Here is a 57,671-nt window from a genome sequence, read left to right as displayed (position 1 = left end):
AAAAGGTGTATACAAAGTTACCTTTAAAACAGGTGATTGGTTTCGCCAAAAAAATCAGCGCTCATTCTTTCCTGAAGTGCCCGTGGTGTTTGTAATTGATGGCTCATTAGATCATTACCATATCCCTCTGTTAATTAGCCCATATGGCTATTCAACTTATCGTGGTAGTTAATGCTCACAAATAAGCGCATATAAAAAACCGATGCCTAAGCATCGGTTTTTATCTCAACAGAATCAAATAAAGAGGTTTGGGGACTAAGCCTTGAACCACTTCTCTGCTTTCGCTTGGTCTTCAACTTTCAATTCAACTTCCGTCAGCTCTGAGCCAGCAGCTTTTACGTCAAAGCTCATCAACTCATCACGGCGGAATGCCAAAATGCTATATATATCTTCTTGCTTGGCATACTTTTCTACCAATTTCGCCGTTGCTTTGAGACCATCAATCGCAATGATCACATCATGGGCAGAAAGGCCAGCTTGAGCAGCAGCACCATCACGACGTGCGCTTTGCACCAACACGCCTTCTGGCTTATCTACAAGCTTTAAACCTAACGGCAATGACTTATCATTTTTCAGGCTATAACTTAAACCAAACTCAGGGAAAAGTTGATCCAGCGGCAACTCATCTGTGGTGTTAATTAAGTGATTGATTTGCTCAATCCAGTTATCACCCGTCAGCTCATTACACAACTCTACAATTGTACGCTCATGTACTTGTATGCCCTTTTGCGCGTTCTCATAAAGTTTACACATAAGCGCGTCTAAGCTTGAACCACGTAAGCGCAAACCTAAGTCTAAGCATAGTGCAACCAAACAGCCTTTGTTGTAATAGCTGGTGCCTGCATTGTTCGAGTTTTCATCCTGACGGTAAAATTTAACCCATGCATCGAAGCTAGACTCAGACACAGACTGAACAAAACGACCTGGATTTTGCAAATAGCGATCAATCTGAGTTTTGAGCAGTTTAATATATGAGGCTTGGGAAATCACACCACTACGTAGCAAAATCAGGTCATCATAATAAGACGTGAAACCTTCAAAAATCCAAAGCAAAGAGGTATAGCCTTCTTTATTTAGATCATAATTGACAAAGTTTTCAGGACGAATGAATTTAACCAACCATGAGTGGAAGTATTCATGACTACATAAACCTAAGAAACGTTGATAGTCTTCAGACGGCTCTTCAGGCTCGTTAGCTTTTGGTAAGTCTTCACGTGGACTAATCAAGCTGGTTGAATTTGGATGCTCCAAACCACCATAACTATTTGCTGTCGCCATCGTCATAAAGGTGTAGTTTGAAAATGGTGCTGAGCCGAACATTGAAATTTCTGTTGCACAGATTTTTTCAATGTCTTGCTGCATACGTGCAGCATTCATGGCATGTTTACCTGACACCACAAACTCGTGTGGAATGCCCTTGGCTTCAAAACTAAAACGAGTCTGCTCTGCCAACTCAAATGGTGCATCAATCAGCTCAGCATAGTTTTTGGCTTTTAAGGTAAAGCGACCTTTAACGAGGCTTTTTGAAGCCATACCAGTAGCCAATTGGAAGTGTTTTAGCTCATCAGGAAGGAACAATTCAACTTCAACTGCTTTGTCCTCTTGACCCTCCAAACCTAAGCAAGCACATGCAGGGTTTACATATAAACGGGTTTGATCTACATACGCACCGCGCACCGATAGATCATAGGCATAGACATCATACTCAACCGTAATCAGTTCATGGTCGGTATTAAAAAGACGCCATTTATTCTTTTCAAATTTTTGAATTTCTAACAAACGCCCTTCTTCATCATAAGCACGAACCGACTCTATATGCTTTGAGAACTCGCGAATGAGGTAACTACCCGGAATCCAAGTCGGCAATGAAAGTACCTGTGTTGGGTCTGCTACAAAACGTAAAGTCACGTGTATAAGGTGCTGACGATAATCGTCAAATTCGATCTGATAATGCAACATAATGGGCGATACAAAATAAAATGAAATGAGTTATAACTTAGCTTAGCATTATTTACGCCAGTTTTGCGTCACAGTCACATTTGTCTGCATTTTTGACTGGTCATTGAGGAAAAAAAGGCATAGCATTTGCAGCTGTTTTAGGTTTAAAAGTCACGGAATGGCTTGGTTAGGGAATTTCATTGAAAGCTGTCATCTACTTCATCGCTACACTCTTCGCCTTATGTTCAAGTTTTACTCAAGCGGCATTGCTCAATATTGTTCCTGAAACAGTTGAAGCTCAAGCTTGGACAGTTTTTGACAGCCAATCGGGGCAAGTCATTGCAGAGCATAATAGTCATGTTCAACGTGCACCCGCTTCGCTCACCAAAATGATGGTGGCTTATATTGCACTCAAAGAAATCAATGCAGGGAAGCTCAATAAGAGCGAAATTCTTACCGCAACACCTGTGGTCAGTACGGTGATGTGGGATGAATCCCAAATGTACTTAAAACAAGGTGAACAGATTTCTGTGGATCAGCTTCTAGCTGGTTTAGTGGTCATGTCTGCAAACGATGCAGCAGTGACTTTAGCGGAACGCATCTCGGGTGATATTCCAAACTTTGTTGCACGAATGAACCAAGAAGCCAAAGCACTAGGAATGACTGAAACTCATTTTCAAAACCCTGCGGGTATCACCATGCCAGAGCACTATTCAACCGCACATGATTTAGCGCTATTAGGCCAAGCCTTGGTGAATGAAACGCCAGACTATTTATACTATTCAAAACAGCAAAGTTTTAGCTACAACCAACGCTTTCACCGTGCAACCAATATTCTGTTAAAACAAGACCCGACAGTAGATGGCTTAAAAACAGGTTATACCAAAGCAGCGGGATACAATTTAGCACTGACAGCAAACCGCCCGACCATGAATCCAGACAATCCAAACCGTCGTTTGGTGGTGATTGTATTGGGTACAGAAAGTGCTGCAAAACGCGCTGAAGTTGCACACAACCTCATGAATTTGTCTTATACCTATACTCGTAACGAAGTTGCACTGAAAGATAAGCAAATTATCGCAGAACTGCCTGTAGTTAAATCGACATTGAAAATGTTCAAAGTGGAAAGTAAGCAACCGAAAATTGTGACCACATCATTGTACGATCAACCATATGCCATTGACTTACATGCCTTTGACCAGACCAACCAACGCATTATGCTCAATACAGGCAATGGCACTATACAACGCATTAATCCATTAGAGTCCACAAAAACGCATTTCAATATTGAAGTGTTGCAAAACAAGCTGACCGCTCCGCTGGCTGAAGTGATGCAACTGGCGAAAGTGCAGGTCTATCAAAACAATCAGCTCATTCAAACGTTCACCATTGAAGAAGATGTACAAATTGAAGAAGCCAATATTTTCCAGCGACTGATGTTTTGGTTCAAAAGCTTGTTTCCATTTTTATCAAGTGATGAACCTAAAGTAAAAACCTACACACTCGGTTAAGTTCGAGCAGGATCCCGAGTTTTATACTTTATGTAACTTGTAAGACAATCTAATTATCAATAAATCAAGAAGATGGCATATTCAATGTCATCTTCTTTTTTTTAATAATAAATAGGTTGCTTCATATGGCTGTACAAACAGAACAAGTGCCACACCATATTGTCATTATTGGCGGTGGTGCTGGTGGTCTAGAGTTAGCAACGCAACTCGGTGACAGCTTCGCAAAATCCAAGTGGGTGAAAATCACCCTCGTCGATCAAAACCTCACCCACATCTGGAAACCCTTACTCCACGAAATTGCGGCAGGTACACTCAACCCAAGTGTTGAAGAAATCAATTATTTTGCACATGCTTCTAAACATCACTATGAGTTTGTTTTAGGTCGTTTTGTCGGCTTAGACCAAGAACATAAACAAGTAAAACTTGAAGCACGCCAATATACCAAACAAAGCACCGAAACCACACAGTTTGAACTCGACTACGACACCTTAGTCCTTGCAGTCGGTTCGACCTCTAACGACTTTGCGACCGAAGGCGCTAAACATTACTGCCATTTCCTTGACAGTCGCCAGCAAGCTGAAATTTTCCAACAAGACCTTCTACATTTGTATTTGGATGCACAAAACCGCCCCGAAACACGCGCACTCAATATTGCGATTATTGGTGCAGGTGCCACAGGAGTCGAGCTTGCTGCCGAATTGGTTCATGCGAAAAGTACCTTTTTTAAATACGGTCTCAATAAAATTGACCCAAATAAAGTCAAAGTGACCTTGATTGAGGCAGCGGATCGCATTCTTCCCGCCCTATCCACCAAAATGGCAACACACACACATACTCAATTGGAAAAGCTTGGCGTTGAAGTCCTCACCCATCACCGTGTTGCCAAGTTAGATAAAGATCATGTCTATTTTGCCGACGGCTCACAAATCGATGCCGATCTAAAAGTTTGGGCAGCGGGCATCAAAGCACCTGTCGTTTTAAATGCGCTTGAAGGCTTTGAAAAAGATGCGATTGGACGCCTTAACGTCTATGCGACTTTGCAAACCCGTTCCGACCCCAACATTTTTGCCTTTGGTGATTGCGCTCACTGCCAGCCCGCAGCCGATGAACCAGTCCTTGGCCCACGCGCTCAAGTGGCCAGTCAACAAGCGGCCTTTTTGGTTCGAGCGCTCAAAGCGCGCATTCGTGGTCAGTCTTTGCCGATGTTTAAATTTTCTGACAAAGGTTCTTTGGTTTCCCTCAGTCAATACAAAGCTGTCGGCGAACTACTGGGCCAAGTCAATGTGCAAGGCGTGCTGGCAAAAACCATGTATGTTTCTTTATATCGACTCCATCAGGCCACCTTACATGGCTATACCCAAGCTGGGCTGATGACCGCAAAAGACCTGATGAATAAAAAAGTCGGTCCGAAAATAAAATTGCATTGAAATCTAAAAATGCGTCCCCACTAATAAAAAAACGCCATAAGAACGTGGAAAATGCAGTTTTTTTGCTAAATTTAGTCTACAAAAGCTGCTTTTCACTTTATGATATACCCCTTAAATTCTAAATGAATGGACGAAAAACATGACTGCTATCGCAAATGATCACGTGGTTTCTTTCAACTACAAATTGACTAACGCTGAAGGCGAAACGCTAGACCAATCACAAGGTGAACCACTTGCATATTTGCACGGCGCAGGTAACATCATCCCAGGTTTAGAAAATGCATTGCTAGGCAAAACTGTAGGTGAAAAATTCACTGTTACTGTTCCTGCTGCTGAAGGTTATGGCGAATACAACCCTGAACTCGTTCAAGAAGTTCCAGCGCAAATGTTCCAAGGCGTAGACAACATCCAAGCGGGTATGCAGTTCCAAGCTCAAACTGATGATGGCGTTCAAATCGTAACTGTAAAAGCAGTTGAAGGCGAAAACGTAATTGTTGATGCGAACTTCCCACTTGCTGGTCAAGACTTAACTTTCGAAGTTGAAATCGTAGAAATCCGCGACGCAACTGAAGAAGAATTACAGCACGGCCATGCGCACGGTGCTGGTGGTCACCACCACTAAGATTTAACAATCTTAAAAAAAGGGCGAAAGTTTAACTTCCGCCCTTTTTTTTATTTTTGCATACTTGATCATTCGCGACGTATTTGAAAATCTGTAAATCTTTGCTGTTCTGAAGCAAGTTCTACGATGACCACATCAGTGACTACCGCATGAGTTGGCCCGACTTTAGCGAGATTCACCAGTTCGGCAACCATACCATCACCACCCAAAAGCAACGCTTCAACTGCACCTGAAGCCAGATTCTGTACATAACCCTTTAAACCTAAAGCAACAGCATATTGTGCAAACCAGCGTCGATATCCAACACCCTGAACTTTTCCCGATATGGTCAGTTTTACTACTTTCATACTGTATGCTCTCGGTTCACGACCGTATAAATAGCCTGACTCATTTGCTGCGCTTGTAAACCACGCTCACCTTGTTGAGCCAAAAGATCGCCTGCTTGGGCATGTAAGGTCACAATTTGATGTAACGCAATGTCATCTTGCAACTGTGCTTTTAAACTGGCAATCATGCCTGCCAATACATCACCCATTCCACCTGTTCCCATTCCCGGATTACCTGCGGTACAAATCCAAAGTTGCGTATCTAAAATCAAGCTTCCCGAACCCTTAAGCACCCATTGTCCTGCATATTTTTTTTGTAAAGCATAAATAGCTGCAATACGGTCGGACTCCACCACTGAGGTACTGATACCGAGCAAAGTCGCGGCCTCCCCAGGATGCGGTGTTGCGTACACCTGTTTACCGAGTTTTACTGGCGTTGAAGCCAAAAACCATAAAGCATCCGCATCCAATACCACCTTTAAAGTACTAGTTTGAATGAGTGGAAACCATGCATCAAACTGCTGCTGAGCCCACGAGTCTCTTCCCAACCCCATACCAAAACTGACTGCATCCACATGTGCCACCAACGCTTCACGCTCTTGGAGCGACATTTGGTTAATATCGCGCAGCATAATATTGGGTGCACGAGCTAAAATTGCAGTATGGTGTTTTGCATCACATACCACGGTCACCTTGCCAGCACCCGCATGAAAGGCAGCTTCAGCGGCTAACATCACCGCACCACCCATCTGTGCATGTCCCCCAATCACCAGTACGTGCCCATAGCTTCCTTTATGTCCAAAGGCTTGACGCGGTACAAGCTGCATATGCTGTGGAGCAAGCGAAGCTAAAGGTTTTAAAGCACTGTCTACGGGAAGTACCGAAATAAGCTCAACGACTCCTGCATAAGCTTTACCCTGCCCAGTAAATAAACCCGCCTTTAGGCCGAGAGCCGTAAAAGTATAATCGGCGATAACTGCACAAGGTAAAGCTTGCCCTGTGTTGGCCTGTAAACCACTTGGAATATCAACCGCAATTTTTAAACCTGTTTGACTATTGATCTGCTGAATCACTGCCTGCCAGTCTGAACTGAGTTCACGGTTTAACCCAATGCCAAACAAAGCATCAATATACGCATCATAAGGGCGTTGAAAAGCAAAACCGGTATGAATCATTATTCCCTTTTTCACGACCGCTGCATGTGCTTGTTGTAGTGATACAGACTCTCCCAAAGCAGCTGCATAAATTTCAACGTCATAACCTTGCGCGGCTAGATACGATGCAATCAAGTAACCATCACCTGCATTGTTGCCTTGACCACAACACACCGCAACGCTTTTGACCTGCTGCTGTTTAAGCCTAGGCAGCACCTGTTCAGTTGTTGCCCATGCGACTTGTTGCATCAGCCCATAAGCACTATTTTGCTGCGCGAACCAACGCCCTTCCCATGCTTGAATCTCGCTGCTGTGGTACACTTGCTGATGCATGATTTTTCCTTTGTTCTTGGTTATGACAACATCCACATCTTCCTCAAAAATCCCTGTAGATCAATATGATCCAGAGCAGCTTAAGGCTTGGATTAAAGCTGAAGCATTGGCTTTAGGATTTTCTGATTGTGTCATCGCCAAACCAGATGCTCAAGTTGAATTGCCGCGTTTTAAAAAATATTTAGAACTTGGTTATCATGGTGACATGCATTTTCTTGCTGAAAACTTAGAAAAACGCGCAGATCCAACCCTACTTGTTCCGGGCACCAAAAGCATTATTTGTGTGCGTATGGATTATTTGGTTGCCGTTCCTAAACCACGTCTTGTTCCTTTTGCACCAAATAGCGCCATCATTGCGCGTTATGCACGCGGTCGTGACTATCACAAAGTCATGCGTGGGCGTTTAAAGACCCTTTCTCAGAAGATCAAAGCCAAAGTTGGCGATTTTGAATCTCGCCCATTTGCAGACTCGGCACCCATTTTTGAAAAATCATTGGCTGAAAATGCAGGGATGGGATGGGTCGGTAAACACACCTTACTCATTCATAAAACATCAGGCTCATTTTTTGTTTTGGGTGAGCTCTTTACCTCTTTAGAGCTACCTTTTGACCAAGCCACCACCAAACACTGTGGTTCATGTAGCGCTTGTATTGTTATTTGCCCGACCCAAGCCATTGTTGAGCCTTATTTATTAGATGCGCGTAAATGCATTGCCTATTTAACTATTGAGTTTCAAGGCATTATTCCTGAAGAACTACGCCGCGGTATTGGTAACCGTGTGTTTGGTTGCGATGACTGCCAGCTCATTTGCCCGTGGAATAGCTTTGCCAAAACCACACCAATTGATGATTTTAACCCGCGTCATGGTTTGGATGACATTAAACTAATTGACCTTTGGCAATGGGATGAAAACACTTTTATGGCAAATACAGAAGGGAGTCCCCTACGTCGTACAGGCTACCAAAGCTTTATGCGTAACGTCGCGATTGGTCTAGGTAATGCACCATTTTCAGATGAAATATTGCAGCAATTACAAGCTTCTCGCCCAGAGCTTAACGATATTGTGCAAGTCCATATTGACTGGGCCATCCAAGAGCAACTGATGAAAAAGCACTAAAACTTGCTTCAAACAGACTCAATCAATAAAAGTTCAATCAAATAACCATTTGCTTGCATAATTTTATTTATTTTATCTATTTAGCTGCATTTTCAGTGTAACTCAAAATCCAAATAAATAGAATTTTGCGGCCAAATTTCCGAAAAAACGTTCAACTTTGCAACTATTTTTACAATCTCATAAAAAGATAAAATTAAAAACATAATCGGGAGATACTATTAAAACTGAGCAATAATGCCTTTTAAGTTGGCACGTTAAATGTATGATGTATACAAGTTAGAATTAAAAATGGATCGCCATTATGAACCTACGCAATGATTGGACGCGTGAAGAAATCGAAGCTTTGTATGATCAGCCCTTTCTTGATCTCGTCTTTCAAGCGCAGACCGTACATCGCCAACATTTCCAAGCCAACACAATTCAAGTCAGTACTTTACTGTCGATTAAAACAGGAAAATGTCCTGAAGACTGTAAGTACTGTTCTCAGTCAGCACGTTATGACTCAAAACTTGAAGCCGAAAAGCGAATTGCTGTAGACAAAGTGATTTCAGAAGCCAAAGAAGCTTTAGCCTCAGGCTCATCTCGTTTTTGTATGGGCGCAGCTTGGCGTAACCCACATGAACGTGACATGCCGTATGTACTAGAAATGGTTAAAGAGGTGAAAGCACTTGGTTTAGAGACTTGCATGACTTTAGGGATGCTGAATGAGTCTCAAGCTGGGCGTTTAAAAGATGCAGGTTTAGATTATTACAACCATAACCTCGACACTTCACGCGAGTATTATTCACATATTATTAGTACACGTACCTTTGATGACCGTTTAAATACCTTAGAATATGTCCGTCAAGCAGGCATGAAAGTGTGTAGCGGTGGTATCGTTGGTCTAGGTGAAAAGAAAGAAGACCGTATTGGTTTATTGCAAGAGCTTGCAACGATGCCAATTCACCCAGAATCTGTGCCAATCAACATGTTGGTTCCAATTGAAGGCACACCACTGGCAGATGTTGAAAAACTCGATGTGACGGAATGGATTCGTACCATTGCTGTTGCGCGCATTATCATGCCGCACAGCTATATCCGCCTATCTGCGGGTCGTGAAGCACTTTCTGACTCAGACCAAGCACTTGCATTTATGGCGGGTGCAAACTCATTGTTCTCAGGTGAGAAACTACTAACCACGCCAAATGCAGGCGAAGGTAAGGACCGTCAACTATTCACCAAATTAGGTTTAGTGGCAGAAAAGCCAAAACCAACGGTGGCAGACCTTAGCCTAGATGCCATGGCAAGCTAATTCCCAAGAGCTGCTAAGCACAAAAAAGCCCCTTATTCAGTATGGGGCTTTTTTAATGTCTATCTATTTAACCTTCAGGCGACCGAGCAAAATTATGCGCAGTAATTAAAATACCATAACTGGCATTCAGATAATCGCCTTGGAAGATCTCATCTTCACCATTGGCATGGCGTACAGTTAAGGTTTGGCGAATCGCGTCATAGTGAAAAGAATCAAAACACTCTTGATGCTGACACAGCCAGCTTAAGGTATCACTCAGATTATCATCAACAATATAAGTCTGTGCTTGAAAATTTTTAGTCATCATCCGAATACGCTAAACACTATTATTCGGCTATTGTAAGCCGTTCTGAGTCAATTCAGTCAAACTAAGCCATAAAAAATGATAGACATTAAAAAGTGAGCCTACGCTCACTTTTCCTTAAGATGATTAGTCGGTTTTAGAATCACCGCACTTTCGGCATTCCATATGCTCCCCTATTTCAGTCATTTGTTCATATTCATAAACGTGGATGCAAAATAATTTTTTAAACAACTGAAGCATTTTTAACTCCTGTAAATGATTTTTTAAAAATTCGCTTCTTAAAATAGGTATATCTTCCTGAAATACCCACAACTCATATCTCATGAGCTATACACAGTTTTAAACATACTTTTTATAAATTTCAAGTGCCTTTTGTCGAATAACAGCATAAAGTGATAAATGGTCATTTACTTTTTTAAATGATGCTTTTTATTTACTTATCGTTCTGCTTCACATCGCTTTTAAAAATGCGGCTGAGATTGAAACAATGCTTGATTTAAATTTGGATCAAGCTAGGATAAAAATACAATCAATGCTCAAAACAGATGTTTCGAGTAACCAATAAAGAGTTTGATAAAAAAGCAACGATAAGGATATTTATACATGCTTGGACGTATGATGTTTCAACCGCTATTAATTAGCAATCTTATTGATCACGCAGAACGCTACCATGCGGATACAGCCATTATTTCTAAAAATACAGACGGCAGTATCACTGAAACCAACTGGGCCAAAGTCGCAGCCAACTCTAAGCGATTTGCCAATGTACTCGCAGGCTTAGGGCTTTCGCAAAGTGACCGTGTGGCGACCATCGCATGGAACAATCATCGTCACCTAGAATCTTGGTATGCGATCTCTGGCAGTGGCTATATTTGCCACACCATCAACCCACGTTTATTTCCAGAACAACTTATTTTTATTATCAATGATGCCCAAGACCGCGTGGTGTTATTTGATAAAACCTTTGCGCCACTCATTGCTGCGGTAAAAGCACATTTACCCCATGTAGAGCACTTTATTTGTTTAGATGCTGCAGATGACGTTATTACAGAAAAAATTGCCGATGTGAAATTTTATGATGACTTGGTCAGCAAAGAGTCTGAACAATTCACATGGCCAAGCTTTGATGAGCAAACCGCAAGCTCTTTGTGCTATACCTCAGGCACAACGGGAAATCCAAAAGGTGTGCTATATAGCCACCGCTCTACCATATTGCATAGTTTTGCCATCAGCCTACCTGACTCTCTTAATCTGTCTGCAAATGACATTATGTTGCCTGTAGTGCCAATGTTCCATGTCAATGCTTGGGGTACACCTTATGCAGCAGCTATGGTCGGTTGTACCGTTGTATTACCAGGGCCAGGCTTAGATGGGCCAAGTTTAGTGAACATGATTGATACGTATAAAGTCACTGTGGCTTTGGGTGTACCCACAATTTGGCAAGGTTTACTGGCAGCAGCTAAACAAACAGGCAGTCAACTGGCAAGTATGAACCGTAACGTTGTCGGTGGTTCTGCATGTCCACCATCCATGTTAGCGGCCTTTAAAAATGACTATAACTGCGACACCATCCATGCATGGGGCATGACCGAAACCAGCCCTCTAGGCTCTGCCAACCAACTTAAAGCCAAACATCAACAGCTCTCTGAACAGGAGCGTTTCCAGCTGCGCCTATCTCAAGGCCGTCCGCCTTTTGGCGTGGATTTACGTCTTACCGATGAAGAAAAAGGCAGCCATGAAATTGCCCGCGATGGTGAGCAGATTGGAAATCTACAAATTAAAGGGCACTGGATTATTGACAGTTACTTTGGTAAAGATGACTCTGCACTCACGACCGATGGCTGGTTTGACACAGGTGATATTGCAACCTTAGATGAAGACGGCTTCTTATGCATCAGTGACCGCTCTAAAGATTTAATTAAGTCTGGCGGCGAATGGATTTCATCGGTTGAACTTGAAAACCTTGCGATGGGACATTCAGACATTCTTATGGCAGCCGTTATTGCAGCTGAACATCCAAAATGGGATGAGCGTCCTATTGTCATAGCTGTGAAGAAACCCGATAGCACGGTCACTGAACAAGGTGTCTTAGACTACTATACGGACAAAATTGCGAAATGGCAGATCCCTGACCGTGTGATCTTTGTCGACAGTATTCCACTGAGCGGTACGGGTAAAATGCTAAAACGTGAACTCCGCGCCCAATATGGCCAAGTACTACTGGAACAAAATCCTGTTTAAGGTTGTGTAAAATAAAAGCCTGATCATATGGTCAGGCTTTTATTTATGTTCGGATAATTTAAATACCATCAATACAATTTATTTGAAAGCACATCCAATAAAGATGCTTTAAACACCTCACCATGCTTTAGATTTGGATAGATTAAAAATTTAGACTCTACGCCCTGCTGATCGAATATAGACAAAATTTCTCTATTTTTATTGATGCCATTTGCATCAAAATTAGCGCTTTGCTGTGCGCCAGTATGTATTAAAAGATCACCTTCCATCAGCCATACATGTTTTTGTGGCTCTTTGACTAATTTTACGGCTCTAATTTTTTGCATCATGCGCTCACCTGCCCAAGAAAGTGATGGACTTGCAGCAAAAAAATGGCTGAAATAACGCCCATCGAGCAAGCTATCAAGCACAAAAAGCCCACCATAGGAATGCCCCCATAACGCTCTTTTTTGCGCATCCAGCTTTACATTTTGCTCAACCCAAGGGGCGATGTCCTTCAAAATTACATTTCTAAACTCAGCACTTCCCCCGCTCATCCGCTCTGGATTTCTTGGATCTTGAGCGGGTTTGCCCGTTAATAAATCTGCTGGAGTATAATCAAGTGAACGAAAAGCTGTGGCAAATGGCAAATTGGTTTTATAACCAATGGCAACCAATACAGGGGCATCATTTGCATACAAAGACTTAAGTATTTCTTCATTCAGATGAGATATCGCAGCGTTTCCATCCAGCATAAAGACCGATGCATAAGCGTTCGGCGTCTTCTGTACTGTCTTTGGAATACCTAACCAAACACTATAAGTTTTATTTGGATCTGTAGTTGCAAATTCTTTAACTTTAAAACTGTAATATGCCGAGCCTATTTCTGCAATATTGGCAGGTAAAGGTTTCATTTCAGGTTTCGCATAAATACTTAAGCTGACACCCAAAATCAACAACGAGCCAAAAATTCGCGAAAGCACACCAGGAAAAGTCTTTTTATAAAGATGAGTCATTTTTCGTATATACAGCCATGAGATGCCAAAGCTTAACATATTATAATAGTTATCATTATCAATTAAACACATCTTAATTATCTCTCTGTCATGACGTACATCTCATCGATTAAATAGACTACATTTTCTTTGACCACGCACTCCGAAAGATGATTTTTCCTTTTTATACGGATTCAGCAAATCTAGCAAATACCCTTCCAGCTTTTTTTATCCATAAAAAAAGCCACCGCACTATGACCGTGCGATGGCTTTATCGACACAATCAAAAGACTTAAAGCTTTTTCCATGTCATGCTGCTCAAACCTTTTGCATCTTTTGCTGAGGCTTGTACCTTCATCTGATCTTTACCTGTATTTAACTGCGCAGTATTGATGTTATACACACGGCCATCTTGAGGATTCAGCCATTGGCCTTTTACGAATTTTTGACCTGTTGCATCACCCATTAATCCATTCAGCACTTGCATACCAAAAATCGGTTTATCCTTAAGCCCACCCTGACACTTACTGCACACATCACTTACAGGCGCCCCAGCCAAAGGATAGTACTTGGTCACCACAGCGCTATATTGTGCTGTTTTAGAATTCTTACGAATCACAATATCTGAAATGTAATACCCTGTCCGATCATCAATCACTTTCCACGTTCCAATAAGCGGATCAAATGGCATGGCGAAAGCAGAGTGAGATAACCCCAAAAACAGTGCTGATGCACACAAAAACTTATGTTTCATAAAGTAAATTACAATAAAAATGAAGAAATGAACGGTCGAGATTATAGCAACTCTATTCTTTTATTTATCGATTATTTCATTAAAATTAAATATTTATATGAATTAAGCTGTGAGAAGCATCAACAAAAAAATTGCATATAAAAAAGCCTCCGAAGAGGCTTTTTTATAATGTATCAGAGCTTCATATATTAAGCCGCTGAACGTTCCTCAATTGGCACCACTTTACGCAGTTCAGGCCCCGTATAGTCCGCACTTGGGCGAATAATACGATTGTCCGCACGTTGTTCCATCACATGCGCCGCCCAACCTGTCACACGGCTCATCACGAAGATTGGTGTAAATAATTTGGTCGCAATGTCCATGAAGTGGTATGCCGATGCATGAAAGAAGTCTGCATTACAGAATAATTTCTTCTCACGCCACATTACTTCTTCACAACGTACTGAAACTGGGTACAGGACCGTGTCACCGACATCTTTCGCTAAGCGCTCAGACCAGATTTTGATGATGCCATTACGTGGATCATTGTCTTTGTAGATTGCATGACCAAAGCTTTCAGCATCATGGGTCATCTAAAATTACACATTCTATACTTATCCACATTTTCTATGGATAACCCTATGGGTAAATACTTTTAACTTGGTGCTAAGCTACATTTAAGTAAGCCAAAATATTTTTAAGTCTAAACAGATTATTTTAAATAATCCCTTAACAAAGACTTCAATGACCATAGCCCAAAACCAAGAGATAAAAAAGCCCAACATTTAGTTAGTCGGGCTTTAGACTGATCAAATAACAGTCTTAAACTTCAGTTGGATTGGTCAGTTCCGTCATTGGCCAACGTGGTGTAGTCGTCACAGCCAAACCATCTTGCTGCCCTGCTTTTAAGCGCTGATAACCAGCAAAAGCAATCATAGCGCCATTGTCCGTACAAAGTGCAGGTTCAGCATAGTAAACCTGAGCACGAATCTTGGTTAAATCTGCTTCCAAACGTTCACGTAAACGTTCATTGGCACTCACCCCACCTGCGATCACTAAGCGTTTTAAACCTGTTTGCTTCAACGCTTTCACAGATTTTTTAACCAAGGTATCTACGATGGCTTCTTGGAAACTCGCTGCAATATCCGCATCACGGTTTTCGTCACCTAATTTTTTCATTTGCACAGATACGGCTGTTTTTAAACCACTAAATGAAAACTCCAAACCTTGATGCAGCATTGGACGTGGGAAAGCAAAGGCATTCGGATCACCTTGCTCAGCCAGTTTTGAAATATTTGGGCCACCTGGATACGGTAATCCCATCATTTTCGCAACCTTATCAAAGGCCTCACCTGCAGCATCATCAATCGACTCCCCCAACAATTCATACTGCCCAATACCATAGGCAGCCATCAGTTGAGAATGTCCACCTGAGACCAAAAGTGCTACAAAAGGAAATTCTGGCGGTGTTTCCGATAAAAGTGGTGCCAACATATGCCCTTCCATATGATGCACACCAATTGCAGGTTTATTTAAAGCAAAGGCCAAAGTTCGACCAAACAGCGCACCTGTCATCAGCGCGCCCATCAAACCTGGGCCACGCGTATATGCCACGGCATCAATTTCAGATTTTTTTACACCACTTTCTTCAAGCAGTTGATTCATCAATGGAATCAGCTTACGCACATGGTCACGCGATGCCAACTCTGGTACCACACCACCATACTCTGCATGCAGTTTAATTTGGCTGTACAGCACTTGCCCACGTAAACCCGACTCGCTGTCATAAAGGGCAAGTCCTGTTTCATCACAAGATGTTTCTAAGCCTAAAACGATCATTAAACTGCCTATAACCTGTATCAAATCTATTGCGTGAACCATTATAGACTTGTGGTATGAGATGTAAATGAGTAAAATACTGACCTTCACTTGTGATCAGGGCAATGTCGCCCAGATCTTATCCATAACTTAATGAGGATTCTTCATGCCACAAGTTAAATTGAAAGAAGGCGAACCAGTAGACGTAGCTATCCGTCGTTTCAAACGTTCATGCGAAAAAGCGGGCGTTTTAGCTGACGTTCGTAAGCGCGAATTCTACGAGAAACCAACTCAAGAACGTAAGCGCAAAAAAGCTGCTGCTGTTAAACGCTACCAAAAGAAATTGGCGCGTGAATCAGTACGTACTACTCGCCTTTACTAAGATTAATTTGTGATTGACTGCCTGGACTAAATAATGACTACTTTAAAAAGCCAAATAACTGAAGTTTTGAAAGCCACTATGCGTGCTAAAGAAATGGATAAGTTAACGGTAATTCGTGGTCTACAGGCGGCAATTAAGCAAATCGAAGTCGATGAGCGCAAAGAACTTGACGACGCTCAAGTTCTTGCGGTCATTGAAAAACAAATTAAACAACGTAAAGAATCGATCAAAGCCTTTGAAGGCGCTGGTCGAGAAGATTTAGCTAGTAAGGAACAAGCCGAACTTGAGGTTTTATCTCAATTTCTACCAGAAGCTATGACTGAGGAAGAACTTGATTCCATGATTGCGCAAACGATTGCAGCGCAAGAAGCTACTAGCATGAAAGATATGGGTAAGGTGATGAATTCTCTGCGTCCGCTCATAGCCGGGCGCGCCGATCCTTCTCAAGTTTCAGCAAAAATTAAAGCAAAACTGGCTTAATTTAAAAATCTTTAAATCGATTACGTTGAACTGACCTTAAAAAGGCAGTTCAAAGTTCTACTTTATATAAAAATTATTATTATTCTTTTTATTTTATCTATTCATTCTCAGCTTTAAAACAACTCCTGATTTATCTCTGTTTTACCCCTCTATTTGCAATACCACTTTTCTAAGCTCTAAATTGTCGATCCTTTTGCATTTGGGTTAAACGCGTTTTAATGGTCGCTGACATTGATCCATTATCTTTCGCTAAACGTTGAGCATGCAATAAAGATTTAATCGCCTCTTCTTCAAAGCCCGACCAAAACTGCACTTCAGCCCGGTAGCGCAAAACATTAATGGTACGCATTGGTGACTTTTTATCTAAACTCGCTGCTTGCTGCATCATTCTCCACGCATTCACATCACGCGGATTATTTTTCAAAAACCGATTGAGTACATGCTGCGCAAGCTCAGGTCGATTCTGACGTATATAAACTTCAGCCAATTTATAATTTAAAGCCCGATTTTCAGGCATGATGCTCGCAGGTGATTGGATCACGGTAAGAGCTTCATTCACCCGATTTTGTCCAAGTAAAATATCAGTTTGAATCAAGATTTGTAGATTATGTAATTTCTGATGCGACTTGGCCTGATCTAACACTTGTTGAGCAAGCTTATAGTCACCTTGTTTAAGGTAAAAACTGGCCAAAGCCAGTTGTGCTGCATAGCTGTTACGACTCACCAACATCTGTAGTTGCTGTTCTGTCGCCTGATTCGAGATCACCGCGGTATACAGCTTCAAGATTTCAAAGTCTTCATCACGCCAAGTAGATTTCACTTTAGGCAACTGATTCGCTCTAAGTCTCGCTTCACTCATTCGCTCAGTCGTGAGTGGGTGTGTGAACCAAAAGTCAGGTAAAAAACTCACTCGACTGGTTGCACGGTGCATCACTTCAAAAAAATCAGCCATACTTTGTGGGTTATAACCAGCGCTATACATGTACTGCATTCCTATACGGTCAGCTTCACGCTCTTGGTTACGACTATAAGACAACTGCTTGTCCATGAGTGCGGCTTGCGTACCAACCATGACTGCAGAACCGACATCACCATCAGCTTGAGACGCAACCAAAGCACCAACCAAAATCCCTGCCAGCGCGAGTAACCCCTGCCCCTTAAACGCCTCTTGTGAGCGACTGTAATGACGCTGTGTGACGTGGGCAATTTCGTGCGCCATTACGCCAGCAACTTCATCCATATTATTGGCATTGGTAATCAAACCAGCGTTTAATGCAAACAAACCACCCGGAACTGCAAAGGCATTAATTTGCGGGTCATTAATGACCACCAGACCAATCGGTTGACCAAGTTGGGTTTGACTCAAAATGCTTGAAAAAGCATTCATCAGTTGATCTTCTAGCCACGGATTTTGCGTAACAGGTAGCTGACGCTGTACTTCACGATAAACTTTTTCACCAATATAGCGCTCATTATATTGATCAATAAAACCTATACCCGAACCAATCTCAGGCACATTGAACTGTGGGGCATTCGTAAGAAATTGACCTTCTGCAAAACCAACAGTCGAAATAAGACTTAAACTGCACGCACACAGAAAACGCTTCAACCCTCACCCCGACTTTATTTAAAGGAATCGAATGACTATAACATTGATAATTGAATGAAAATGCAATGAAGTGTTATCAAATTTTTATCTAAATTCAGGATTCACCGCATATTGAGGTTGACCACCTTCCAACGCTTTCACCAAGTTCTGGTAAGCCAACTCTGCCATTTTTTTACGTGTTACGGAGGTTGCAGAACCAATATGCGGCAACGTCACCACATTATGTAGTTGGAACAGTGCCGAATCTTGCAAGGGTTCTTTTTCATAAACATCCAGCCCAGCTGCAAAAATTTGCTTTTGCTCCAAGGCCTGAATAAGTGCTTGTTCATCCACCACGGCACCACGCGAAATATTTACAAAAACTGCATGCGATTGCATTTTCTTAAAAGCTTCTGCATCAATCAAATGCTGCGTGTACGCGTTTAGATCAACCGCCACGACAACGAAGTCTGATTGCTCCAACAGCTCATCTAATTCGCAAAAACGTGCATTTAAGGGTTGTGCCAATTCTAATTTTTCTCGGCGCCCGTGGTACAAAATATTCATATTAAAACCATGAAAACCACGTCGCGCAATTGCCGCACCAATATTTCCTAAGCCAATAATACCCAATGTTTGACCAAAAATTTCCTGACCAAATTGTGCCTGCCCGACAGTACGCGACCACTGACCAGTTTTGGTCCATTGATCCAAATAAGGCACTTGACGCGCCGCACTCATCAACAAAGTGAAGGCCAAATCGGCAGTCGTTTCAGTTAGCACATGAGGGGTGTGGCTGAGCCAAATTTTTGCTTGGTTTAAGTAGTTCAGATCATAGTTGTCATAGCCCACACTAACACTAGATATAATTTTGAGCTGTTTCGCCGTTTCTAGGTTGTTTTGATTCAGTAAACGCCCTGCACCAATCATGGCATCCGCATCCGCAACTTGCTCACGGATTTGCGTATTTACATTACCTGCTTTCGGGTTGATGACCACCACATGATAACGCTGCTCTAAGCGATGTAATACTTCTGCATCTATTTGACTAAAAACAACGACTTTCTGCTTCATACCTATTCCATATTTTGTTGTTTTGCTCGCATCATGTGCCACAGGGCTTTTTTAAGTAATGGCTGATCAAGCATTTCTTGTAAGCTTGCTGTTTGTGTGACTTTTATACCATTAGCATTTGGTATAAAGCCCAATGTAATAACAGTTTTACCCTGACTTAAACCATCAATGAAACCTTGAATATAACTCTGAACACCGCGACCATCTTGGAAATTCAACAAAGGAAAAGGCCAATTCAGCGCATACTTTTGCGCAGGTAAGGCTTGCACAATATTTTGCCACAGCTGTTGCTGCTCCAGGCTCAATTGTGTCGCTTCAATCACTAAGGCGCAGTGCTCCAAGGCAACAGCTTGCAACTGAAAAGCCTCAACATGGATGGCCTCTCGGACAATCTCTTCTTTTAATGCTGTAACAGTTTCTTGTTCAATCGGTTGTGTTTCAATTTCAGCAAGAGGCGCTGGATGTGGAAGCTTATTCTTTACAGGTGGATGTTCAGGAATGCTTTTGGCTTCGGGCTGAGACTGAGGTCGCACAATTTCAGAAATAATCTCAAGCGTGCTTTGATCTCGCCAGATCGATGTGGCTACATTTTGTTGAGACGGCAAAAAATCAGGAACCCACAAATCAATTCCTAAACTCGCCAAAACCTCACGCTGATGCCCGATCATCTTTTACCTTCACACTTTATTCAATGCATATTCTATCGAGAAATGCCTAGAGATGCTGTTCTTTTCACATTTTATTCGCATAGTCAGTATGCAAATACTGAGAATGCATTGAACGCTCACTTAAACAATCATCAAGCGATTCTTCTTTTGCATTTGCTCAACGATCTCTTCACTGTCAAAACCGAGACGCCAATAGAGCAACTCCAAAACATCCTGCTCATCTTGAGTAATAATACGGTCATTCCATAAACAAATTTCAGCCACCCCCAAAATACTCAAACGATCTCGCAGCAGCAGCCCCGCCATATCATTTAAAATTTCAGCCAAATCAATCGGCTCATCTGAAATTTCCGCATACTGCTCTAACTCTTGCACAGTTAAAACTCGACGTAAGATTTTCTCTCGTACTTCCAGCTGTGTTTCACTATTGATTTGTTGCACATGTAACAAAGCATCAATTAAACGCACAATCTGCGGTTTAACTTCATCTAGGGCCGCAGGTGTATGTACAGGCAAAAGATTCAGTTCAAACTTGACTCGTTCGAGTAACAGCGCATCCAACAGTCCAATTTCACCATCTTCTTGAATAATCCTCGCCAACTTTAATAAAAACTGGCGTGCAATTGTTGCTGGCATGCCACCAATATTTCGGCATGCCTCATGGAAAATTGAAATATGAACACGACCATCTAGGTTTAACAATGAATCAACAATGGCACGACTGACCTCAGCCTCAGCAGGAATAAACTCACGGAATTGGCGAATCATGAGAATTGCGACCATCAGCTCGCGTGAGCCTGTTGCGGTCTGTAAAGCACGCTGAATTAACTCTGGACGTTCAATATGCGCACGCACTTCAGGGTTGAGCGGTTTAATCGCATCTTTAATGGCAAAACTAATCGGAGACAGTCGTAATAAGGGCAAAGGCTGCGGTGAAGTCCAAGGGGCTTGGAAATCCGCGTACTGCTCTTCTAAGGAACGAAACAAGCCAAATAGCGGACGGTTGCGCAGTTTTTCTAGGTTTTCCAACTGTATATCTTGAACCAAATTCGGATTCATTTCATAAATACGCTCTTCAATGCTTGGATGAATATTCATCCAACTTTGCGCACTTAATGAGTTGGCAAAACACATGTGTGCAATCGACTCAGAATATTCGCTGTGAATTTGTGAACCTGCGTGATGCACATATATACGCATCAAGGTTTGAATATTGGCATCATTTTGCATCAGGCGACGTGTTTTCATATCATTTTTTAAAGTACGCCCCCCCAACGTCAGAAACTTAATGCAGCGGGTAACCAGCACCCCCAAACTACCAATCAGCCAAATCACACCACCTGTTGCGACAAAAGTGGTTTCAAAACTTTGCGACTTTTTATGATGAGTTGAAAAACCCAATTTAGCAATTTTACTGCCCCACTGACTGAAGGTGGTGAGGGCACTATATAAAATTTTTAGCCGTGTATTTTCAGCGGTCTCACCAGATAAAATTTGATTAAACTCATGATTCAATAACCCCGTCAGCTCAAGTTCATCGAGGTTTTGCAGTGCGCCCCACGTTAAAATAATCGCAATATCTTTGGGATAAAAACCAGCAGTTAAGGCATTCACCCCCACTTCATCGGGCAAAACATAGACAGCAGGTGTTTCAATTAAAAAAGTATCAGCAAGTTTTTCTGTAATTTTCAGTGCAATACTTTCTTCTGGTGTACTTTCAATCAAACTTAAACGTCGTGCACGCAGTTGCTTGGCCAGACTATGTCCACCCGAACGGAACACATACAACTCATATACCACGGAATAACTCATCACCAAGAGCAATAAACCAATGATATAAATACTTAAGCTATGCCAAAAAATGCTTTGACTCGAATCAAAATAAAAAACCAGCAGTCCAGCCACAGTATTTAAAATAAATAGCGACAAAAGTACCGCAAGCAAACAGATACTGGCAGACCACAACATATTTTTATTCTTTATGATTGAATAACTTACACCCTTCAATGTAAATCCCTTTTCTTACATTGTTTGAACCAAACCATCATAAATGAAAAAAGCGGGAAACTCCCGCTTTTCTCAAATCTAAATCAATTAGACTTCTTTCACACCCGTCAAATCAACGGAAGCTGCATCAATATTGACATCAATATAGCTGTCTTTCTTTTTCGATGTTTCACGGCGTTTCGCCTGTAATTCATCTAAATAAGCTTCATCAATACCACCAGCAACATATTTACCATCAAATACCGAGCAATCAAACTCTTGTAAATCTGGTACTTTGCTAGTGCGCACAGCTGCTTTTAAGTCTTCCAAATCTTGGAAAATTAGACGATCTGCACCAATAATTTCACGAATTTCTTCAACTGTACGCTCAGATGCAATCAACTCTTCTTTTGCTGGCATATCAATGCCATACACGTTTGGATATTTCACCATCGGCGCAGCAGAAGCAAAGAAGACTTTTTTCGCACCCGCATCACGTGCCATCTGGATAATTTCATTACACGTAGTACCACGCACAATCGAGTCATCCACCAAAAGTACATTTTTACCTTGGAACTCGAGTTCAACAGGGTTCAACTTTTGACGTACTGATTTTTTACGTAATTGCTGACCTGGCATAATGAAGGTACGGCCGATGTAGCGGTTCTTCATAAAGCCTTCACGGAACTTCACGCCCAACATATTTGCCAGTTCAAGTGCAGAGGTACGCGAGGTATCTGGAATTGGGATCACGACATCAATATCGTGCTCTTCACTCCACTCCGTCAAGATTTTTTGAGCAAGCTTTTCGCCCATTTTTAAACGTGCTTTGTAGACTGAAATGCCATCAATGATCGCATCTGGACGCGCAAAGTAAACATATTCAAAAATACATGGGCGGTATTCAGGCGCCTCAGCACACTGCTTGGTAAACATCTGCCCTTGTGAGTCGATAAAGATCGCTTCACCCGGCGCAATATCACGCTCAACTTTAAAGCCAAGTGCCGTAATAGCGACAGACTCAGATGCAATGATATATTCCATACCCGCATCAGTTTCACGCGAACCGTAAATCAGTGGACGAATACCATTTGGATCACGGAAGCCCACTAAGCCATGCCCAGTAAGCATTGCAACTACAGCATAACCACCTTTACAGCGTTCATGTACTTTACTAACTACATGAAAAATGTCGTCTGCTGTAGGCATCAATTTGCCGCGTTTTTGCAACTCATGCGCAAACACGTTTAACAGTACTTCTGAGTCTGAATCCGTATTCATATGACGTAAGTCTGTTTTGAACAGATCGTCATGAATTTCTTCAGCATTGGTTAAGTTACCATTATGCGCTAACGTGATCCCGTAAGGTGAGTTCACATAGAAGGGCTGCGCTTCAGCGCTGCTCGATGAACCCGCAGTAGGATAACGCACATGCCCAATACCATAGTTACCTTGTAATGCACGCATATGGCGAGTGTGGAACACATCACGAACCATGCCATTGTCTTTACGTAAGAATAAACGACCTTCGTGGCAGGTTACTATCCCAGCTGCATCTTGCCCACGATGTTGTAACATCGTTAATGCATCAAACAACATTTGGTTAACAGCTGATTTACCAGCTATACCAACTACTCCACACATAGCAACCTCGCAGACAAGCTAGGATTAATAAAAAGGATTATTTGTTGACTCACCCTGTCCCTCAGCATTTTTCGAGGAAATTTTCGGTGAAGAATCTGAAGATACATGTGTATCTTTAGACTTGATATGTGACATCGCCTCGCTTGCAGCCTCTTTAGAAAGCTCCATCGCCCAAGGCGCGTAAGGCAAAAGTGTTTGGACAAATTTGGATTGTCTCCAATATGGAGAGCTTTCAACCCAAGAACCCACACCTTGCATCGTAATCAGAACAATTAACAACCCTTTTAATGAACCAAAAGCACCGCCGGCTAATCGATTCAAAGGCCCGAGTTTTAAACTCTTCAATATGTTATTCAGTAATGCCGTGACTATCCACGTCAAAACCACAATAACCAATACAATAAATGCAAAAGCTGCAATTTTTTGAACCACTGGATCTTCACTGAGTGAGACCATCGAAGGTGCTAGGACACTTGCAAATTTAGCACCAACAATTAGCGCTAAAATCCATCCTATCAAGTTCGCAAAGGCTTTAACAAATCCTTGACGCAAACCGTTGAGCCCTCCAATGAGCAATACAATCAATATGAAGATATCAATGGCATTCATGTTGTTTTCATTGCAGAGACGCAGTCTTGAATTAAGGTTGGTCCTGTATAGATGAGGCCACTATAAACTTGTACAAGGTTTGCCCCTGCATTTTGTTTTGCAAGCGCCTGCTCACCCGAAAAAATCCCACCCACACCAATCAAAGGAATCTGACCATTTAAAACCTCAGCAAAGGCTTTTAAACACGCTGTACTTTTCTCAAACACAGGCGCACCAGATAAACCACCCGCTTCATCACCAAAAGGTAAGTTTTCCACCCCTTCACGAGACAAAGTCGTATTGGTCACAATCAGACCATCAATTTTAAACTGAAGCAGTTGTTTCGCAATAAATTGAATATCTTCCGCTTCCAAATCCGGCGCAACTTTCAGCACCAAGGGTACATAGTGCTGCTGCTCTTCAGCCAACTCTAACTGACGTTTTTTCAGCGTCTCTAGTAGCTCGGTTAAAGCGTCACCACTTTGCAAACTACGCAGGTTTTTAGTATTTGGAGAAGAAATGTTGACAGTAATATAAGACGCATAGTTATAGACTTTTTCTAAACAAATGAGATAGTCATCTACCGCTTTTTCGACTGGGGTATCCGCATTTTTACCAATATTAATGCCCAAAACACCTTTAAATTTTGCCGCTTTGACGTTTTCAATCAGTTGATCCACGCCATCGTTGTTAAAACCCATACGGTTAATAATGGCTTTAGCTTGTGGGATACGGAATAAACGCGGTAGAGGATTGCCCTGCTGTGGACGCGGAGTAATGGTTCCAATTTCAATAAAACCAAACCCTAGACCTGCCAGTGCGTCAATATAAGCACCATTTTTATCTAGACCAGCAGCCAAACCTACAGGATTGGGGAACTCGATGCCCATACATGTCACCGGTTTAGCCGCTATATTTTGACGCATTAAGCCTAGCTTATGCGTTGATTTCAATAGCGATAGTGTTAGCTCATGTGCACGCTCTGGTGCTAAAGTAAACAACAAAGGGCGGGCAAGAGAATACAACATATCTGTAAAAGTCTACTGCTTTTTAAGTCGCCATATTATAGGCATAGCCTCGCTAAAACACCATGCTTCGTCTGGCTTTATTTTTAGCGATTATTTCACGCTAGCCGATAATTTAATCTGCCCTGCGTCTGAGACCAACTCCATTTTTTCAATACTCAAACCATTTTGCGTTAGTTGAGTCAAAAAGTTGGCCAACACCACATAGTTTGCATGGCTTACGACCAACTGAATTTGTTCAGCATTCTGCTGCGAAGCAACCGATAAGCCTTGCTGCTGTGCAATACGTTGGATCTGCTCCATCGGGGTTAGTTGACCATCTGAGCTCGATTTCATGGTGACTGCATTGCTCTGCATCCATGTCATGGTTTCTTTGAGCTGGTTCACGCGTTTTTGCTGTTTATCTGCCGCAGCATGGGCATACCAAAGTGCAGTCCCTATCGAGCTCACTAAGACGAAAATAACTAAGAAGATGGCTAGTACACGGTCACGCGGTGTAAGACGATCAAAATAAGTACTGATCAGCTCTAAACGCTGATCCAAAACAGTTTGTAAATTTTGCATGGCTTTCATTATTGTATTTTCACCATTCCAATTGCCCCACCCGTGGTCGGCTGAATATTGCCTAATTCAACCTGAAAACCCTGTTGATTAAGCTGCTGAGTGAGTGTCTGTAAAGCCTCTGCCGAGTTGGCTTTAAGTTGCATATTTAGGCTATTTGCTTCATACACCACCTGATTAGCCACAATTTGCTGTTGCATGAGCACAGGCCCAACGCGACTCAATAAAGACAAAGCTTGAGCATCCGCTTGTTTATTCATATTCAGTTGATATTCAAACTGGCTTCGCAGCGTTTGCTCGGTCACAGGATAGTTCGCACCAAACCAATATTTAAATTGATCGACCGCCTGAACAGCCACTTGCTCTGCAAGCTTTTTATTTTGATACCAACGGGTCGCATCATAGGTCAATTGCGTCACAATCAATGCAGCCAATACCGCTGCACAGGCTTTCCAATAGCCCGTTGAAACATGTTGCTCTTTCACCTTCGGCAAAAGATTCCATGGATGTTGTTTTGCTCTTGGCAATGCCGTCCATTCATAATGGAACGACTCAAGCTGCTCCTGCGTCACACTGGCGTTTAAGCTATGCATGTGCGAAGCACTAAAGTTACAAATTTTATATTTTTGATTGGCTGCTTGATAATCTAAAAATACAGCAAGATCATCAATTGATCCGCCCAACCAAGTATTAGAGCGAAACAGAAGTCGCTCTTCAACATAGCCCAAGATTACCTGTTCTGCATCAGGTACAGGCAAAATCAGAAAATCAGGCAATAGACTGACCAGCTTCACAGGAATCAAACTCAAGGCATGCTGCAAAGTCTCTAAACGATGCTTTGAAATACCCAAAACAGTGAGTTGCTCAGGTGCTTGAAAGTGATGTAATACTTTCATCTGATCGATTGAGCTCAATACATATTCTTCCAGCAAATACTTCACACCTTCAGCCCCCAACTGCTTGTATTGGGCCTTAGGCATATTTTGCTGAATAATTTGCACATCACGGCTTGGAAAGAAAACAGTTGCTTCCTCACCATGATGCGCTTGTATATCTTGGATCAATTGCTCAAGTGTATGAGCAGATTGCCATCTTTCCCCTATAGACCAGTGCCATGTTCCATCGGCTTCGGGCATCCAAATTTGCAACATGTATTATATTCTGCCGTTTTAATTGGTTTTTATATGCTAGGTATAAATGCTTTTGTTTGTGTCGACAAGCCTTCCGCGATAACTGCTTGCTCATAAATCCGCGCTTCAGCCAAAGCATAAGGATTGAAAGATTCTGTCACCAAAATCGAGGCGATATGTGCCACTACATTCATATGGCACACCACCACAATAGACTCATACGGCAAATGCGATAACCATTCCACTGCCGCTTTTGCATCATCATCTGGCTTAATGGTATTACAGATTACGACAGGCACATCCGCAAAGTGCTGTTTGATGTGTGCCAATGTTTCCTGCGCACGCAACAATGGGCTAACCACAAAGACATCTGGTTGGATCCGTGACTTTAAAAAGTCAGCAGTTTGCTCCGCCTGTGCATGCCCACGCTCGGTGAGTGGGCGTTTAGTGTCATTCCCCATGATCGGTGGTGCAGCTTCGCCATGACGTACCAAAGTCAGTTGCATAAAAAACCCTTATTCAAATCCTGATTATTTTAATTAATTTTTATGACAATTCAGTCATTCTACCCACTTAAACGCTCATTTTATTTCGGTTTTTAAGCGCCTTTAAACCTCATGATGCGGCAAAACAAACTCCACATCACTGCGGTGTCCATTTTTCATTAAGGATAATGCAATTGTCATTGGTGGCGCATTTTCAAAAATAACACTGTATAAAGCGCTAGTAATCGGCATATACACATCTAGCTCTTCAGAACGTGCTTTGACTTGTACAATGGTGTTAATGCCTTCTGCTGTTTGTCCCAATTCAGTGGTCGCCTGTTCCAAGCTCTTTCCTTGACCCAGTGCAAAACCGACTTGATAGTTGCGACTCAGTGGACTGCTACACGTTGCAAATAAATCACCGACACCAGACAAACCTAAGAAGGTCAGTGGATTTGCGCCTAACTTCACAGCAAAACGACTCATTTCCGCCAAAGCACGAGTCAAAATCATACTCTTGGTATTTTCACCGACTTTGTATGCAGCAGCCATTCCCATCGCAACCGCATAAATGTTTTTAAGCGCACCGCCAAGTTCTACACCATGCACGTCATCGCTGGCGAAAACACGGAACAAGGCACTATGCAAAGCTTGTTGTACAGCGTAACGCACCAAGTCAGACTGGCTTGCAATCACTGTTCCCGCTGGTTGTCCTGCCACAATTTCCTTGGCCAAGTTGGGCCCAGATAACACGCCATAAGGCACTTCTGGTAGCTCTGAGCGAATAATGTCACTCATAAAACTAAAAGTATTCGCTTCAATACCCTTGGTCAAAGACACCACTGCTTGCGAAGTAATAAACGGTTTGATTTGTTTAAGGACATCACGGAAAGAATGGCTCGGAATCGCCACCAAAATAATGTCGCGATCACGAACAGCCTCTTCTATATTTGAAACTGCACGTAAACCATCTTCAAGTTTAAAATCGGGCAAATAGCGTTTATTTACGTGCGTCGCATTAATATCAGCTGCAACGGCTTCATCACGAATCCAAATCATGGTATCGCAGCCATTACGAACCGCGGTATTCGCCATGGCCGTCCCAAAACTACCACCACCCAAAACTGTAATACGTAGTGCCGTTTTTTGATCTACTGCTACAGGTTCAACCAAATCTGAAAACTTTAACTCTGACATTATTTTTATATCCTAAAATGGAACTATTGATTCCAATAACTTACATAATCTTGGGTTTGAATTTCGGCACGTGGCGGAATCGCTTTAACTGCCGTACCAATATATAAAATACCTGAGATCAAATCATCTGCGCTGAGGCCTAAAGCCTGTTTGAAATGTACCGATTCCACCACTGCCCCACTACGCCACATGCTCGAAAAACCTTGAGCTTGTAAGGACAAAATAAAATTCTGAATAGCAGCCCCACTACTTAAAGTCTGCTCAAAATTAGGGACTTTCGAATGCGATTGAAATTTAGTCAGTGCCAAAACCAGTAATGGGGCACGAAAAGGATGATTTTTAACACGCTCTAATTGTGCTGCCTCAGTCTCACCCAAATCTGCCAAAGCTTGTGACAATAACTCACCAAATGCCTCACGTTGATCTTCAGCAATCACGATAAAACGTGTCGGCTTTAAACGATGATGATCTGGTGCAGTCAATGCGGCTTGAAATGCCCGCTCTAATTGTTCTGCATTGGGAGCAGGCTCGACCAAATGGCCAATCGATTGACGTTGATGCATATTCTGGTGAACGATATCTACCGCGAGTTCCGTCATTAGGCTCTTAATCTTTCAAATTAAACAATACGTTTTAGAGTAGCACACTCTGAAAAGTTTGCTCTAGCGCTTCAGTATGAAATACCCAGTTTCGGCAAAACTAATTTTAAAATTTTGAGCACTTTTCAAACTGTTCGATAAGACTGCATTTTTCATACATTTCTTACATGATTCATCCTACAAGCTATGTTCCAATAAACAATGATTTAATAAAACATGACTGGGGTATGAAATGAAAAAGAATATCGCTATTGCTGGAGCAGCAGCACTAACACTACTTCTAAGCGCTTGCGCATCGACACCAAGCAACTCTTTAGCGATCCAAAAAGCTGACAATCAATACGAAGTTACGGGTATTGGTAAAACTGCATTGATTGCAAAAAACAACGCCATTGAAGCAGCAGCTAAAACGTGTGGCTCTAAAGCAACGGCGATTGTGAGTGATGAAAAAACCGAATATCAAGGTGCTTTAAAAGGCGTGGTGAGCGATGAAACTGGAAAAATGATCCAAGCAGCCGCTTCCGTACTGGGTTCTATTTCGGGTACAAACTCAGGTATTAACCAAGACAGTGACTATCAAACAATCCTGACTTTTTCATGTAAAGCAAAATAAAGATACCATAAAAAAACCGCTCATCTGAGCGGTTTTTTTACACCAATCACGTCAAACGATTAGCAATAGCCCTCTAAGCGTGTCAGTGGTAGTTTTTGCCCAATGGCTTTTTCAATTTCGGGCAGATAGAACGCATCATCTTCAGATAAGAAACTAATACTCACACCACGTGTACCTGCACGGCCTGTACGACCAATACGGTGTACGTAGTCATCCGACTGTTCAGGTAAGGTGAAATTCACCACATGCGATACACCATCCACATGGATACCACGACCTGCAACATCGGTTGCAATCATGATGTTATGTTGACCATTTTTAAATTGGTCTAGCATTTTCAGACGTTTGTCTTGTGCAATTTCACCTGACAACATTACCACCTTATAGCCATCACGCTTTAAGTTGTCATAGAGCTTACGCACTTGATCGCGACGATTTGCGAAAATCATCACTTTTTCAATGGGCTCATCACGCAGAATGTCTTGTAGCAATTTATATTTATCAGACTTTGCGACCATATACACACGTTGTTCAACGTCTGCATTGGTCTTCTTCTCTGGCTCAATTTCAACAGTTACAGGTTCAAACAACCACTGCTGCGCAAGGTTTAAAACATCGTAACTAAACGTTGCAGAGAACATCAGAGTCTGACGTTGTTCCTTACGCGGTGAGAAACGAACAATACGTTTGACTGAAGGAATAAAGCCCATATCTAATAAGCGATCGGCTTCATCAATCACTAAAAATTCAATCTGGTCGAGCCAAACTTCTTTTTGCTCAACAAAGTCAATCAGACGACCTGGCGTCGCCACCATAATATCGACAGGTTTTTTATCGAGTTGTGCTTTTTGTTTATCAAAGTCAACGCCGCCTAAAAGCGTCACGACATGTAAATCTGAGAATTTTGTGAGTTCTTTCGCATCGCTTTCAATTTGCAGTGCAAGCTCTCGAGTCGGTGCTAAAATCAAGGCGCGAGGTTCACCGCTGTAGCGCTGCTCTTGAATTGGGTTGTTCAGCAAGTCGTTAATCACGCTCACCAAAAATGCCGCTGTTTTACCAGTCCCTGTTTGCGCACGACCAATTGCATCGTGTCCCGCCAAAGTGAATTTTAAAACCTTTTGCTGAATAGGCGTCATATCCTTAAAACCTAAAGCATCAATAGCTCGTTTAAGTTGAGGATGTAAATTTAAGGTTTCAAAACCTGATGACATATAAGTGCGCTCTGACGAAAAATCACGAAAATTGATCTGTAGTATAAACAAAAACGCCCCAATTTACATTGGGGCGTTTTAAAGTACGTTCAGACAATTAGTCTAAAGGTTGTACTTCTTCAGCTTGGAAGCCTTTTTGACCTTTTACAACGCTGAATTCAACGCGTTGGCCGTCACGTAGTGAACGGTGGCCGTCGCCTTGGATTGCACGGAAGTGAACGAATACATCGTCGCCGCCATTGCGTTGGATAAAGCCGAAGCCTTTAGTGTCGTTGAACCATTTAACTACGCCTTGTTCACGAGCTGTCATAAGTTAATCCTCATTGTATCTAAAAGAAGGACCACCCGGTGTTGCAAACAGCAGACCAAACAAGGTTTAAAAATATTTATTATTTCTAAGCTTGTAATCATTCTGTATAACTATTAACAAAATCCCGGTTACATCCATTTGTAAAATAGGATTTAAAACAATTTATGGTTGTGTTAAATCCCAGTACGCGACGAGCTTAACATGGGTTAAAAACAATTCATACCCTTTTTTTTGATTAATCGTCTTTTTAATTCAGCATATTTTTTAACTAGTTATTTGTAATTTTAGATATAGCGACTATAGGCCTATAACACATGAAATATTTGGGTTTTGGCACTGAATTTGCTACTATTTCTATCCACCTAAATGTTGTGAAGCCTGCCCTAGCTATATGAGTGATATCGAACAAAATACCAACATTATTGATGCAATGGGGCAACCATGTCCTATGCCTCTGTTGTTGCTTAAACGCGCACTTAAGAAGAGTCCGGCGCAGCGTTTTCTATTAAAATCGTCTGATCCGCACAGTCAGATCGATATCACGCGTTATTGCGAAATCCATCATTTAACTTGTGTTTTGAAACAAATTAATGAACATGAATTTCACTACTTCATTGAATCTTAATTCTTTTCAATTACACTAAGTCTATTCACATTTGCATAAAAGTTTACATTTCTATACCCAATTTTCCATTATTCAGTGGAAGATTGGATTAAGATAAATTCAATTGTTGGGTAAAAATGAAATCCCTAAGGAGAACACATGAGTGACAGCAGCAATCAATTGATGCCCCTGTCATTATCGGCACCAGGTGTAAACTTGGGCGCTTATATTAGTACTGTCAACCAAATCCCGATTTTGACAGCGGAACAAGAAAAAGAGTTAGCTGAACGCTACTATTATGACCAAGACCTCGATGCCGCTAAACTTCTAGTCATGTCGCATCTGCGTTTTGTGGTTCATATTGCCCGCAGTTATGCAGGCTACGGCTTACCTCAAGGTGACCTCATTCAAGAAGGCAACTTGGGCTTAATGAAAGCCGTTAAACGCTTCGACCCAAACATGGGCGTACGCTTGGTTTCTTTTGCGGTGCACTGGATTAAAGCAGAAATTCACGAATATGTGATTCGTAACTGGCGTATTGTCAAAATTGCGACGACTAAAGCACAGCGTAAACTGTTCTTTAATTTACGTAGTCTAAAAAAATCGTCTAAAAAGCTCACTCTAAAAGAAGCTCAATCGATTGCAAATGACCTCAATGTGACACCTGAACAGGTGTTAGAAATGGAAGGTCGTTTAACTGCTTATGATGCAGCGTTTGAAGCTCAGGGCGATGATGACGATGAAGGTTCAACCCATGTTGCACCTGCGCTCTATCTTGAAGATAACCGCTACGACCCAGCGCGTTTGGCTGAAGAAGAAGATTACGAAGAACAAAGCACCAATGCTCTGCATGATGCCATGGAACAGCTTGATGACCGTTCGCGTAATATTTTACAGCGCCGTTGGTTAGATGATGAAAAATCGACGCTGCACGAACTAGCTGCTGAATATAATGTTTCGGCCGAACGTATTCGTCAGCTTGAAAAAAATGCCATGGAAAAAATTAAAGTGGCAATGTCATCGAACTAAGATGATACCAATACAGAAAAGGGCGAAATGCCCTTTTCTTTTTACCAATAAATGAGGCTTTTTGTCTTTTAACCTTTCTTCAAAATATGCTACTTTGTTGCGCACAGTGATATAAGTAAAGCATTGCATATGTGGATTGCGATTTCAGCGCTGAATTTAGCGTTTGCCGTTATATTAGGTGCCTTTGGCGCACATGGTCTCAAAGCACGTGCTACTGAAGCCCAACTGGCTTGGTGGCAAACTGCAACTGATTACTTTTTTTACCATGCAATTGGTTTACTGGCACTCGGCATTTTGGCCAAAGTTATCCCGCAACTTCCCATCAAAATCAGCTTTTTACTGATCCAAGTCGGCATCTTATTTTTCTGTGGTTCCCTCTATGTCATGGCATTGGGCTTACCGCGTGGCCTAGGTGCGATTACCCCGATTGGTGGTGCATTGATGATTGCAGGTTGGTTGGTTCTGGCATGGAATGCCATGAAATATGCCAAGTAAACAACTAGAGATGAGCACAATGCAGATTTATTTAAACGGCGAACTACAGCATACCGAATGTAAAACCCTGCTTGAGCTAGTGCAAACCTTTGCACTTGAAGGCAAACGTTTTGCTGTTGAGCAAAATGAAAACATTATTAGTAAAAGTAAATTGGAACACACCCCAATTTGTGCAATGGATCGAATTGAAATTATTCATGCCGTCGGTGGCGGTTAATACGGAGTTCACATGCAAGACAGCCCTCTCATCATTGGTTCTAGATCATTTCAATCTCGTCTACTGGTGGGCACAGGTAAATATAAGGACCTGCAAGAAACCGATTTGGCCATTCAAGCCAGTGGCGCAGAAATCGTGACGGTTGCGATTCGTCGCGTCAATATTGGTCAACACCCCGACCAACCAAACTTATTGTCCGTGATTCCACCTGAAAAATACACGATTCTCCCGAATACAGCAGGCTGTTTTGATGCCAATAGTGCCGTGCGTACCTGTATGTTAGCGCGTGAATTATTAGACGGTCATAACTTGGTCAAGCTTGAAGTATTGGGCGATGAAAAAACGCTGTATCCAAACATTACCGAAACATTGAAAGCGGCACGTACCTTGATTGACGATGGTTTTGAAATCATGGTCTATACTTCAGATGACCCAATTGTGGCGCAAGAGCTTGAAAGCATGGGCTGTGTTGCCATCATGCCTTTAGGCAGTTTGATTGGTTCTGGTCTAGGGATTTTGAATCCACACACGATTTCTATTATTAAAGAAAATGCCAAAGTGCCAGTATTAGTGGATGCAGGTGTGGGTACGGCAAGCGATGCAGCCATTGCCATGGAACTCGGCTGTGATGGCGTGTTGATGAATACCGCGATCGCTGCCGCTCAACATCCCATTTTAATGGCTTCTGCAATGAAAAAAGCTGTTGAAGCGGGTCGAGAAGCATTCCTTGCAGGTCGTATGCCTCGTAAACGTATGGCCAACGCAAGCTCACCAGAAACAGGTTATTTCTTTAAGTAATGTCTTAATCTGTGTTAAGCAATCAAAAAGGATTCTTCGGAGTCCTTTTTCATTTATTTCAATATAAAGTCAGTATTTTATGCTGACTTAGCTTGTAGGGACATTCCGCCATACTCTTTGATACACTCAATAATATCCATCTTCAAATATCTATAAACATATAAAAATGAGAGGAAACGATGCCCATGCAAAAATGGATCAGACCAACACTCATACTCAACACCCTATTTTTCATAACACTCACAAGCAATGCTTGGGCCAAAGCAGAGGCAAAACCGACTCTCAAAACGAGCTACCAAGCTTTTGTGCCAAAAAACTGGAAGGTTTTAGAAAAAATCCAAGGTGATTTAAACCAAGATGGTCAAGCGGATATTGCCCTGATTATTGAAGACACCAATCCTGAACATATTGTTAAAAATGATCGCTTAGGGAGTGATGTCCTCAATATCAATGAACGAAAGCTTTTGCTTTTATTGAAGCAAACGCATGGTTATCAACTTGCGGCGACTAATACTACTTTGCCGACAGAAGGCGATATAGAGTCCCCTTGCCTCGCTGATCCACTCGGTGAGACTGAAGCGTTAAGCATTCAAAAAGGCGTGCTTAAAGTTCATTTGCACTACTGGTTAAGCTGTGGTTCGTGGTATGTGACCAATCACACGTATACCTTCCGACACCAAGACCGTGCGTTTAAACTGATTGGTTATGATGTCGATGATTTCCACCGTGCATCAGGCGACATCACGGCGCGAAGTATCAACTTTATGACAGGTAAAGTAAAAATTACGACAGGTGAAAATGAGTTTACTGAAAGCACTCAACCTGTCAAAGTTCAATGGACAACACTCAAACAGCGCTACGCATTGAAACTCGAACAGGTTCAGTTCAATGAGCCACTGGAGTTCAAATAAACAGAGCGAAGAAAAGCTCTGTCAAACTCATATGCATCACTTATTGCACTTCTAAAATACGAATTTGTACATGAGCAACTGCACCTTCAGTTGCTTGAGCATGTTGCTGCATATTGATACTGTGCATATGTGTTTCTAAATGCTGCATACTTTCCCATTTTTCATACATCATGATTGAAAACGGTACTTTGGTTTGTAATGCACTCTCAACAGCAGGATGGTCGATATACACATCATAGAGATGGCAACCGGGCTCTTGTAATACTTGCTCACGGATGTTGTTGAATGAATCAAGAACCGTTGTAAAATCTTGCTCTGAATGACAAATAATTTCAGCAATGACAGTTAACATACTCGCATCTCCCAATTAAGCAAAAACTTGCGTCAAATGGTCACGGTACTGTGCCATATAGGCTTCAACTTCAGGGGCTTTAATCACATCATTGACAATAAACGTCGGTAAGGTTTGCATCCCTAAAAATTGATTGGCTTTGTGAAAAGGTAAATAAACCCCGTCGACCCCAACCCCATGGAAAAATTGTTCAGCATCATTAAATGCATCCATCGGTGCATTCCATGTCAACGACAGCATATAGTTTTTATCGTGAATCAGACCACCTGAACCATATTTTTTTGAAGCATCTGCACGTGAGCGACCATCATTGGCATACAGACTACCGTGCCCTTCGGTAAAGACATCATCGATATACTTTTTCACAGTCCATGGTGCACCCATCCACCAACCCGGCATTTGGTAAATCACGGTGTCTGCCCACAGAAATTTCTCCACTTCAACTTTTGCATCATATTCGCTGTCGGCGCGTGTCACTTGAACCTGATGTCCTAAGTCTAACAACACCTCTTGTGCAAGTTCAGTTAAGGTATCGTTTAACTGACCATTCGAGTGTGCAAAAGTTTTCGCACCGTTAATTAATAAAATATTTTTCATGGGAAGAACCTAAAAGCCAAAATCTATGCAGGCACTATAAAGACTCTTTTCTGCGCTAAAAAGTAGTTAATCTGCAAAATATTATTGACTAAATATCAATAATAAACTTTAGAGTAATAAAAAAGCGCCTTTCGGCGCTTCTTCAATGCATCAAAATTAAGGAATTAGACCTTCATCTCGCATTGCAATTTGTACTGACTGACGTTCAGCCACTTTATTACGGATAAAGATAATATTTTTATACGGTGATAAGTCATGTTCGATGCCATTTGACCAATTGGTGAGGACAAATAAATATGCATCTGCTGGGCCAAAATTATCATCGACCAAATAGTCATGATCCGACTCACCAATTTGTTTATCGATATAACTGAGTAAACGATCAATCTCTGTATAGGCTTTTTCTTTAGCAACAGCGTCTAATGGCGCACCGAAGAAAACAGCATAAGCATCATGTAATTCAGAGTTTAAATAACCTAGCCATTCTAAAACTTTGGCACGCCCCAAACCCGATGGCGGAATAAGATCTTGTTTTGGATCATGTTGTGCTAAAAATGGCAAAATGGCTACATTTTCAGTCAGAATCAAACCTGGATTAATCTCTAAAGCCGGTACATATCCTTTTGGATTAATTTCGTAATAATCAGCACCTTTTTCTGTTTTATGTGTTTTTAAATCTACTCGGACTAAATCAAAGTCAACATTAATTTCATTGAGGATAATGTGCGCCGCAAGTGAGCACGCACCCGGTGCATAATAAAGCTTCATATCTGATCCTTGTTATAACTCTATTCTCTGTTTTAAATGGCTTCTAACAAACTTTCAAGTGATCAAAACCTGTAAATTGCAAAAAAGCGTAAACGAAAAATCATTCGTTCGCCTATTGAATATTGTCTAATTCACATTTTTTTTCAAGTACAACAACACTGCAATTTGCAACAGAGTTGTTTTAACATAGCCCCCTTGACCCTAAAATGAATTTGATCTGTGATTAGCCTTAAAAAAGATGAATGGTTTTCTAACATTCGTACCGATGTTCTAGCAGGTTTAGTGGTAGGACTTGCTCTAATTCCCGAATCTATTGCTTTTTCAGCAATTGCAGGTGTAGACCCTCAAGTCGGACTGTATGCCTCCTTTTGTATCGCAGTGAGCATTGCTTTTTTTGGTGGCCGTCCAGCCATGATTTCAGCAGCAACAGGCGCGATGGCACTACTCATGATCACGCTAGTCAAAGAGCATGGCCTACAGTATTTACTGGCGGCAACCATTCTCACTGGGGTCATTCAGATCGTTGCGGGTTATTTTAAAGTTGCCAAACTGATGCGTTTTGTGTCGCAGTCCGTAGTGTATGGTTTTTTAAATGCGCTGGCGATTTTAATCTTCGTGGCACAACTTCCAGAGCTCAGCCAAATGAATTACTGGGGCTATGCATTTGTCGCACTTGGCCTCGCTGTAATTTATCTGTTTCCTTATCTGCCTAAAGTGGGAAAAAACATTCCCTCACCGCTCATTTGCATTCTTGTCCTGACCGCTTTGGCACTGTTTTTAGGCACAGATATGCGTATGGTCAGTGACTTAGGTCATTTCCCCGATACTTTACCTATTTTTCTACTGCCTGATATTCCACTGACCTTTGAAACGCTGCAAATTGTCTTCCCTTACGCCATCACATTAGCGACCGTCGGTTTGCTTGAAAGCATGATGACCACCACAGTAGTGAATGAAGTCACAGGCACTGAAGGTGACCGTCATCAAGAATGCCGCGGACAAGGTATGGCCAATATTGTAAGCGGTTTTATGGGTGGCATGGCAGGTTGTGCCATGATTGGACAGTCTGTGATTAATGTCAGTTCTGGGGCGCGTACTCGACTTTCAACCTTAGTGGCAGGTGTGTTTTTACTGTGTTTGGTGGTGTTTTTTAAAGACTGGCTGTCCTATATTCCAATGGCAGCTTTGGTTGCCATTATGATCATGGTGGCATTTACAACCTTCCAATGGGACTCAGTTAAAAACATCGCTAAACATCCGCTACAAAGTAATGTGGTGATGTTGAGTGTCGTGATCATTGTCTTAGCCACACATAATCTTGCCTTGGGCGTCTTTGTCGGAGTTTTGCTGTCCGCATTATTTTTCATCAACAAACTGGAAAGTACGGTTCATGTTCAGTCTGAACTGCATAACCATACCCGTCGCTATATGGTAAGCGGTCAAATTTTCTTTAGCAGTTCAGAGAAATTCTTTCAGTTTTTTGACTTTAACGAACATATTCAGAAGGTTGAAATTGAACTCAGTAATGCACATATTTGGGATATGACTTCAGTCAATATGTTGAATGCTGTGGTTGAAAAGTTTGCAGCTCGCGGTGTTATGGTCGAGGTGTTAGGCTTAAATGAAGCCAGCAGCACCCTCATTGACCGCATCAGCTCATAAAGTTAAAACCATAGACAAAACAAAAGGGCGATGACGCCCTTTTGTTGTCAATAAAGCGGATTAAGACTGATTCTTGCGGCGTCTTAGACTGCCATACAAGGCCAAACCAATTAACCCTAATGCAGACCACAGCCCTGTACTTCCTGCACTGGTTTTATCATCATCGTTAACCACTGCATCGTTTAAGTCTAAATCCACAATCACAGGGTCATGGTCAGAAGAGCGGTAAGCATCGTCTGCATAGAATGCAGCAATTTGCTCCTCAGTTTTATATTCTTCGTTATAGTCTAATGCTGTCGGTTCATCTGCATTGATATGCCATGCAAATGCTTTTTTCACCAATGGATAAAGTGCTGCATCAGCAATCGCATGATCTAGATTTCCTGCACCACCATAACCTTGAGTATTACTGGCTACACCAAAGACATAGCTATAAGCAGTTTTCCCCTGACCAATTTTTTCATCATTCAACAGCACTTTATAGTTGGCTTGTTCAAGCGCCAAAATGGGATCTTCTTTGGCATAACTGTTCAAATCACCCAACAGTAAGACATTCGGTTTACTCACCTGTGTTGGATTCTTTGCGACCCATTGCATTAACGCTTGCACCGCTTTAACGCGGGTTGGATTCCAGCAGCCTTGACCATCCCCCTGATCTGCCTCTATCGAAGTTTTATCATCTGGACAGCTACCTTTAGACTTCAAATGGTTCGAAATAACTGTAAAAGTCTTCCCGCCTGATAAGGCTTGAAAGGTTTGCGCCATCGTGACTCGATTTTTCTGGCTCTGATCATCGAAGACCGCTGCAACATTGATTGGTTTGACCCGCTTAGCATTATAAATAATGGCAACAGCAATCGCATCGGTTCCAAGTTTTTCAGCATTCGGAGGTATTACATATTTCCAGTCGCTCCCCAGCGCCTGAGCTAAATAAGCAACTGCGCTACGCTCACCATAACCATTGTTGGCAATTTCCATCAGACCATAAACATCTGCATCAATCGCTTTTAATGCACTGACAATTTTCTGATGTTGCTTTTTAAACTCAGCTTCGGAACTTGCACCACGTTCCGTAGGAAAACCTTGTGCCAAACCATTGTCATAATTCAGTACGTTAAATGCTGCAACACGAACTTGTTGTGTGGCCTTTGCTGGAACGCTCGTACGTGGGTTTATCGTGTCTAAGACTTGCGGCATTGTTGCCCCAAGCACAGGTTGAATTCGCCATTGGTTATAGCGGTATTCTAAAATGCCTTGTACATTTTGCAGTTGTGCACCTGTACGTAAGGTGTTTTTAGCACTAAAGGAAGTTGGCAACCACGGCGTTCTGTTCTGATTATTATAGCCATCATCCAAAATGAGTTTAGAACGTAAATTCTGTTGTGCCAGTGCTTTGGCTTCGGTTGAATGAGCAGGATATAGATTAGTTGGGATATATAAACGCGCGGGGCTTAAAGCCAACTGACCATAACGCCCATAGTCATAGTTTTCACTGACCGTGAGCGTTTGAGGAATATTGACCAACATGCCTTGATAGCGTTTTGGTGCATGGCCTGAAGTTTCAGTCAAACTATCAAAAGGCAAATTGATCGCCATTGGCTTAACCCAATCACTCGCCGAAGGATTACATACGTTAATATCGCTGCTTAAATCTTGAAGCTGCAGTTGGTTTTGATAGGTTTTTAACTTGCCTCTGAAAATTACTTCCTGCCCGACTTGCCCACCTGTCACGCTACTTGAAGAAGGCACATAGACAAACACCGCATTGCTGGTATTGGCTTTGGCTTGAGTATCTGGGGTTTGAACAAAGAAACCTGAGAAACCATTGTTATAACGATAATCTGCCGTGATTACGCCTTTCACCACATATTCCACATCTTGCGCTGCACTTTGCAATGCCGCAATTGGGGTAGCTGTCGTACTACAGCTCACGGTGCTTAGCGGCGGTGCCGTATTTCCAGCCAGATAACTGGAAAATGCATCTCGATCTGACCATTTTTCCCATGCCGATGCCAAATCAAACGGCGCAGTAACGTCAATCCCCGTACTGGAAACATTATTACTTAATAGTGCACGTTTAAAACTATTTCCCTTTGCAACACTACCCCATCCAGTGCTTGGTTTTTCACCCACTGTGCCAAAGCGGTCAATCGCAATGCCATTATGATAAAGCACCAAAGTGTCGTCACCATTAAAAGCTAAGTTCGCCTGCTGTTGCACCGCATCGCCCAGAGCTTCTTTTAAAGCAGAATGCCCGACTAGATAATGCCCCTTTGCCGCCAATTGACCTGTCAAATTCACCGTCAAATTTGCACTGGTCTCACCATTTGCGTATTGCTTGATCTGATATTCTGCCAAGTTGACCGTCGTCGGATCTGGATTATAAATTTCCAATCCTTTCTTATTTAAAGTTCCATCTACATACTGACTAAACAATAGCTGTGCATAGGCAGGAAAGGAACAACCTGCCAAAATCAGGCTCAGGCTTAATATCTGTGGCTTAAAATTTTTCATCATTTTTTATCAGTTGGTTAAATTAGCTGGCAGGTTAATTTTTATTCGTTACATCATGATTAATAAATCATGACAATTTCTAGGCTGCACAAACTCAATGGTGCTGAATTTAATAAATTCTGAGTAAAAAATTTGACTTGTCCTGCTCAGGACTTACAATACCGCTTTCGAATTTCTACATCTGCCAAAATTATGACGAATGATCAATTAGACCAGCAAGTCGTCGAGCTAGACAACTTAAATGAACACCGCGAAATTGTGACATTTATGCGTCGTTCATCTCCGCTGAACACCTCGCAACGCACTGCGCTTGAACAATATGGTCACATGATTTTGGAATATCCTGTAGGTGACCTACGTCAGCAGTTTGAACATCCAGAGCGTCCGCTCACGGTTGAAATCGGCTTTGGTATGGGACGTTCATTGGTCTTGATGGCACAGGCCAACCCTGAACGTAACTATGTCGGGATTGAAGTGCATGTTCCAGGGATTGCGCAATGTGTGTATGAAGCTGGAATTGCAGGTTTAACCAATCTTCGTCTTTTAGATGCCGATGCCATTCAAGTATTACGTGAAATGCCAGATAACAGCATCAACGCTGTGCAACTGTACTTTCCAGACCCGTGGCAGAAAAAACGTCACTTCAAACGTCGTTTCGTTTCCCATGACCGTATGCCACTGGTTGAGCAAAAGTTGGAAATGGGTGGCACATTCCACGCAGCGACAGACTGGGAACCGTATGCAGAGTGGATGATTGATGTACTCGATAACCGTCCAAATCTTGAAAATATGGCAGGTAAAGGTAACAGTTACCCACGTCCAGACTGGCGTCCACAAACTAAATTTGAACGTCGTGGACTCGAAGAAGGTCATAAGATCAACGACTTCTTATTTAAGAAAATTAAATAAATTTTAGATCTCATAAAAATAGGGCCTAGAGCCCTATTTTTATGTCCGATGTTTTAAAACACATGCCGAATTTCAACCGTTGGATCATGTTCATCCAAACGTTTTGCCAAAATATGTAAACGTCGTGTCGGCACTGCGGGAAACAAATGATGCTCCACATGATAAAACATGTTGTAGGTCACGACCCGTTTAAACTCATTACGCACAGTACGCGCCATATACACATGATCTTCCATATCATGATGCACCGTCCACACCGCAAAAAATGCCGTCATACATTGCCCAATCAACATGGCACTGACATGGTATTTTAAAATATTGATATCCAAGACCATAAAAACCAAAAACAATACAATGACGTTGGCAACCAGCTCAGCAGACATCCATTTTTTCTGGGTTTTAGCCCCAACCTCAAAGGCTTTTTTATGCAACATCCATGGAAAAACTGGGCCAAAAAGCAAAGCTTGCCACCACTTCATGGTTGCACTTTTCGCTTCAATATCTTCGTCCTGCATACAGTGCTGATGGTGGCGGAGGTGATTAATTTGTACTGCATGCATCGAGCCCAACATAACGATGCTTAAAACAAACATGACCCAATGGGTCGCAGGTCGGCTAATGCCTAAAGCAAAATGAAAGGCGTTATGCACCTGTCTGAGCCCTGTTAAGAAAAACATAAATGAGCAAAACAACGCCAAGACATACCACTGTAAGCTTGCAAAAATGAAAGAAACGATCAACCACGGTAAAGAGATAAATAACTCACTAATCACATCGCTACGGCCTAACTGAACGAGATCTTTCCACTGCACTTGTTCTAATAATGAATGTGAACGCATACACCCTCTATTTGTATTTATTTTAAGCAACACTGTACCGAATCTTAGGGCATAAAAAAAGCCACGTTTTCAGTGGCTTTGCTTGTTCTTTGTGACTCGCTTTTTTGTTTATTATTTTAAATGTTAACTGTGACGTTGACTGATCTGCTGACTCATTAAAGCATACACTTCAGCAAGATCTGCTCGTTGAGCTTGCTCGAGCATCTGTTGATGCATCTGTAGAATATTCTGATCTTGACGCATCGCAGGGCCAGTTTGCATCTGCTTCGGATCATTCTGTGTCGCTTTCTGCGCAGTTTCTAAGATCAATGGTTGTAGCAGATTAAAATCGACCTGCTCTGCATCCACCACTTGTTTTGCCATGTCATAACAATAATTACTAAAATTACAGGCAAAAACGGCCGCTAAATGCAAACTTAGACGCTGCGCAGAGCTGTAGCTATACACGCGTTGGCTCAGGCTTTCTGCTAGTGCATGTAGTCTTTGAAGATCTGTATTTTCAGTGGCTTCTACAAACAACGGTGTATTTGACCAATCAATTTCACGTTCTAAGCTAAAGGTCTGTAAGGGATAAAAAACTCCTGCACGTGCATGTTGCGTAGACAAAACTGAAAGCGCTGTACTCCCCGAAGTATGTACAATCAACACATTCGGCAGATATTCAGTCAAGGCCGAAATCACACTCGGAATAGACTGATCACTTACTGCAATCATCACCAAATCCACATCAGTATTTAACTGCTTAAAATGACTGACCGCCTTTGCATGTACGACTTGTGCTAAATCCGCAGCTTTGTCGAAGCTTCGGTTATGAATATTGACGATTTCATGCTGAGACATCAGGGCTTTAGCCAAATGATGAGCCACCCGCCCCGCTCCAATTAAACTGATCCGCATCTTCATTTCACTATTTTAAAGTGCCTACAGCATGCCAATAAAAAAAGGATGAAGCAATTCATCCTTTTTTATTAAATTGACACTGACCAACTAAAACTTACGCAGGGTCAAAATCTGTTCACTACGACCAAATGGCCCTTGCTCATCGTGCAAAACCGCACTGGTTAAACCGATACCATCATCACCATATTGCTGCGTCGCTTCCAAACCTAACCATTTCCCTTGGGGTAAACGGTATAAATGCAGTTGTAGGTCTAAATTGGGAAAGCCCCATCCAGATGCAGGATTTTGACGTGGCACAATACCATTGGCTGTGTCGACCATGCCCAATAAGCGCACAAAACTTGATGTTTCCTGAGCTTCCACCATGTCCAAATCATTATGTAACCAGACAATGCCTTTACCCGCACGGTGCCCTTCTGCCGCACGTGTCTCAATACTCTGGATATAACCACCCGGCCAACATTTCATCCCATCCCATACTGGCAAAATTTCAGGATGTACAATCGATTGATCTTCTAGCCCTGCTATTGCACTGGTATCTTGCTTCATCATTTTCCAAGCACGGGCCACAATACAAGTCTTCCCGTTTGCCTGCATTTCCGCCTCGATTAGTTCAATGGTTTTTCCAGCACGAATGACACGGGTATGCACCGTAAACTCACCAAAAGCGATCAGTCCAAAAATATCTAAACTCACGCGTCCAATGCGCATCTCATCGCGTGGTTGAAACTGCTCTAACTCCGCACATAAAACCCCTGTTGCAGGTGCCATGTGCTGTTCATGCGGGTTCCATGCGCCTTGTGCATGAATATTGGAAAGATAAGACGCCGTACAGCTCCCATCACTGTGCTGTTCACGATTTAAAAGTTGATAATAGGCTGCCATGTGTATTCCTTCATTCTTATCTTTAAAATGTATCTTTTCACTGCTATTGGTTTTTACTTTTGTGCAAAAAAACCATAATAATTCAACAGTTGACTATAAGTTCGTACTTCATTAAATCCAACTTTAGTCAGAAGCTCTCGCATCTGGCTGGCCGAGACCAAATAAAAATCTTGTTGCAGGCGCTCAATCATTTTTTCACTCTGTACCACCGTCAAACCATTGCTCTGACATAAGGTTTGTAGAACCTTGAGTTCAGTGTCATCACTAGAACGCATCAGGTCATAGCTGAGTAAAATGGCTTGATTTTTAAGACAGCGTAAAATGTCGGCAAAGAAGAATGGCTTTGCTTCAAGTGGAATAAAATGCGCCACCAATATGGCTAAAACGGCATCAAACTGTGCACTTTCCTGTAATGCCGTCGTATCACCATGCACAAAGCGAACCCGCGTTAAATCACTATGGGTCGCGCTCAATAACTGCTTCGCTTTTTCAATCATGGTCAAAGATGGGTCAACAGCGGTAAAACTCCACGTTGGATGCTGCGCCAACAAATATGAAAGCTCATAACCTGTACCACACCCCACAATCAATACGTGCGCATGTGCTGGTAAATGTGTTTTTAAAATGGCTTGAATTTGCAGATGAACCAACTCATATCCTGGAATGAGCTTACGAATATGTTGATCATAACCATCCACTACAGTTTGACTCTGAAAGTCTTTCGCCATTTTATTGTTCACTCATCTACTTTTATTCGTCGCCCTAAATCTACACTTTCATGACCGCATGTTCTAGCACTTAAGCCACAGCCATAGCATCGACCGTTAACTCAGCAAGTTGCGGTTTGGCTTTTTCTGCATGTAGACCCAGTTTTTGAAAGAGTTGTTGATCCTTGCCTTGTGCTGTATTTGGCGTAGTCAGCAATTTTTCACCCGAAAACAGTGAATTTGCACCAGCCATGAAAGCCAAAGCTTGGTCGGCATCGGACAACGATTCACGTCCTGCGGACAGACGAATATAGCTTTTCGGCATAATAATGCGTGCTACCGCAATAGTGCGAATCCACTCCGTCACATCTAACTTGTCAACTTCTGCCAAAGGCGTACCTTTCATTGGAACCAGCATGTTGATCGGCACAGATTCGGGATGTATCGGTAAGGTCGCCAATTCAAACAATAAGCCAATTCGATCTTTGGTCTCTTCACCTAGGCCAACAATCCCGCCACTACACACTTTTAAGCCTGCCTCTCGAACATGACTTAAGGTATCCAAACGGTCATCAAAACTACGGGTACTAATCACATTAGGATAGTACTCACGCGACGTGTCTAAGTTATGGTTGTAATAATCGAGTCCTGCACCTTTTAATCGTTCGGCTTGGGAGGCATTCAGCATGCCTAGGGTCATACAGGTTTCTAAACCCAATGCTTTGACTTCACGCACCATATCCAAGACATAAGGCATATCGCGTTCATGTGGATTGCGCCATGCCGCGCCCATACAAAACCGTGTAGAACCCGAGGCCTTCGCCTGCTGTGCTTCGCTAATGACCTTTTCAACCGCAATTCTTTTTTCAGCTTCAAGCTTTGAGTCATAGCGCGCAGACTGTGAACAGTATTTGCAGTCTTCAGGGCATTTGCCTGTTTTGATCGACAGTAAAGTACTGACTTGAATGGCATTCGCTTCAAAGTACTGACGATGAATTTGCTGTGCTTGAAAGACCAAATCTAAAAAAGGCTGTTGGTAGATTGCTTGTATTTCAGCGCGAGTCCAATCATTTCTCAGGTGCATATGCTATTCCTTTTGCTTTTCACTTCGGACTTTCCTTTGGCTTTAACCCAGCAAAGGAAAGTCCGTCTTCAACCTTATGCGATTTCTTTCAAATCCAGTTCATTACGCATAAATTCCTGCAATTTAAACTTCTGCGCTTTGCCCGAAGCCGTCATTGGGAACTCATTAAAAAACCGGACATAACGTGGAACTTTATTGTGTGAAATGTGTTCCGCACAGTACTGTCGGATCGACTCTTCAGTAATTTCATGATGCTCATGTAAAATAATACATGCACACAACTCTTCACCATAACGCGCATCTGGCAGACCAATCACTTGGACATCACTGACATCAGGATGGGTATATAAAAAGTCTTCGATTTCTTTCGGGAATAAGTTTTCTCCGCCACGAATGACCACATCCTTAATTCGGCCTTTAATTTTCACAAAGCCAGCTTCATCCATTTCTGCGATGTCACCTGTATGCATCCAGCGTGCTGAATCAATCACTTCTTGCGATTTTTCATGGTCTTCCCAATACCCCAACATCACCGAATAGCCACGAACACACAGTTCACCCAACTGACCGCGCGGTACGACTTTGCCTTGCTCATCTACAATTTTAATTTCAAGATGTGGATGGACACGCCCCACAGTTCCGACCCGTTGTTCAACTGAATCGGAGGTTGAGCTTTGTGCACTGACAGGTGCCGTTTCAGTCATACCATAGCAAATGGTAATTTCGGACATGTGCATCCGATCAATAACACGTTGCATAATTTCACGTGGGCACGGACTACCCGCCATAATGCCTGTACGTAAACTAGAAAGATCAAAGTCATCAAACTGTTCATGCTCTAAAATGGCAATGAACATGGTCGGTACACCGTATGCAGCAGTACATTTTTCTTGTTGAATGGCTTTTAACGTTTCTAAAGGATTGAACACCGCCGATGGATAGACCATGGTTGAACCATGCGTAATACAGGCCAAATTACCCATCACCATACCGAAACAGTGAAACAGTGGTACAGAAATACAGACTCGATCGGCAGGACTTAAGTGAATGGCTTCACCAACAAAATAACCATTATTGAGAATATTATTATGTGTCAGCATTGTGCCTTTCGGGTTACCCGTGGTGCCCGAAGTAAACTGGATATTGATGGTTTCATCAAACTGCGATTCGCTTGCAACGAGCTCTAATTGATTGAGCTGTCTCTTGCTGGGGGGAGTAAGCAAATCACTAAAACGATGCAAACCAGTATGTTCTTCTTCATCAATTTTAATAATATATTTCAAATGTGGCAGTCGTTCTGCCTTTAACACTTTATTTTCAGCACCTTTAATTTCAGGTGCAATTTTCATTAAAATATCTTGATAATTCGTGCTTTTAAATTGCGATGCAATGACCAAGCCCTTACAAGAGACTTTATTCAACACATATTCGAGCTCATTACTTTTATAGGCAGGGTTCAAGTTGACTAAAATGATACCCGCTTTAAACGCAGCAAACTGGGTAATCGTCCATTCCACACAGTTCGGTGACCAAATCGCAAGTCGATCGCCTTTCTTCAAGCCCAGTTTTAGTAAACTACAGGCAAACGCATTGACCTGAGCTTGTAATTCCTTATACGTGAGTCTGACATTTTGATGCAGGCTGACAACAGCATCTTGTTCCGCATACTGCTGACAAGCCTGATCAAATTTCTCACCAATTGTCATGCCTAATAGGGGCTGATTGCTCGTTCCATAGGCATAACTTAACCGTTCTTGTGTCATCGAATCGATCTCCTTGATTCATTGTAATCTTGTTATTCAACTTTAATTGTTCTATGACTACTTCCCTTCAAACACCAAGCCTTTGTGTTCACACCTGCTACTATTTTTCCTCCTGAACCTGAACTGCATTGACACAAAATTCGGCAATTTGTTTCACAAAGTAGTCTTTATAGTTTTGATCAAACATCACATTTCGAGACGGATTTAAGGGCTCAATGACCACAAAAGTCATGGCACCAACCACACAAAGTGCTGCGGTATTTAAATCTTCAAATCCAAACTCACCGTTAATTTTCCCTGCGGCCAGTATTTCTTTAATGCTCTGTTTAATCAGCTGTTTACTGCGAAAACGTTCATGTTCTAACTCAGCATCGACTGGCTCAAACATGAGTGAATACGCAAGTTGGGGGCTATTCATGGCACGTTTCACAAACGTGGTTACCGCCTTGTCCAATTTCTGTTTTGACGAGAGCTCACTTTCAGCAATGTGATTTAAAATTTTCACCTCATGCTGAATGGCCTCAGACAAAACCTCAATTAACACTTGGCTTTTGTTATCGAAGTATCGATACACCAAACCACTCGAAACACCCGCGCGTTCAGCAATTGCTTGAATTTGCGCGTCTTTAATCCCCCCTTGAGCAATAAGTTCACGAGCGGATTGCAAAATCGCTTCACGATTTTGTTCCATTCGTTCTTGCATCAACGATGATCTTTTATAACTCATAATTCTATTCTCAACCAGATAAAATGAATTGTAAATCAATTTGTGAATTTTAGTTCACTTTTTTAAAAATTCGATGTATTGTAAAAATCAAGCACAACAAAAATGCTTTATCAGGAACAATAAATACACTCATAGGACGAATGAAGAAATGACCCTACAAAGCTTAAATTTCGGTTTAGATGAAACACTCATTGCACTGCGTGATTCCGTTGCGGCTTTTTGTGCCAAGGAAATTACCCCTATTGCTCAACAAGTCGATCAGAACAACGAATTTCCAGCTCAATTGTGGAAAAAATTTGGCGATATGGGCTTACTCGGTCTAACCGTCAGTGAAGAGTATGGCGGTACAGGCCTAGGTTATTTAGCGCATATCATTGCCATGCAAGAAATCTCACGTGCTTCAGCTTCGATAGGTCTTTCTTATGGTGCACATTCTAACCTATGTGTGAATCAAATTAACCGAAATGGCAGCGAGGAACAAAAGCAGCGCTATTTACCGAAGCTAATTTCAGGTGAATATGTCGGTGCACTCGCCATGTCTGAACCGAATGCAGGCTCAGACGTAGTCAGCATGAAACTCAAAGCTGAAGATTGTGGCGATCACTTCCTGTTAAATGGTTCAAAAATGTGGATCACCAATGGTGGTGATGCTGATGTGCTTGTGGTGTATGCCAAAACTGATCTGCATGCAGGCGCTAAAGGCATGACCGCTTTCCTTGTAGAAAAAGGCATGGAAGGTTTTAGCCACGGCACACATTTAGACAAGTTAGGTATGCGCGGTTCGAACACTTACCCCCTGTTCTTTGACAACGTGAAAGTGCCAAAAGAAAACGTAATGGGCGGTGTTGGAAACGGCACGAAAGTACTCATGAGTGGTTTGGACTACGAACGTGCAGTTCTTAGCGCAGGTCCTTTAGGCATTATGGATGCCTGCATGGACACCGTGATTCCCTATATCCATGACCGTAAACAATTCGGCCAAGCGCTCGGTGAGTTCCAGTTGATGCAAGGAAAAATTGCCGATATGTATTCGACTTGGTTGGCATGTAAAGCGTTGGTTTATGCCGTGGGTGCTGAGTGCGACAAGGCTGACCATAGCCGTAGCCTACGTAAAGATGCAGCCAGTGCAATTTTATATGCCGCGGAAAAAGCCACATGGATGGCAGGTGAAACCATTCAGACCTTAGGTGGAAATGGTTATATCAATGAATTTTCTGCAGGCCGTCTATGGCGCGATGCAAAACTCTATGAAATTGGCGCGGGAACTTCTGAAATTCGCCGTATGTTGATTGGCCGTGAACTGTTTAATGAAACAGCTTAACCCTCCACAACAATAAAAATGACAAGGATGTTCGTGATGAATCAATTACATAGCAAGATCAATATTCGAAGTGAAGACTTCAAAACCAACCAAACCGCGATGCAAAGCTTGGTCGATGACTTAAAGCAAAAAGCAGAACAAATTGCTTTAGGCGGCGGTGAAGCGGCGCGACAAAAACATTTGGCACGCGGAAAACTGTTAGCACGTGATCGTATTGATCAGTTAATTGATGCAGGCACGGCATTCCTTGAAATTGGTCAATTGGCAGCACAAAACGTCTATGCAGACGATGTGCCTGCGGCTGGTGTCGTTGCTGGTGTAGGTCAGGTCAATGGTGTGACCTGCATGATCGTCGCCAACGATGCGACAGTAAAAGGCGGCACGTACTACCCACTGACTGTGAAAAAACACTTACGTGCTCAAGAAATTGCGGAGCAAAACCATCTGCCATGTATTTATTTGGTGGACTCAGGTGGTGCCTATTTACCAATGCAGGACGAAGTTTTCCCTGACCGTGATCACTTTGGGCGTATTTTCTATAACCAAGCACGTATGTCGAGCATGGGAATTGCCCAAATTGCGGTGGTAATGGGCAGCTGTACAGCTGGGGGGGCATATGTACCTGCCATGTCTGATGAAACCATTATTGTGCGTAACCAAGGCACAATCTTCTTAGGTGGCCCACCTCTGGTGAAAGCTGCAACAGGTGAAGTGGTCAGCAGTGAAGACTTAGGTGGTGGTGATGTGCATACTCGCCTGTCCGGTGTGGCAGATCATTTGGCTGAAAACGACGAACATGCTATTGCTATTGCTCGTAACATCGTAGCCAACCTGAATAAAACACCACATACGCGTGCAACAGAGATTGAAGAACCATTATTTGATGCAACAGAACTGTATGGTGTTGTGCCAAGTGATGCACGCAAACCATTCGATATTCGTGAAGTGATTGCGCGTATTGTCGATGGTTCACGGTTTGATGAATTCAAAGCTCGCTTTGGCACCACCTTAGTCACAGGTTTTGCCAAAATCTATGGCATGCCCGTTGGCATTATTGCCAACAACGGTATTTTATTTTCAGAGTCTGCACAAAAAGGGGCTCACTTTATTGAGCTCTGTACGCAGCGCAATATTCCCCTACTGTTCCTTCAAAACATTACTGGCTTTATGGTCGGTCGCCAATACGAAAATGAAGGCATTGCCAAAAATGGCGCTAAACTGGTCATGGCTGTTGCAACTGCGAACGTCCCGAAACTCACCCTTGTGATTGGTGGTTCATTTGGTGCAGGCAACTACGGTATGTGTGGTCGTGCATATTCACCACGCTTCATGTGGACATGGCCGAACTCGCGTATTTCTGTAATGGGGGGTGAACAAGCGGCAAGTGTATTGTCGACCCTAAAGCGTGATCAAATTGAAAAACGTGGCGAGTCTTGGTCTGCGGCAGAAGAAGATGATTTTAAACAACCTTTCCGTGACCAATTTGAACGTCAAGGCCATCCATATTATGCATCGGCGCGTTTGTGGGATGACGGTGTGATTGATCCTGCACAAAGCCGTCAAGTGCTCGGTTTAAGTTTAGCCGCAGCCTTAAATGCACCCATTCAACCGACCAAATTTGGCGTGTTCCGCATGTAGGAGATGAGCGATGAGCTTTCAATATTTACAACTCGAACAACGCGATCAAGTGGCAACGGTATGGATTAATCGTGCAGAAATGCATAATGCCTTCAATACTCAAGTGATTGAAGAACTGCACCGCTGCTTTAGCGAACTCAACACACGTGATGATGTACGTGTGGTGATTTTAGCTGGACGTGGCAAAAGCTTCTCAGCGGGTGCTGACCTGAACTGGATGAAAGAAGCAGGACAAGCCTCACAGGCTGAAAATGAAGCCGATGCATTAAAACTAGCGAAAATGCTACAAAGTTTAGCAACATTAAAACAACCAACCATTGCCCGTGTGCAAGGCATTGCTTTTGGTGGTGGGATGGGCCTGGCTTCTGCCTGTGATATTTGTGTCGCAAGCAGTGATGCTAAGTTTGCAACCTCTGAAGTGCGCTTAGGTTTAGCCCCTTCAACCATTAGCCCTTATGTGATTCGTGCGATTGGTACACGTCAAGCTTCACGCTACTTTTTAACCGCAGAACGTATTTCTGCGGAACAAGCCCTACACATTGGTCTAGCGCATGTGGTGGTCGATGCTGAACATCTGGATGAAAAAGTCGCAGAAATGGTCGATACCTTACTTTTGGGTGGGCCAGAAGCACAAACGGCTTCAAAACAACTCATCCAAATGGTCGACCAGCAAGTGTTAACTGAAGCATTGTTGTTGCAAACCGCACAACATATTGCCCATGTACGCCAAGGATCAGAGGCGAAAAATGGCTTAAATGCTTTTTTAAATAAACACAGTCCAGTCTGGATCAAGACGACGGCATAACAACAAGAAAGGATATCGATATGTTTAATAAAATCTTAATTGCAAACCGTGGTGAAATTGCTTGTCGTGTGATCCGAACTGCAAAAAAAATGGGCATTGCCACCGTTGCAGTCTATTCAGATGCTGACGCTCAAGCACAGCACGTGCAACAAGCCGACGAAGCCATTTATATCGGCGAATCCCCTGCTGCACAAAGCTATCTACAAATTGAACGTATTATCCAAGCTGCCTTAGATACAGGCGCAGAAGCAATTCATCCAGGTTATGGCTTTCTATCTGAAAATGACCAATTTGCCAATGCCTGCCAAAAAAACAACATTGTCTTTATTGGTCCACCTGTAGATGCCATTTTAGCCATGGGCCTAAAAGCCACCTCTAAATCTTTAATGGAAAAAGCAGGCGTACCGCTGACACCGGGCTACCATGGCACTAACCAAGATCCTGACTTTTTAAAACAACAAGCCGATGCCATTGGCTACCCTGTACTGATTAAAGCCAGTGCTGGCGGTGGTGGTAAAGGCATGCGTTTGGTTGATCGAGGCGAAGACTTTTTAAGCCATTTGGCTTCATGTAAAAGTGAGGCACGTTCAAGCTTTGGCAATGACGATGTTCTGGTTGAACGCTATGTAGTACAACCGCGCCATATTGAAGTACAAGTTTTTGGTGATACACATGGTAACTATGTGCACCTATTTGAACGCGATTGTTCGGTACAACGTCGCCATCAAAAAGTACTAGAAGAAGCGCCTGCACCCAAAATGGCAGAGCCAAAACTCGAAGCCATGCGCCAAGCCGCTATTGATGCAGCACGTGCAGTGGATTATGTCGGTGCAGGGACAGTTGAGTTTATTGTTGAACAAGACGGCACGGCATATTTCATGGAAATGAATACTCGCCTGCAAGTTGAGCATCCTGTAACAGAGATGATTACAGGGCAAGATTTGGTGGAATGGCAACTGCGTGTAGCTTTTGGTGAACCGCTGCCTAAACAACAACACGAGCTCAGTATTCATGGTCATGCATTAGAAGCGCGTGTCTATGCTGAAGAGCCTGAAAAAGGTTTCTTACCTGCGATTGGTAAAATTCACTACCTGCACTACCCTCAGCAAAATGAGCATGTCCGTGTAGACAGTGGCATTGTTGAAGGTGATGAAATCACGACCTTTTACGACCCAATGATTGCCAAATTAATTGTTTGGGCAAAGAATCGTGAAGCAGCACTCACCCAAATGCACCATGCACTGAGTCAGTTTCATGTCGATGGCTTGGGCAATAACATTGCATTCTTAGACCGTTTGGTCCGTTCAGAGTCTTTTAAAACCGCCAATCTAGACACCAACTTAATTCAACGTGAAGAAGCGTTTTTACTGCAACACAATGAAACAGCCTCTTCAGAGCTCATCATTACGGCAGCACTGATTGAACTCTTGTCCCGTTTTTCCAGCAATAAAACAGCTGCAAATCCTGTGTGGCAAGCCGAGTCTCTATGGCGTTTAAATATTAATGCCAGCTATGCCATTAAACTGGCACTGAATGATGAAGAACATAAAGTCTATTTCAGCCCAACAGCAAAAGGCTTTACAGCAAAGTACAATGGACATAGCGTTTTCATTCAGGGTGAATTGTTAGAGGCACATTTAGCTAAAATTGAATATGCAACAAGCAAAAAGACCTATGCCTATAGTTCGAATGCACAGGGCCTAACCCTGTATGCAGACGGTCAAAGCTATAAATTTGCACATATTAAGCCTAACTTTAATACTGAAGATGATGCTTCTGATGCCAACAACTTAAAAGCACCAATGCCGGGTGTGATTACGCAAGTCTTGGTACAAAACAACAGCGCAGTGAAAAAAGATGATGTCCTCCTCACGCTTGAAGCGATGAAAATTGAATATTCAATTCGTGCTCCACATGATGGCATTGTCTCTGCAGCTTACTTCCAAGTCGGTGATCAGGTCAAAGCAGGCGATGAATTGGTTGAGTTTTCAAGCTTGGAAGGTGCCGCATGAATGAATTTGTCAAAATTGTCGAAGTCGGACCGCGAGATGGTTTGCAAAATGAAAAGACACCGCTCACCTTAGATGACCGTCGCAAACTGATTTTAGATTTAATACAGACAGGACTCAGTGCAATTGAAGTGGGCTCTTGTGTCTCTGCAAAGTGGGTTCCACAAATGGCACAGAGTGACGAACTCTTTGCCAGCTTACCCAAAGATCCAAATATCAGTTTTAGTTTACTGACTCCGAACTTAAAAGGGTTTGAATCTGCTTTGGCAGTCGGCTGTCAGGAGGTTGCCGTTTTTACCGCAGCCTCCGAAAGCTTTACCCAAAAGAACATCAATTGCTCCATTGACGAAAGCTTTGAAAAATTTGCAGACATCATGGCGGCGGCGAAAGCCCATAACATCAAAGTGCGTGGTTATGTGTCTTGTATTGTCGACTGCCCCTATGAAGGCGCAATTGCACCGAGCAAAGTTGCACACGTCAGTCAACGTTTGCTGGACATGGGCTGCTATGAAGTGTCCTTAGGTGAAACGATTGGCACGGCGACACCAGACCGCGTGAAAAAAGTCTGGCAAGCATGTTTAGCTGAAATGGATGCCGCGAGTTTAGCAGGACATTTTCATAATACCTATGGCATGGCCATTGCCAATATTTACCAGTCTTTAGAACAAGGCATTCGTGTATTTGATTCGTCCATTGCAGGTTTAGGTGGCTGCCCTTATGCCAAAGGCGCATCGGGCAATGTCTCCACAGAAGACCTTTACTACCTACTCTCCAACATGGGCTATGACACAGGGATTGATCTTGATGCACTGATGATTGCCAGCCAAAACATCAGCCAAGTACTACAACGCACCAATCCATCTAATTATGCCAATGCCTACTGGCAAAAGCGCTGTGCCTAAGCCATTCAATTGATAACGAGAACACTATGGTCAATAAAGTTTATTCAAGTGCAAAGGATGCACTGCAAGATGTAGTTCAAGATGGTCAAACCCTAGCGGTTGGTGGCTTTGGTTTATGCGGTATTCCAGAAAGTCTGATTACAGCATTAAAACAAACGGGCGTGAAAAGCCTCACCTGTATTTCAAACAATGCAGGCGTCGATGGTTTCGGCTTAGGTCTCTTATTAGAAAGCAAACAAATCAAAAAAATGATTGCTTCCTATGTAGGTGAAAACAAAGAATTTGAACGTCAGTTCTTAAGTGGTGAGCTTGTAGTGGAGCTTACCCCTCAAGGCACACTGGCAGAAAAACTCCGTGCTGGCGGTGCGGGTATCCCCGCTTTCTTTACCGCAACAGGCGTTGGTACGCTCATTGCCGAAGGCAAAGAAGAGCGTGAGTTTAATGGAAAACCATATATTCTAGAAAACTCGCTCACCGCTGACATTGCACTCGTGAAGGCGTACAAGGCCGATACTGCAGGTAACTTAATTTTCCGTAAAACCGCACAAAACTTTAACCCTGTATGTGCGATGGCTGGAAAAGTCTGCATTGTCGAAGTTGAGGAAATTGTTGAAATTGGCGCTTTAGACCCAGACCAGATTCATCTGCCGGGTATTTATGTCAATCGCATTGTGCTAAATGCAACCCCTGAAAAACGTATTGAACAACTCACATTAAAAGAGGAGGCTTAACCCATGGCTTGGTCTCGTAATGAAATGGCACAACGTGCAGCGCTTGAGCTGGAAGATGGTTTTTATGTCAATTTAGGTATTGGCTTACCCACACTGGTAGCCAACTATATTCCTGAAAATGTCAACGTCTGGTTGCAATCTGAAAATGGATTATTGGGTATTGGCGAGTTTCCAACGGCGGAAACGGTCGATGCCGACTTAATTAATGCTGGAAAACAAACTGTTACCGCACGTCAGGGCGCCGCATTTTTCTCTAGTGCAGATTCTTTTGCCATGATCCGTGGAGGTCATGTCAATATCGCCATTTTAGGGGCCATGGAAGTCTCACAAAATGGTGACTTGGCCAACTGGATGATTCCGGGTAAAAAAGTCAAAGGCATGGGCGGTGCGATGGATTTGGTGGCTGGAGTACAAAAAGTGGTGGTGCTCATGGAACACTCTGCAAAAGATGGTACGCCGAAAATTGTCGAGCAATGTAGCCTGCCCCTTACAGGCAAAAATGTCATACATCGTGTAATTACTGATCTCGGTGTCATGGACATTACGCAGGAAGGTGTGAAATTGGTTGAACTGGCGAAAGATGTCAGTTTTGAAGACATTCAAAAAGTGACGGGTGTTGCTCTGATCCGCTAATCCGACATCATTTATACAATAGAAAAATAATCCAATGCCTTTAAAGCAGCGATCCTGTTTTAAAGGCATTTCTATCAGCACGGATAGGCTGAATCAAAAATTCATACCTCATAGATAAAAATGGAATTAATGCATGAAAAACTCTCAAAATATTTTGCAACGTTTTGCACTACGCGTCAGTGATTGGTCGGAGAAATGGTTCCCAGACTCTTATATTTTTGCCCTATTGGGTGTCGTGATTGTTGCGATTGCCTCTATCAGTATTGGTGCGCCTGCCAAAGATGTCGCGGTTTCCTTCGGAGATGGTTTTTGGAGTCTGATCCCTTTTACCTTACAAATGTGTATGCTGATTGTGGTTGGTTATGTGGTTTCTGTTTCAAAGCCTGTAGAGCTGCTGATTCAAAAAATGGCCCGAATTCCCCATAGTGGTCGCGGTGCAATCGTTCTTGTTGCCACGGTCAGTTTATTAATTTCGCTGATTAACTGGGCCATGAGTACGGTACTGACTGCCCTGCTGGTGATTGCGTTAGCTAAACGCAAA

General features: G+C 42.5%; 58 protein-coding genes and 1 pseudogene (2 of these 59 running past the window's edge). 26 read left to right on the top strand and 33 right to left on the bottom strand.

The features are described 5' to 3' along the window. Positions 1-172, top strand: the 3' portion of a protein-coding gene (gene uraH, locus GVX98_RS05115) for a hydroxyisourate hydrolase (RefSeq protein WP_058951816.1). 227 nt of this gene lie to the left of the window's left edge; the window shows 172 of its 399 coding nt (coding positions 228-399); the start codon falls outside the window, past its left edge; it ends in the stop codon at positions 170-172. An 83-nt stretch (positions 173-255) separates the two neighbouring features. Here uraH and GVX98_RS05110 read toward each other — a convergent pair whose 3' ends face one another. Further along, the gene (locus GVX98_RS05110; RefSeq protein ID WP_159127427.1) at positions 256-1,959 is read right to left on the bottom strand and encodes a M61 family metallopeptidase; all 1,704 of its coding nucleotides are present in this window, start codon (positions 1,957-1,959) and stop codon (positions 256-258) included. A 179-nt stretch (positions 1,960-2,138) separates the two neighbouring features. Between GVX98_RS05110 and GVX98_RS05105 the strand changes: the two genes are divergently transcribed. The 3 genes from GVX98_RS05105 to slyD all read left to right on the top strand — a co-directional run bounded on the left by GVX98_RS05105 (position 2,139) and on the right by slyD (position 5,498). Continuing rightward, positions 2,139-3,449, top strand: a complete 1,311-nt coding sequence (locus tag GVX98_RS05105) for a D-alanyl-D-alanine carboxypeptidase PBP6B (RefSeq protein ID WP_159127426.1) — start codon at positions 2,139-2,141, stop codon at positions 3,447-3,449. A 125-nt stretch (positions 3,450-3,574) separates the two neighbouring features. Beyond that, positions 3,575-4,876: an NAD(P)/FAD-dependent oxidoreductase gene (locus tag GVX98_RS05100; protein WP_159127425.1), complete on the top strand. Its 1,302-nt coding sequence runs from the start codon at positions 3,575-3,577 to the stop codon at positions 4,874-4,876. Between the two features lie 139 nt (positions 4,877-5,015). After that, on the top strand, positions 5,016-5,498 hold the full coding sequence (gene slyD / locus GVX98_RS05095; protein WP_004696728.1) for a peptidylprolyl isomerase: 483 nt from the start codon (positions 5,016-5,018) through the stop codon (positions 5,496-5,498). Between the two features lie 68 nt (positions 5,499-5,566). On the opposite strand, the gene GVX98_RS05090 is transcribed toward slyD, so the two are convergent. Further along, entirely contained in the window at positions 5,567-5,845 is a 279-nt protein-coding gene (locus GVX98_RS05090) for an acylphosphatase (RefSeq protein WP_004981777.1), read from the bottom strand. Then, the gene (locus tag GVX98_RS05085) at positions 5,842-7,311 is read right to left on the bottom strand and encodes an NAD(P)H-hydrate dehydratase (protein WP_159127424.1); all 1,470 of its coding nucleotides are present in this window, start codon (positions 7,309-7,311) and stop codon (positions 5,842-5,844) included. Before GVX98_RS05085 ends, GVX98_RS05090 begins: the two co-directional genes overlap by 4 nt. Positions 7,312-7,333: 22 nt before the next feature. On the opposite strand from GVX98_RS05085, the gene queG reads away from it, so the two are divergent. Both queG and bioB (GVX98_RS05075) read left to right on the top strand, forming a co-directional pair. After that, positions 7,334-8,428, top strand: a complete 1,095-nt coding sequence (gene queG / locus GVX98_RS05080; RefSeq protein ID WP_159127423.1) for a tRNA epoxyqueuosine(34) reductase QueG — start codon at positions 7,334-7,336, stop codon at positions 8,426-8,428. 301 nt (positions 8,429-8,729) lie between these two features. Beyond that, positions 8,730-9,719, top strand: coding sequence for a biotin synthase BioB (bioB, locus tag GVX98_RS05075; protein WP_004981788.1), 990 nt, complete (start codon positions 8,730-8,732; stop codon positions 9,717-9,719). A 67-nt stretch (positions 9,720-9,786) separates the two neighbouring features. Here bioB (GVX98_RS05075) and GVX98_RS05070 read toward each other — a convergent pair whose 3' ends face one another. Further along, the gene (locus GVX98_RS05070; RefSeq protein WP_159127959.1) at positions 9,787-10,023 is read right to left on the bottom strand and encodes a hypothetical protein; all 237 of its coding nucleotides are present in this window, start codon (positions 10,021-10,023) and stop codon (positions 9,787-9,789) included. A gap of 603 nt (positions 10,024-10,626) precedes the next feature. On the opposite strand from GVX98_RS05070, the gene GVX98_RS05060 reads away from it, so the two are divergent. Next, positions 10,627-12,264: a long-chain-fatty-acid--CoA ligase gene (locus GVX98_RS05060; protein ID WP_159127422.1), complete on the top strand. Its 1,638-nt coding sequence runs from the start codon at positions 10,627-10,629 to the stop codon at positions 12,262-12,264. A gap of 68 nt (positions 12,265-12,332) precedes the next feature. Here the strand turns inward: GVX98_RS05060 and GVX98_RS05055 are convergent, their stop codons facing one another. From GVX98_RS05055 to tsaD, 4 genes and pseudogenes are all read right to left on the bottom strand, one after another. After that, positions 12,333-13,259 (bottom strand): alpha/beta hydrolase, encoded by a 927-nt coding sequence (locus tag GVX98_RS05055; RefSeq protein WP_159127958.1) that lies wholly within the window; start codon positions 13,257-13,259, stop codon positions 12,333-12,335. Between the two features lie 271 nt (positions 13,260-13,530). After that, positions 13,531-13,992 carry a DUF2147 domain-containing protein gene (locus GVX98_RS05050; RefSeq protein WP_159127421.1) on the bottom strand — a complete coding sequence of 154 codons (462 nt, stop codon included), beginning with the start codon at positions 13,990-13,992 and terminating at the stop codon, positions 13,531-13,533. Between the two features lie 188 nt (positions 13,993-14,180). Then, a pseudogene (locus tag GVX98_RS05045) lies at positions 14,181-14,543 on the bottom strand (citrate/2-methylcitrate synthase); the annotation flags it as partial. A 250-nt stretch (positions 14,544-14,793) separates the two neighbouring features. Further along, positions 14,794-15,810 carry a tRNA (adenosine(37)-N6)-threonylcarbamoyltransferase complex transferase subunit TsaD gene (gene tsaD, locus GVX98_RS05040; RefSeq protein ID WP_004982201.1) on the bottom strand — a complete coding sequence of 339 codons (1,017 nt, stop codon included), beginning with the start codon at positions 15,808-15,810 and terminating at the stop codon, positions 14,794-14,796. Between the two features lie 145 nt (positions 15,811-15,955). Between tsaD and rpsU the strand changes: the two genes are divergently transcribed. After that, positions 15,956-16,171, top strand: coding sequence for a 30S ribosomal protein S21 (gene rpsU, locus GVX98_RS05035; protein WP_001136722.1), 216 nt, complete (start codon positions 15,956-15,958; stop codon positions 16,169-16,171). A gap of 33 nt (positions 16,172-16,204) precedes the next feature. Beyond that, entirely contained in the window at positions 16,205-16,651 is a 447-nt protein-coding gene (locus GVX98_RS05030; RefSeq protein WP_004982206.1) for a GatB/YqeY domain-containing protein, read from the top strand. Between the two features lie 169 nt (positions 16,652-16,820). On the opposite strand, the gene GVX98_RS05025 is transcribed toward GVX98_RS05030, so the two are convergent. From GVX98_RS05025 to GVX98_RS04970, 12 genes are all read right to left on the bottom strand, one after another. Continuing rightward, the gene (locus tag GVX98_RS05025) at positions 16,821-18,260 is read right to left on the bottom strand and encodes a M48 family metalloprotease (RefSeq protein WP_159127420.1); all 1,440 of its coding nucleotides are present in this window, start codon (positions 18,258-18,260) and stop codon (positions 16,821-16,823) included. 84 nt (positions 18,261-18,344) lie between these two features. Beyond that, entirely contained in the window at positions 18,345-19,313 is a 969-nt protein-coding gene (locus GVX98_RS05020) for a D-glycerate dehydrogenase (RefSeq protein ID WP_159127419.1), read from the bottom strand. Positions 19,314-19,315: 2 nt separating this feature from the next. Then, the gene (locus tag GVX98_RS05015; protein WP_159127418.1) at positions 19,316-19,981 is read right to left on the bottom strand and encodes a hypothetical protein; all 666 of its coding nucleotides are present in this window, start codon (positions 19,979-19,981) and stop codon (positions 19,316-19,318) included. 120 nt (positions 19,982-20,101) lie between these two features. Beyond that, the gene (locus tag GVX98_RS05010) at positions 20,102-21,988 is read right to left on the bottom strand and encodes a M48 family metalloprotease (protein ID WP_168158907.1); all 1,887 of its coding nucleotides are present in this window, start codon (positions 21,986-21,988) and stop codon (positions 20,102-20,104) included. Between the two features lie 87 nt (positions 21,989-22,075). Next, complete coding sequence (purF, locus tag GVX98_RS05005; RefSeq protein ID WP_004696272.1) at positions 22,076-23,611, bottom strand: amidophosphoribosyltransferase; 1,536 nt, start codon at positions 23,609-23,611, stop codon at positions 22,076-22,078. Positions 23,612-23,635: 24 nt separating this feature from the next. Further along, complete coding sequence (locus tag GVX98_RS05000; RefSeq protein ID WP_004696270.1) at positions 23,636-24,220, bottom strand: CvpA family protein; 585 nt, start codon at positions 24,218-24,220, stop codon at positions 23,636-23,638. After that, the gene (locus GVX98_RS04995; protein WP_159127417.1) at positions 24,217-25,227 is read right to left on the bottom strand and encodes a quinone-dependent dihydroorotate dehydrogenase; all 1,011 of its coding nucleotides are present in this window, start codon (positions 25,225-25,227) and stop codon (positions 24,217-24,219) included. The genes GVX98_RS05000 and GVX98_RS04995 overlap by 4 nt, the downstream gene beginning before the upstream one ends. A gap of 90 nt (positions 25,228-25,317) precedes the next feature. Next, positions 25,318-25,797 carry a type II secretion system protein GspM gene (gspM, locus tag GVX98_RS04990; RefSeq protein WP_159127416.1) on the bottom strand — a complete coding sequence of 160 codons (480 nt, stop codon included), beginning with the start codon at positions 25,795-25,797 and terminating at the stop codon, positions 25,318-25,320. Further along, complete coding sequence (gene gspL, locus GVX98_RS04985) at positions 25,797-26,936, bottom strand: type II secretion system protein GspL (RefSeq protein WP_159127415.1); 1,140 nt, start codon at positions 26,934-26,936, stop codon at positions 25,797-25,799. The genes gspM and gspL overlap by 1 nt, the downstream gene beginning before the upstream one ends. A 29-nt stretch (positions 26,937-26,965) precedes the next feature. Then, a complete protein-coding gene (gene sixA, locus GVX98_RS04980; RefSeq protein ID WP_004982229.1) occupies positions 26,966-27,421 on the bottom strand; it encodes a phosphohistidine phosphatase SixA in 456 nt (151 codons plus the stop codon). 102 nt (positions 27,422-27,523) lie between these two features. Next, entirely contained in the window at positions 27,524-28,597 is a 1,074-nt protein-coding gene (locus GVX98_RS04975) for an NAD(P)H-dependent glycerol-3-phosphate dehydrogenase (RefSeq protein ID WP_004982230.1), read from the bottom strand. Between the two features lie 23 nt (positions 28,598-28,620). Beyond that, positions 28,621-29,196, bottom strand: coding sequence for a nitroreductase family protein (locus GVX98_RS04970; RefSeq protein ID WP_159127414.1), 576 nt, complete (start codon positions 29,194-29,196; stop codon positions 28,621-28,623). A 232-nt stretch (positions 29,197-29,428) separates the two neighbouring features. Between GVX98_RS04970 and GVX98_RS04965 the strand changes: the two genes are divergently transcribed. Next, a complete protein-coding gene (locus GVX98_RS04965) occupies positions 29,429-29,809 on the top strand; it encodes a hypothetical protein (RefSeq protein ID WP_004982234.1) in 381 nt (126 codons plus the stop codon). A 59-nt stretch (positions 29,810-29,868) separates the two neighbouring features. On the opposite strand, the gene rhlB is transcribed toward GVX98_RS04965, so the two are convergent. Then, positions 29,869-31,020, bottom strand: a complete 1,152-nt coding sequence (rhlB, locus tag GVX98_RS04960; protein WP_159127413.1) for an ATP-dependent RNA helicase RhlB — start codon at positions 31,018-31,020, stop codon at positions 29,869-29,871. Positions 31,021-31,117: 97 nt separating this feature from the next. Next, positions 31,118-31,330 carry a cold-shock protein gene (locus GVX98_RS04955; RefSeq protein WP_004648643.1) on the bottom strand — a complete coding sequence of 71 codons (213 nt, stop codon included), beginning with the start codon at positions 31,328-31,330 and terminating at the stop codon, positions 31,118-31,120. 391 nt (positions 31,331-31,721) lie between these two features. Between GVX98_RS04955 and GVX98_RS04950 the strand changes: the two genes are divergently transcribed. From GVX98_RS04950 to GVX98_RS04925, 6 genes are all read left to right on the top strand, one after another. Further along, complete coding sequence (locus GVX98_RS04950; RefSeq protein WP_159127412.1) at positions 31,722-31,955, top strand: sulfurtransferase TusA family protein; 234 nt, start codon at positions 31,722-31,724, stop codon at positions 31,953-31,955. Between the two features lie 138 nt (positions 31,956-32,093). Continuing rightward, complete coding sequence (gene rpoH, locus GVX98_RS04945) at positions 32,094-32,963, top strand: RNA polymerase sigma factor RpoH (RefSeq protein ID WP_004982243.1); 870 nt, start codon at positions 32,094-32,096, stop codon at positions 32,961-32,963. A 129-nt stretch (positions 32,964-33,092) separates the two neighbouring features. Beyond that, positions 33,093-33,458: a DUF423 domain-containing protein gene (locus GVX98_RS04940; protein ID WP_159127411.1), complete on the top strand. Its 366-nt coding sequence runs from the start codon at positions 33,093-33,095 to the stop codon at positions 33,456-33,458. Positions 33,459-33,477: 19 nt separating this feature from the next. Then, positions 33,478-33,675: a sulfur carrier protein ThiS gene (thiS, locus tag GVX98_RS04935; RefSeq protein ID WP_078388931.1), complete on the top strand. Its 198-nt coding sequence runs from the start codon at positions 33,478-33,480 to the stop codon at positions 33,673-33,675. 12 nt (positions 33,676-33,687) lie between these two features. Next, the gene (locus GVX98_RS04930) at positions 33,688-34,473 is read left to right on the top strand and encodes a thiazole synthase (RefSeq protein ID WP_159127410.1); all 786 of its coding nucleotides are present in this window, start codon (positions 33,688-33,690) and stop codon (positions 34,471-34,473) included. Between the two features lie 185 nt (positions 34,474-34,658). After that, on the top strand, positions 34,659-35,384 hold the full coding sequence (locus tag GVX98_RS04925; RefSeq protein ID WP_159127409.1) for a hypothetical protein: 726 nt from the start codon (positions 34,659-34,661) through the stop codon (positions 35,382-35,384). A 40-nt stretch (positions 35,385-35,424) separates the two neighbouring features. Here GVX98_RS04925 and GVX98_RS04920 read toward each other — a convergent pair whose 3' ends face one another. The 3 genes from GVX98_RS04920 to GVX98_RS04910 form a co-directional block, all read right to left on the bottom strand. Beyond that, positions 35,425-35,736 carry a putative quinol monooxygenase gene (locus GVX98_RS04920; protein ID WP_159127408.1) on the bottom strand — a complete coding sequence of 104 codons (312 nt, stop codon included), beginning with the start codon at positions 35,734-35,736 and terminating at the stop codon, positions 35,425-35,427. 15 nt (positions 35,737-35,751) lie between these two features. Further along, complete coding sequence (locus GVX98_RS04915; protein ID WP_159127407.1) at positions 35,752-36,333, bottom strand: NAD(P)H-dependent oxidoreductase; 582 nt, start codon at positions 36,331-36,333, stop codon at positions 35,752-35,754. 156 nt (positions 36,334-36,489) lie between these two features. Further along, positions 36,490-37,101 (bottom strand): glutathione binding-like protein, encoded by a 612-nt coding sequence (locus GVX98_RS04910; RefSeq protein ID WP_159127406.1) that lies wholly within the window; start codon positions 37,099-37,101, stop codon positions 36,490-36,492. Positions 37,102-37,320: 219 nt separating this feature from the next. On the opposite strand from GVX98_RS04910, the gene GVX98_RS04905 reads away from it, so the two are divergent. Further along, positions 37,321-38,763 carry a SulP family inorganic anion transporter gene (locus GVX98_RS04905; RefSeq protein ID WP_159127405.1) on the top strand — a complete coding sequence of 481 codons (1,443 nt, stop codon included), beginning with the start codon at positions 37,321-37,323 and terminating at the stop codon, positions 38,761-38,763. Between the two features lie 60 nt (positions 38,764-38,823). Here GVX98_RS04905 and GVX98_RS04900 read toward each other — a convergent pair whose 3' ends face one another. After that, complete coding sequence (locus GVX98_RS04900) at positions 38,824-41,277, bottom strand: ExeM/NucH family extracellular endonuclease (RefSeq protein ID WP_171503327.1); 2,454 nt, start codon at positions 41,275-41,277, stop codon at positions 38,824-38,826. Between the two features lie 192 nt (positions 41,278-41,469). On the opposite strand from GVX98_RS04900, the gene trmB reads away from it, so the two are divergent. Beyond that, entirely contained in the window at positions 41,470-42,186 is a 717-nt protein-coding gene (gene trmB / locus GVX98_RS04895) for a tRNA (guanosine(46)-N7)-methyltransferase TrmB (RefSeq protein WP_005400603.1), read from the top strand. 53 nt (positions 42,187-42,239) lie between these two features. On the opposite strand, the gene GVX98_RS04890 is transcribed toward trmB, so the two are convergent. The 7 genes from GVX98_RS04890 to GVX98_RS04860 form a co-directional block, all read right to left on the bottom strand. After that, positions 42,240-43,025 carry a fatty acid desaturase gene (locus GVX98_RS04890; protein WP_159127403.1) on the bottom strand — a complete coding sequence of 262 codons (786 nt, stop codon included), beginning with the start codon at positions 43,023-43,025 and terminating at the stop codon, positions 42,240-42,242. A 123-nt stretch (positions 43,026-43,148) separates the two neighbouring features. Next, positions 43,149-43,922 carry a Rossmann-like and DUF2520 domain-containing protein gene (locus GVX98_RS04885; RefSeq protein ID WP_159127402.1) on the bottom strand — a complete coding sequence of 258 codons (774 nt, stop codon included), beginning with the start codon at positions 43,920-43,922 and terminating at the stop codon, positions 43,149-43,151. Positions 43,923-44,012: 90 nt separating this feature from the next. Beyond that, positions 44,013-44,810: a thioesterase family protein gene (locus tag GVX98_RS04880; RefSeq protein WP_159127401.1), complete on the bottom strand. Its 798-nt coding sequence runs from the start codon at positions 44,808-44,810 to the stop codon at positions 44,013-44,015. 53 nt (positions 44,811-44,863) lie between these two features. Beyond that, positions 44,864-45,538 (bottom strand): class I SAM-dependent methyltransferase, encoded by a 675-nt coding sequence (locus tag GVX98_RS04875; protein ID WP_159127400.1) that lies wholly within the window; start codon positions 45,536-45,538, stop codon positions 44,864-44,866. Positions 45,539-45,608: 70 nt separating this feature from the next. Beyond that, entirely contained in the window at positions 45,609-46,601 is a 993-nt protein-coding gene (gene bioB, locus GVX98_RS04870) for a biotin synthase BioB (protein ID WP_159127399.1), read from the bottom strand. Between the two features lie 74 nt (positions 46,602-46,675). After that, on the bottom strand, positions 46,676-48,364 hold the full coding sequence (locus GVX98_RS04865) for an AMP-binding protein (RefSeq protein WP_159127398.1): 1,689 nt from the start codon (positions 48,362-48,364) through the stop codon (positions 46,676-46,678). A gap of 100 nt (positions 48,365-48,464) precedes the next feature. Further along, on the bottom strand, positions 48,465-49,091 hold the full coding sequence (locus GVX98_RS04860; RefSeq protein ID WP_004982268.1) for a TetR/AcrR family transcriptional regulator: 627 nt from the start codon (positions 49,089-49,091) through the stop codon (positions 48,465-48,467). A gap of 148 nt (positions 49,092-49,239) precedes the next feature. Between GVX98_RS04860 and GVX98_RS04855 the strand changes: the two genes are divergently transcribed. The 8 genes from GVX98_RS04855 to GVX98_RS04820 all read left to right on the top strand — a co-directional run. After that, positions 49,240-50,412 carry an isovaleryl-CoA dehydrogenase gene (locus GVX98_RS04855; protein WP_005400596.1) on the top strand — a complete coding sequence of 391 codons (1,173 nt, stop codon included), beginning with the start codon at positions 49,240-49,242 and terminating at the stop codon, positions 50,410-50,412. Positions 50,413-50,448: 36 nt separating this feature from the next. Further along, positions 50,449-52,050, top strand: coding sequence for a carboxyl transferase domain-containing protein (locus tag GVX98_RS04850; RefSeq protein ID WP_062033822.1), 1,602 nt, complete (start codon positions 50,449-50,451; stop codon positions 52,048-52,050). 10 nt (positions 52,051-52,060) lie between these two features. Beyond that, positions 52,061-52,855: an enoyl-CoA hydratase/isomerase family protein gene (locus tag GVX98_RS04845; RefSeq protein WP_159127397.1), complete on the top strand. Its 795-nt coding sequence runs from the start codon at positions 52,061-52,063 to the stop codon at positions 52,853-52,855. A gap of 20 nt (positions 52,856-52,875) precedes the next feature. Beyond that, complete coding sequence (locus tag GVX98_RS04840) at positions 52,876-54,867, top strand: acetyl/propionyl/methylcrotonyl-CoA carboxylase subunit alpha (RefSeq protein ID WP_159127396.1); 1,992 nt, start codon at positions 52,876-52,878, stop codon at positions 54,865-54,867. After that, positions 54,864-55,766 (top strand): hydroxymethylglutaryl-CoA lyase, encoded by a 903-nt coding sequence (locus GVX98_RS04835; protein ID WP_159127395.1) that lies wholly within the window; start codon positions 54,864-54,866, stop codon positions 55,764-55,766. The genes GVX98_RS04840 and GVX98_RS04835 overlap by 4 nt, the downstream gene beginning before the upstream one ends. Positions 55,767-55,792: 26 nt before the next feature. After that, complete coding sequence (locus GVX98_RS04830; RefSeq protein WP_159127394.1) at positions 55,793-56,497, top strand: CoA transferase subunit A; 705 nt, start codon at positions 55,793-55,795, stop codon at positions 56,495-56,497. A 3-nt stretch (positions 56,498-56,500) separates the two neighbouring features. Next, on the top strand, positions 56,501-57,130 hold the full coding sequence (locus tag GVX98_RS04825; protein ID WP_004982285.1) for a CoA transferase subunit B: 630 nt from the start codon (positions 56,501-56,503) through the stop codon (positions 57,128-57,130). Positions 57,131-57,263: 133 nt separating this feature from the next. Next, positions 57,264-57,671, top strand: the 5' portion of a protein-coding gene (locus GVX98_RS04820) for a short-chain fatty acid transporter (protein ID WP_159127393.1). It continues 1,002 nt past the right edge of the window; only the first 408 of its 1,410 coding nucleotides appear in the window; it begins with the start codon at positions 57,264-57,266; the stop codon falls past the right edge of the window.

It is taken from the genome of Acinetobacter sp. 8I-beige (genome assembly GCF_902505955.1).
Classification (GTDB): Bacteria; Pseudomonadota; Gammaproteobacteria; order Pseudomonadales; family Moraxellaceae; genus Acinetobacter; species Acinetobacter johnsonii.
This window is presented reverse-complemented; position numbering and strand designations above follow the sequence as displayed.

Excerpts from the sequence above, each read along its gene's own strand:
- purF (WP_004696272.1), bottom strand. The coding sequence starts at position 23,611 with ATGTGTGGAGTAGTTGGTATAGCTGGTAAATCAGCTGTTAACCAAATG.
- GVX98_RS05015 (WP_159127418.1), bottom strand. The coding sequence starts at position 19,981 with ATGATCGGGCATCAGCGTGAGGTTTTGGCGAGTTTAGGAATTGATTTG.
- GVX98_RS04880 (WP_159127401.1), bottom strand. The coding sequence starts at position 44,810 with ATGGCAGCCTATTATCAACTTTTAAATCGTGAACAGCACAGTGATGGG.
- GVX98_RS04925 (WP_159127409.1), top strand. The coding sequence starts at position 34,659 with ATGCAAAAATGGATCAGACCAACACTCATACTCAACACCCTATTTTTC.
- gspM (WP_159127416.1), bottom strand. The coding sequence starts at position 25,797 with ATGAAAGCCATGCAAAATTTACAAACTGTTTTGGATCAGCGTTTAGAG.
- GVX98_RS04845 (WP_159127397.1), top strand. The coding sequence starts at position 52,061 with ATGAGCTTTCAATATTTACAACTCGAACAACGCGATCAAGTGGCAACG.
- GVX98_RS04850 (WP_062033822.1), top strand. The coding sequence starts at position 50,449 with ATGAATCAATTACATAGCAAGATCAATATTCGAAGTGAAGACTTCAAA.
- GVX98_RS04965 (WP_004982234.1), top strand. The coding sequence starts at position 29,429 with ATGAAAAAGAATATCGCTATTGCTGGAGCAGCAGCACTAACACTACTT.
- GVX98_RS05085 (WP_159127424.1), bottom strand. The coding sequence starts at position 7,311 with ATGCATCAGCAAGTGTACCACAGCAGCGAGATTCAAGCATGGGAAGGG.
- GVX98_RS04940 (WP_159127411.1), top strand. The coding sequence starts at position 33,093 with ATGTGGATTGCGATTTCAGCGCTGAATTTAGCGTTTGCCGTTATATTA.
- GVX98_RS04915 (WP_159127407.1), bottom strand. The coding sequence starts at position 36,333 with ATGAAAAATATTTTATTAATTAACGGTGCGAAAACTTTTGCACACTCG.
- GVX98_RS04825 (WP_004982285.1), top strand. The coding sequence starts at position 56,501 with ATGGCTTGGTCTCGTAATGAAATGGCACAACGTGCAGCGCTTGAGCTG.
- GVX98_RS05000 (WP_004696270.1), bottom strand. The coding sequence starts at position 24,220 with ATGAATGCCATTGATATCTTCATATTGATTGTATTGCTCATTGGAGGG.
- rpsU (WP_001136722.1), top strand. The coding sequence starts at position 15,956 with ATGCCACAAGTTAAATTGAAAGAAGGCGAACCAGTAGACGTAGCTATC.
- bioB (WP_159127399.1), bottom strand. The coding sequence starts at position 46,601 with ATGCACCTGAGAAATGATTGGACTCGCGCTGAAATACAAGCAATCTAC.
- GVX98_RS05090 (WP_004981777.1), bottom strand. The coding sequence starts at position 5,845 with ATGAAAGTAGTAAAACTGACCATATCGGGAAAAGTTCAGGGTGTTGGA.
- GVX98_RS04930 (WP_159127410.1), top strand. The coding sequence starts at position 33,688 with ATGCAAGACAGCCCTCTCATCATTGGTTCTAGATCATTTCAATCTCGT.
- GVX98_RS04890 (WP_159127403.1), bottom strand. The coding sequence starts at position 43,025 with ATGCGTTCACATTCATTATTAGAACAAGTGCAGTGGAAAGATCTCGTT.
- GVX98_RS05055 (WP_159127958.1), bottom strand. The coding sequence starts at position 13,259 with ATGACTCATCTTTATAAAAAGACTTTTCCTGGTGTGCTTTCGCGAATT.
- GVX98_RS04855 (WP_005400596.1), top strand. The coding sequence starts at position 49,240 with ATGACCCTACAAAGCTTAAATTTCGGTTTAGATGAAACACTCATTGCA.
- GVX98_RS04835 (WP_159127395.1), top strand. The coding sequence starts at position 54,864 with ATGAATGAATTTGTCAAAATTGTCGAAGTCGGACCGCGAGATGGTTTG.
- GVX98_RS04840 (WP_159127396.1), top strand. The coding sequence starts at position 52,876 with ATGTTTAATAAAATCTTAATTGCAAACCGTGGTGAAATTGCTTGTCGT.
- rhlB (WP_159127413.1), bottom strand. The coding sequence starts at position 31,020 with ATGTCATCAGGTTTTGAAACCTTAAATTTACATCCTCAACTTAAACGA.
- GVX98_RS04975 (WP_004982230.1), bottom strand. The coding sequence starts at position 28,597 with ATGTCAGAGTTAAAGTTTTCAGATTTGGTTGAACCTGTAGCAGTAGAT.
- bioB (WP_004981788.1), top strand. The coding sequence starts at position 8,730 with ATGAACCTACGCAATGATTGGACGCGTGAAGAAATCGAAGCTTTGTAT.
- GVX98_RS04910 (WP_159127406.1), bottom strand. The coding sequence starts at position 37,101 with ATGAAGCTTTATTATGCACCGGGTGCGTGCTCACTTGCGGCGCACATT.
- queG (WP_159127423.1), top strand. The coding sequence starts at position 7,334 with ATGACAACATCCACATCTTCCTCAAAAATCCCTGTAGATCAATATGAT.
- trmB (WP_005400603.1), top strand. The coding sequence starts at position 41,470 with ATGACGAATGATCAATTAGACCAGCAAGTCGTCGAGCTAGACAACTTA.
- GVX98_RS05020 (WP_159127419.1), bottom strand. The coding sequence starts at position 19,313 with ATGAAGCAGAAAGTCGTTGTTTTTAGTCAAATAGATGCAGAAGTATTA.
- GVX98_RS05060 (WP_159127422.1), top strand. The coding sequence starts at position 10,627 with ATGCTTGGACGTATGATGTTTCAACCGCTATTAATTAGCAATCTTATT.
- sixA (WP_004982229.1), bottom strand. The coding sequence starts at position 27,421 with ATGCAACTGACTTTGGTACGTCATGGCGAAGCTGCACCACCGATCATG.
- GVX98_RS05050 (WP_159127421.1), bottom strand. The coding sequence starts at position 13,992 with ATGAAACATAAGTTTTTGTGTGCATCAGCACTGTTTTTGGGGTTATCT.
- slyD (WP_004696728.1), top strand. The coding sequence starts at position 5,016 with ATGACTGCTATCGCAAATGATCACGTGGTTTCTTTCAACTACAAATTG.
- GVX98_RS04995 (WP_159127417.1), bottom strand. The coding sequence starts at position 25,227 with ATGTTGTATTCTCTTGCCCGCCCTTTGTTGTTTACTTTAGCACCAGAG.
- GVX98_RS04900 (WP_171503327.1), bottom strand. The coding sequence starts at position 41,277 with ATGAAAAATTTTAAGCCACAGATATTAAGCCTGAGCCTGATTTTGGCA.
- gspL (WP_159127415.1), bottom strand. The coding sequence starts at position 26,936 with ATGTTGCAAATTTGGATGCCCGAAGCCGATGGAACATGGCACTGGTCT.
- GVX98_RS04860 (WP_004982268.1), bottom strand. The coding sequence starts at position 49,091 with ATGAGTTATAAAAGATCATCGTTGATGCAAGAACGAATGGAACAAAAT.
- GVX98_RS04950 (WP_159127412.1), top strand. The coding sequence starts at position 31,722 with ATGAGTGATATCGAACAAAATACCAACATTATTGATGCAATGGGGCAA.
- thiS (WP_078388931.1), top strand. The coding sequence starts at position 33,478 with ATGCAGATTTATTTAAACGGCGAACTACAGCATACCGAATGTAAAACC.
- GVX98_RS05100 (WP_159127425.1), top strand. The coding sequence starts at position 3,575 with ATGGCTGTACAAACAGAACAAGTGCCACACCATATTGTCATTATTGGC.
- GVX98_RS04920 (WP_159127408.1), bottom strand. The coding sequence starts at position 35,736 with ATGTTAACTGTCATTGCTGAAATTATTTGTCATTCAGAGCAAGATTTT.
- GVX98_RS04875 (WP_159127400.1), bottom strand. The coding sequence starts at position 45,538 with ATGGCGAAAGACTTTCAGAGTCAAACTGTAGTGGATGGTTATGATCAA.
- rpoH (WP_004982243.1), top strand. The coding sequence starts at position 32,094 with ATGAGTGACAGCAGCAATCAATTGATGCCCCTGTCATTATCGGCACCA.
- GVX98_RS05030 (WP_004982206.1), top strand. The coding sequence starts at position 16,205 with ATGACTACTTTAAAAAGCCAAATAACTGAAGTTTTGAAAGCCACTATG.
- GVX98_RS04830 (WP_159127394.1), top strand. The coding sequence starts at position 55,793 with ATGGTCAATAAAGTTTATTCAAGTGCAAAGGATGCACTGCAAGATGTA.
- GVX98_RS04955 (WP_004648643.1), bottom strand. The coding sequence starts at position 31,330 with ATGACAGCTCGTGAACAAGGCGTAGTTAAATGGTTCAACGACACTAAA.
- tsaD (WP_004982201.1), bottom strand. The coding sequence starts at position 15,810 with ATGATCGTTTTAGGCTTAGAAACATCTTGTGATGAAACAGGACTTGCC.
- GVX98_RS05110 (WP_159127427.1), bottom strand. The coding sequence starts at position 1,959 with ATGTTGCATTATCAGATCGAATTTGACGATTATCGTCAGCACCTTATA.
- GVX98_RS04970 (WP_159127414.1), bottom strand. The coding sequence starts at position 29,196 with ATGACGGAACTCGCGGTAGATATCGTTCACCAGAATATGCATCAACGT.
- GVX98_RS04865 (WP_159127398.1), bottom strand. The coding sequence starts at position 48,364 with ATGACACAAGAACGGTTAAGTTATGCCTATGGAACGAGCAATCAGCCC.
- GVX98_RS04885 (WP_159127402.1), bottom strand. The coding sequence starts at position 43,922 with ATGCGGATCAGTTTAATTGGAGCGGGGCGGGTGGCTCATCATTTGGCT.
- GVX98_RS05070 (WP_159127959.1), bottom strand. The coding sequence starts at position 10,023 with ATGACTAAAAATTTTCAAGCACAGACTTATATTGTTGATGATAATCTG.